Here is a 57,671-nt window from a genome sequence, read left to right on the forward strand (position 1 = left end):
ATCATCCGTACTCACCTTCAGGAGGAATTCCTGCAAATTCAGAAGGAACTTAAAAAGACCATTCTCTTCGTCAGCCATGACATTGACGAAGCGGTGAAAATGGCGGATAAAATCGCCCTGCTTAAAGGCGGGAAAATGATGCAATACGCAGAGCCAGCCAGAATGCTGAACAAACCGGCCAACAGCTTTGTTGCTGAATTCGTCGGTCAGGACCGCGTGCTGAAGAGCATGAGTCTGTATACAGTAAAAGACCTTGCAAACGCGCTGACACTGAAGCCTGTTCTTGAATCTCCTGATTCTCAAAATATAAACGAAAACCTCTCCTTGCGAGTGGCAATCTCGAAGATTTTAAACCAGGAAGCAGATCAGCTGATCGTAGAGAATGACAATGGCACGCGCACAGGAAGTATCACATTGGACTTGATCGAGCAGTTCCTGCACCGTGAGATCAAGGAGAGCGTCTGAGGGGGCTGTAATCATGGATAGAACAAACAAAACCATCGCCTTGATTATCAAGCTTATCTTCTGGGCATTGCTCGCTGCATTCTTTATTTGGGCATTCGTCAATAATATGTTCAGTACGATTCGGGAACAGCCGGATACTTTCCTGCGCTTGCTCGGTGAGCATATCACGATCGTGCTGCTTTCAGGAGCGGCTGCTGTGCTGCTTGCTGTACCACTCGGCATTTTCGTTACTAGGCCTAAATTCCGTAAATCGGAATGGCTGATTGTCGGAATAGCGAATCTTGGACAGACGATCCCGAGCTTAGCTGTGCTTGCACTGGCTATGGGCTTCCTAGGTATCGGAATTAGCGCAGCAGTAGTTGCCTTATTCGTCTATTCCCTGCTTCCAATCCTGCAGAATACAATTGCAGGCATCGATTCCGTTGATGACAACATGATCGATGCAGCCAAAGGAATGGGACTCACAAATGCTCAAATCCTCTGGAAAATCGAGCTGCCGAATGCACTCACCTCGATTATTGCAGGTATCCGAACAGCATTGGTCATCAATATCGGGACCGCTGCCCTCGCCTACCTTGTCGGTGCTGGCGGTCTAGGTGTATGGATATTCACCGGTATCCGTCTGTTTGATAACGCCTTTCTGATGTCTGGAGCCGTCCCTGTCACCTTGTTGGCCATCCTGATTGATTACTTGTTCAAATGGCTGCAGTTTGCTTTGGTGCCAAAAGGGCTTCGTCTAGCCAGGAAAGCACAAAACGCATAAAGAAAGGATACCAGAGGTTATGAAAAAACGATTATCCCTATTTGTTTTATTAACAGCTATATTACTAGTGTTAAGCTCGTGCAGTCCTGGCGGGAAAAATATCACAGTCGGAGCCAAGACCTTTACAGAGCAGCTGCTTCTAGCCAAAATGACAACCTTCATATTGGAGGATAACGGTTATAACGTAGAAGAAATCCAGAATCTCGGTTCATCCGCGATGCGTCAAGCAATTGAAACGCAGCAAGTCGATATGACATGGGAATATGTAGGTACAGCACTGGTATCCTATTTAGGTGTGGATCCAGTAGTCGATAAGATAGAAGCTATGGAAACCATCCAGGAGCTTGATAAAGAAAACGGTGTAGCATGGACAAACTTGACTGATGCCAATAATGTCTATGTGCTCGCTATGAAACAAGAAAGAGCAGATGAGCTGGGTATTGATACAATTAGTGATCTGGCTACTTACGTGGAGGATAACCCAGATGAACTCAGCTTTGGGATGGAAACCGAATTCGCTAATCGTCAGGATGGGATGCCAGGTTTAGAGGAGCATTACGGCTTCCATGTTCCTGATTCAAACATCCGGGAAATGGAGATTGGTCTTTACTATTCCGCGCTGAATAATGACGAAATCGATGTGTCCGAAGGGTTTTCCACCGACCCGCAAATCAAATCACTCGGATTAAAAATTCTTGAAGATGATCAGGAATTTTTCCCGTCCTACAACCTGGCTGCCTCTATCAATCAAGACACGTTAGATGAGCATCCAGAATTAACTGAAATACTTGAGCCGCTACAGAAAGCATTGACCGACGATTCCTTACGGGAATTGAACTATCAAGTGGATATTGAACAAAAAAGTGTAGAACGTGTAGCCAAGGATTTCCTAGAAGCAAATGATCTGCTGAAAAACTGAGAAAACGGCCCTGACGAGGGTCGTTTTTGTTTGTTTTTTACACGACTTTAGATACTAACGGATTATTAGGTGCTCCCTCCTACTACAGGTCGTATGGGAGGAAACTTGTCCATCTTTTTCTGTAGATACACGTATATAGACTATATATAGCTAGTATAAAGTACAACCAAACTATTAGAATTCTTACCTCAGTTAATCAGTTTTAACCCGAGTTTGCTTTTAGTTTAATAGACCCTTATTAACGCATAAAAATTGATGGTAAGGGTAATATACCTCTATAAACTATTACTTAGGTGGTGGAAATGTTGAAACAAGAAGAAATGGAAACGGTAAGAGAGTTAATCAAAGACATAGACACTGCGATGCTGACTACCGTTACGGAAGAAGGACTTGTATCTCGCCCTATGAAAACACAAGAAGTAGAGTTTGATGGTGACTTGTGGTTTTTCACTAAAAAAGAGACTGATAAATATGAAGAGATTCTACATGAGCAAGATGTTAATGTGGCTTATGCAGGTAAATCCTATGTTTCCATTCGTGGAAGCGCGGAAATCGTTTCGGATTTAGAGAAGAAAAAGGAATTGTGGAGCAAAGCATATAAGAAAATCATGCAAACTTCGTATGATAGTCCTGATGTTGTCTTGATAAAGATACAAGCGGAAGCAGCTGAATATTGGGATACCGGTAATTTCACGAAGAAAATTGCCTTTATGTATAAACGTATGACTGGGCAAAGTGCAAAATCGACAGATATTAATGAAACGGTTGAATTGAAAAAATAACAGCCCAAAACAGAGAAGAGGCAAGGTTTCTACAAAGACCTTGCCTCTTCTCTATTTTTGTTCAGCAGGTGCGAAAAACCTCATTGGGTTATCATAGCGGCCCCTAATGATAATGATCTAATTAAAAGACCTTAGCATTGCTCTCTATAAATGCGGAATTGAGGTAACTAAAGTTACATATTTCGTGAAATTGCAGATGACCTTCTCACCAATGTGATGTAGAAGATAACCGCAAGTATACTAGTCATAAAAATTGTTATTCCGAAGGGTACAGCAGAATCTTCTCCAGCAATACCTACTAAAGGAGAAGTGATGGCTCCTAATGCAAATTGGAGACTACCTAATACTGCGGCCGCACTTCCTGCAATGTGCCCTTGTGACTCCATGGCCAAAGTAAAGGAAACCGGTGCAATTATTCCAATGGCTACTGCAAATAAGAAGATTGCCAGGAACAAAGTAATGAATGATCCGTGAATTAGCACGATAATCAAGATGAGCGCAGTAGTGATGAAAGCTATCAGCAGTCCGATTCGAAATATACGATGTTCATCCATCTTTTCTGAAAGCCATTTCACTAGCTGTGATCCCAAAATAATTCCAAGTCCATTTAAGGCAAAAAGTACTGAAAACAGTTGAGGCGAAATATCATACATATTCTGATATATAAATGGAGTCCCGGAAACATAGGCGAACACACCGGAGAACAATATGCCATTGACAAGCGCATAGCCCATAAAGCTCCGATCTCGAATCAAAGAACTGTAGTTTCTTAATAGTTCCTTGAAATTGCTTGGAACACGCTGCTCAGCATGCAGGCTTTCTTTTATTCCCCATGTGGCTATGCCTGTTAGAATGAGCCCTAAAATCCCTAGAAAAATAAACACTCCAATCCATGAAGTGAACGTAGTCACCGCACTTCCTGCAGTAGGAGAAATTAATGGAGCTACATTGCTAATCATCGTCAGAAGTGCCATGAATTTGACCATTTCTACTCCACTGTAACGATCACGAACAATCGCACGAGATATAACGAGTCCTGCGGAAGCAACAAATCCTTGAAAGAAGCGCAAAACAATAAACATTCCGATGTTTGGCGCGAATGCACATACTATAGAAACTAAAAAGTAGAGAAGCATTGATATTAGCAAAGGCTTACGCCTGCCATGAACATCACTTAAAGGGCCTGCAACAAGCTGCCCCAAACCTAAACCTAACAAACTGGCCGTTAGGCTCGCTTGAATTAACGAAGCCGTTGTATTAAAGTCATTCATCATTTCCGGCAGCGAGGAAAGATACATATCTACAGTGAATGGTCCTAGTGCTGAAAATACAGCTAACAGCAGAGCGGTTCTAAAATAATTATTTTGCTTTTTATATTCCATTTATTCATAGCTCCTTTGACACGCAATCTTGTGCTAAATAAAAAAATGCTACTAAGGTTAGGGCAATTTCTTAAATTCAAAACCCAGTTTATGCTTTTTAGCCGACTTGCTTAGTTGGGCGAATGATTACCTCATTTACTGCTGCCGATTCAGGTGTGCCTATTGCATAAGCAACTGCATCAGCTACATCACTTGCTTTTAATCCGTCAGTGCGCTGAAGATTCTCTACCCATGCCCTTCTCTCCGGGTCATTTATCGTTGTGTGAAGCTCTGCGTCTACTGTTCCTGGAGAAATAAGCGTGCTGCGAATATTACTTTCACGTTCCTCTTGCCGCAACCATTCCATTATGGCGCGAACAACAAACTTCGTTCCGCAATAAACAGCACCTTGCTGGAATACCACGTGACCAGCTACAGAGTCAGTCGTAACAATCTGTCCGGATTGTTTTTTCTGCATGATCGGTAACACGGCAGCGATACCATTTAAAACACCCATGATATTGATGTCTATCATCTGTCTCCATTCATTAAAGCGTTTTTCGGAGAGTAATGCTGTTGGCATGATTCCAGCGTTATTAGATAGGCACATCAACACGACCGTGTTTCTCAACTGCCAGGTCGATAACCGCTTGTACTTCTTCTTCTTTCGTGACATCTGCTACTGCAATAGAAATATCTGCGCTTGGCAATGCATTCGCAATAGCTTCCAAGCGTTCTTCACGCCGAGCAGCAATCACTAATTTTGCCCCTTCTTCTGCCAGCTTCCTGGTTGTTGCTTCTCCTATTCCACTTGATGCGCCCATGATTACAACGACTTTGTCTTGAATGTTTATCAAATAAATCATCCCTCCTAATGCCGTTTAACCTCTCATACATATTTTAGAAAGGACTCATATTTATAACAAATACTTATATCTCATTTCTTGATATGCTTGCTAAGCATTTCTATTTATATATACTAGACTTCATAAGGAGGCATCAGATATGGAATTAAGAGTACTGCGTTATTTCCTTACAGTGGCACGAGAAGGAAGCATTACTAAGGCTGCTAATTTTCTGCATGTTACACAGCCAACCTTATCCCGGCAACTAAAAGATTTAGAACTGGATTTAGGAAAGAAACTATTTATCCGAAGCAGCCACAGTATCTCCCTCACTAATGAAGGAATTCTCCTGAAAAAGAGAGCTGAAGAAATTGTCTATATGGCTGATAAGTTAAAGACTGAATTTCATTCGATGAAAGAAACAGTAAGTGGAGATGTTTATATCGGCGGCGGAGAAACAGACGCCATGAGGCAAATTGCACGGATACTAAAAAAATTGCAGGTAAGTTACCCTAATGTCCGGTATCACATACACAGTGGAAATGAAGAAGATGTGACGGATCGGCTAAACAAAGGAATGCTTGATTTCGGTATTCTGATTGAGCCCGCTAATCTGTCAAAATATAACTATCTGAACATTCCTGCCAAAGATCTTTGGGGAGTTGTGATGAGAAAAGACAGTCCACTGGCAGAGCAAGCTACCATTCATGCAGCAGATTTAATACATCTACCGCTAATCTGTTCAAAACAGGCCATGAATCAGACTTATTCAAAGAATGAATTTGCAGATTGGTTCGGTGAAAATCTGGATAAGTTAAATGTCGTTACTACATATAATCTGGCGTACAATGCCAGCATTATGGTGGAAGAAGGCATCGGTTACGCAATCACTCTGGATAAGATAGTGAACACGTCAGAAGATAGCAATCTCTGTTTTAAGCCTCTTGAGCCTAGACTTGAGTCCGGTTTAAAAATTGTTTGGAAAAAGCATCAGGTTTTCTCTGCAGCTTCCGATTTGTTTCTTAAGGCAATTCAAGCAGAATTATCAAGCTGATAGACGTTCAATAGAACAGGAAATAGTCATATGCTGCCGTGGTTGTGATTGGAGAAGATTACGTAAACGAGGAAATCAAATTAAAGAAGACTGTACACCCACTTAGTGTACAGTCTTCTTTATCTCTTTAAGAGACTTTGTGAAAAACAAAGGCGCCGTTAGAGGAATAGCCCCACAATCGTACCAGTCAAGATAGATCCCATTGTAGCAACCAGCAGAACCTTGAAGCCGACTTTAGCCAGCAGGCTTGCCTGTTTTTGATCTATTGCTTGTACAGTTCCTAAGATCATTCCAATGGATGAGAAGTTTGCGAATGAAATCAAGTAAGCTGACACAATACCTACAGTTTTCGTGGACATGTCAGGTAGTATTTTGACAAAATCAGTAATTGCTACAAATTCATTGGCAGCTACCTTCGTTCCCATAATAGATCCCGCGTTAAGGATTTCGGAAGTTGGGATACCCATTATAAATGCTATTGGAGCAAACACATAACCGATAAGTTCCTGGAATGTCATCCCCACAATGCCATCCAAAATGAAGTTAACCATTGCAAGTAAAGCCATATACGTAAGTAGCATTGCTCCTACGATAAGAGCAGTTTTACCACCCAATATAGTGCCATTACCGATAGCTTCAAAGAAGGATTTTTCATTATTCATTTCTTTCACATCAATTTCGAGATCTTCTTCACTTGTTACCGGAGCTACAATGGAAGATAAAATCAGACCTGAGAAAACGTTCAATGGCAGTGCCACTAGGACATATTCAGCAGGAATCAGCTGCAAATACGCTCCAAGAGTCGAACAAGATACAGCTACTAGTGATGAACTTGCGACAATAAATAAACGGTTCGGGCTAAGCTTGTGAATTTGCGACTTTACAGATAGAATTGCCGTTGTGTTACCAAAAATCATGGAATTTACTGCAACGAATGATTCAATCTTCGGAAGCCCTGTTATTTTGGAAACGAAACCACCTATATACTTGATTGCGAATGAAAGTATCTTGGTATAAGTTAAAATGGATAATAATGCAGATACAAAAATAATCATCAGAAGAACGTCAATGAAGAAATAACCCTTTTCGGATAAGTCACCCAATATGAATGCAATTCCTTCATGACCAAATGACAGTACTTTGGTAAATACATCTACAATTTTCTTGATGATCGTTCTGCCAATGGAAGTATTCAACAAGAACCAGCCTAAAATAAGCTGGACAACTAGCATGACACCGACAGCTCTATAATTGATATTCTTTTTGTCGTTGGACATAGCCCAAGCAACAGCAATTAAAACAAGTATTCCTAAAATCCCAATAACAATAGACAATTCCTTAACCTCCAACTCTGCAGAACCACAATGGCAACAGTGTAATTTACTTAGCTTTGTTCAATTTTAATCTTCTTATAATAAAAGCAGAGAAAAACCCCCGCCCATTACAAATTGTTAAAATTTTTATTATAAATACCTGATTAACATTTAATCTGTTTTATAAGCTAACTTAACGCTAAATATTAGCATCTATTATTACATATATAACAATGCATGATAACTCTTTTATAAGTAGTTTTATTATTTACATTTTTCCTAAAATACTCTTAACTAATTTATTAAAATTATTTATTCAAATCAGAAAAATGGCTAAAAAAACCCTAAAACTCTTTGTTTTAGGGTTTTTCCAAGTAAGGTATTTGCCTCTACAAATCAGTGGGTATATTTAATTGACCATAATATTCCATTTAACTTCCTTATTTCCTCTGATTGACGTTACAATATAAATGACAAAGAAAGGAATGATTATATGATGAAGCCTAGCAAGCTTCCGTATTTGTACACTGTACTGCTTTTGTTAGTTCTAGTGCTTGTTGGCTGCACCAACAGTACCAACGAAAAATCAAAAGAAGATTCTTCAGATACTTCTACTGCATCAACATCTGATCAGCAAGATGAAGAAGCTAATGAAAATGATCAAGTAGATAAAACTGACGATGAATCGGAGTCCAAGAGAGAAGTATCTGCGTCTGCATCTAATAATTCAGAAGAAATAACTCCAGATGCGCCCGAAACTGAAGAACCTAATACTTCTGAGGAAACAACAACTGATAAAGATACAACTGATACATACGAAAATGAAGAAAATGATCTATTGGCTAGTTATTCTGTTGAGGAAATTGAATACGCACGAGTGTGGCTCCAGCTCGGTCCAAACCACCAGATTGACGGATTGTATGTAAGGAAAATTCCAGCTGGCACAACACTAGAGCCAGATTATTTCCCTATTGTCAGCTACCCTGAAGATGTTGTTCAGCTAAGCGGTTCTCGCATAGTCGATGGATCTGTAACATATAGCAGTAATGGAGATGGTTCGATTAATGTGTACAACGTTCCTTTGCCAGGACGTTGGTATGGTGGTGCACCTTCCCCTCCAGAAGGCTTAGATGAAGGGGAAATGAGAGAAGAACTTGAAAACATTATCAATAATACAGAGCTTGTTTATGTTAATCCTGGAGAAGATGATGCTGTCAAAAAGTTAATTGACTTAATCAATGAATAATTTTTTTACAATCAGTGGGTTGATTATTGAACAGCCCGCTTTCGTTTATTCAAGTTTCGCTAAGGAGTGATTAAGATAGTAGCAAACAATATAATCTACAAAGAAGTCCAAAAACCTAGGCAGCCTTTGCTCTGGCTGATAGTAATATCTATTGCTGCATTGATGTGGTACGGCTTCATTCAGCAAGTCGTCTTAGGAGTTCCTTTTGGTAATAAACCTGCTTCAAATGCTGTTTTAATTATATTTTGGATTATCTTCGGAATTGCTTTTCCTTTTATCATGCTTAAATGGACAAAGCTGATTGTCGAAGTGCATGAGGATGGTCTTTACATTCGCTTTATACCGTTCCATTTACATTATAAGAAGTTTTTGTATAAGGACATCAAACATTATAGATCTATCAACTACAGTCCATTAACGCGTTTTGGCGGCTGGGGTTATCGTGTGAATTTCAAAGGAGAAACGGGTTATATAATGGGTGGAAAACAAGGGATAGAGTTGACTTTAAAGTATCAAACAGTAGTGATTAGCACTATTAAACCGAAGGAAATCATTAAGGGAATGGACGCTTTTCAAAAGGATAATTTATAAAAATTGCTTGCCTTGATTGTTAAAATTTTAATGTAAGAACTAGCGTTATTCTCGAATTTTCATATTCGGGCATCGCTTTTTTAACTCATTAATAAATTCTCTTTTACACATTGGTGAAATCATTACACTGCCCCAAAATGCCTGTTTAGAGTAAATCTCAATCGCGTCCCTCGATGACAATATTCTATAGCCTGAGAAAATATTATTTGAAGAAGTAATCTTTATAATATCTTCGTACAAAATACGACTTTTGTATGGTCCTCCTTGTACTAATAAGAAGTCTTGATAGTAAACATACTTGATTGAAAATGCTGACCACAAAATTACTCCTGCAGGAATTAAAAATGTACATGTTAATAAAAGAAACGGAAACAAGTCTATTTTGTTAAAAAAGAAGAGTGGCCAAAATGACGCTAAACCCAGTAAAAGAATTGCAATCATCATGAAATTAACGAAAAGGGCATCTATTTTCGAACAAAATACCATCTAACCCACCTCACTTCTATAACACTATATACGAGTCCTGTTTCACAAGGTTTCACATCAGAAAGAAGCTGCCGGGAGTACCCAGCAGCTCATCAGTTTCACTTAATACTCTATCCAGTGACTATATCTCTGAGGCTTTTGCTACCTTCATCTCCACGGCCCGTCTTATATAAGTACACAGATTGTTTAATCTTATGGAAGATTCAACTGCCATGAAACTCCGAACTTATCATCCGTCCAGCCAAATTTCTTACTGAATCCATAATTGTCCAGCGGCATACGTTCAAGTCCATCCTCGTTCAGTTTCTGATAAAGTTCATCGAGTTCCTTTTCCGTGTCACAAGTAACGTAGATGGAGAAAGAAGGTGTAAAGGAAAACTGATGTGTCACATTACTGTCAATGCACATAAATTCTTGACCCTTTAAGGAGAATACAGCCAGCATTACAGTTCCTTCATCTCCAGGTTCGTTCGCTCCATATCGAGTAATACTTTTAATTTCTGAATCCTCTATGAGTGATATGTAGTAATTCATTGCTTCTTCAGCTTTGCCATCTTGGAACATTAAGAAAGGTGTAACCTTCTCCATTATTTATTACCTCACTTTAATTATTCTTTCATTTCAAAAGCTAGCTCTGTTCGACCGTAAACATGGCATTCCCCATGACGGAACCTTCAGGAAATCCAGTAACAGTATTATTGTATCTTCTGCATTGTACCACTTGTTTCCTTTAAGATCGGACTTTTCAGCACAAACATTAAGTAGAAAAAGCCGCCGGGGGAACCCCTAGCAGCTTATCTCCACCTATTCTCTATCCAATGCCCGTAACGCAGGACCCTCTACAACTTCACCAACAGCTGTAAATCGAGATCCATGACAGGAACAATCCCATGTGTGATCCGCGTTATTCCAAGAAACAGGACAGCCGTTATGTGTGCAGGAAGCACTCATTTCGTGCAGCTCCCCTTTTTCATCCCGATAGTAAGCCATTGTCTGACCGTCTTTCTCGAGGATGGCACCTTTTCCATTTGGCAGATTATCTGGTTTTACAACTGTTTCATTGCTGATACGATTCACATCGTCCTCCCCGATACTGACGGCTTCTGCTTCTTCCATCTCCCGGCCAATCTTATATAGTTCGGCAAATTCATTGTCTTTACCATCTATAAGATCGGCGAGTAAGGTAGCTGCGGCTACACCATTGGACAAGCCCCATTTACCGAAGCCGGTTGCTGTATAGATACCGGGAGCATCGTCACTTACTTTTCCAATGAAAGGGAGCTGATCGGTTGTCAGCAGATCGTGGCTGGACCAGTGTTCGTAAAGTTCCTCGACTCCGAATTGTTCTTCAGCAAATTGATAGATTTTTTCATACCGATCGAGGACAGAGGAGCCGTCACCAGTCACATGCGCCTCACCACCAACGAGGAGGTAATGATTTTCTCCCTTTTTCAAACTGCGAATTGACCGTTTCGGATTTTCAAGACTGATATACATACCATCTGGATAAGGCTTTTTCGATTTGATTGCAATACCGTATGAATTTTTCGGGTTCATATTAGAAGAGAAATATTGATTCTCCACCTGAACAGGGAAATGGGTTGCACTTACAACATGATTCGCTGTAATGGTATGACCATTCTCTGTATGGACGACAGGACGAGATTCTGTATCGAATGAGACAGCTAACGTCTGTTCATAAATGCTTCCGCCTCGAAGCTCGATTTCCTTCAATAAGCCTACCAAGTATTTCACCGGATGGAACTGGGCTTGCTGACGCATTACAGCAGCTGCTTTGATAGGGATATCCAACGGCATTGTATCTGCCAGATAACCATCAATTTGTAGCTTGCGGTAGGCCTCCACCTCTTTTTCAATTGTTTCCACACCTTCGTCTAACTGCGTGTAAACATACGCCTCCTGCTCCTCAAATTCACAATCGATTCCATGCTCGGCTGCTGTATCTTTCACATAATTGATCGCCTGCAGATTTGCGCGGAAGTATTGTTTCGCTGTTTCCTCTCCATAGCGTTCAATCAAGCCATGATAAACGATATCGTGCTGTGCGGTCAGCTTGCTTGTCGTATATCCGGTTGTACCAGAGATCAACTCACGACCTTCGATAAGAACAACGCTTCTGCCGCGCTTAGTCAGTTCGTATGCTGTCGTTATACCAGCGATTCCTGCACCGATGACTAATACATCCGTATCCAAGTCTTTTTCTAAAGCTGAATAGGTCGGCATTTCCGTTGAATTACGCCAGTATGATGATGGTTTCTGTGAAAATAGCTTTTTTGTTTGCTCCATAACTGCTAACCTCCTGGACTATTGCCTTTTGGTTATACAGTATCCTGGATTAGCATCAGTCAAACTTTTTCCGGTAAAAGGGCAGCGAAAGTTTTTACCGCTTGATGAAGTTTCTGACGGGATGACGTATCTGTCAAAGCTCGTAGCATACCGGTGTAATAACTTTCTAGCTGTCCAGCAGCATTTTTCTGAAGGTCTGCCTTCTCCGATTGCCAAATTTCTTCGTAATGGCTCTCCATAGCTAATGTATACACTTGCAGTATTTCAGCAAGAATCGGTTCCATCAGCTTTAAAAGTTCCTCTTTCAACTTTTCTTTTCCGTTTTCTTGGAAAAAGGCTTTTGGACCGCGATACATTTTTAGCAGTCGAGTAATTTCGCCTTGTTCAAAACGGAACGATGTTTCTGGCGGCGCAGTCTCTGGCAGTTTCTGATCTGCAGGTGCTGCCAAGGATAACGCCTCGTTTACCGTTTGGACGGCTTGTTCTAACCCGCTCCTCCATCGCTCCATCTGCTCTCGTACTGTTCTGTCGACACGAATAGTGACTGCTCGGTATTCCTGTTCTAGCTGAATTTGGATTTGACTAGCGAATTCAAGTATTTGCCGTGCTACTTCCTCTTTACCTGCTGCTCCGCTGCTTTTGATTAGTGCTGGATTAAAGCATTGTTTAAACAGATCATTTGCTTCAAGCATCTGTCTTTCTTTAACATAATGCAGCTGTTTTTCAATACGCTGAACAATAGCTTGTTGAAAAACAGGCTGTGTATATGTCCGTGCTTTGGCCAAGATTTCATCCTGTTCCTGCTTATACTGACGGACTTTCCGCAATTTCGCATTTTCATCTAAATCCATTGCATTGCTATACGTTTGCAGCTGTCCATATTGCCTTTTCAATTCCTGCCTGGCGCCTTGAATAATGACTTCTGTCAGCTCGTTGCGGATGAAGCCATACAATTCTTCCTCCAGCTTGTTGAGCCCTGAATTCAGGTTCAGGGAAGTCTGTTTCTCCTGCAAGCCAAGTAAACTGCTCAAAGCAAAAAGGCGCGGCTGTCTGATTTGGAAGTTAGCCAGATTGTCTGCTACATAGGAGGTAACATAATTGACTTCTTCTTCATCCTTTGCTAAATCACTCGCATTTACGACGAAGAACATATTGTCTTTCTCTAAAGCTCCTTTTACCTTGCCCAGCTGCTGGAGTACTTGTTCATCCGCCTTCGAAAAAGCGTGGTTATAATAAGTCACGAAAAGGATCGCATCAGCATGCTTCATAAATTGGAATGTCACATCCGTATGACGGGCATTGACTGAATCGGCTCCTGGAGTGTCTATTAGTGTAACGCCTTGCTTAAGGAACTCATTATCCAAATAAACGGTTATCTGTTCGATAAAGCAGCTTATCGATTCCTTCGTTACATAATCGCTAAAATCCCCGAACGGAATAGTCCCTTCTGTACCAAGATTAGCGTGTACGACATTGTACCCAGTTTGGACCGCCTGCAGAAACGCTTGATGTCTTTTATCCTTTACAAGATCCGCCGGGTTTTCAGATAAGAAATCCTGCAGGGTAAGCTGCTTTCCGCTCAAGCTTTCAATGTCAGCCTCGATATGCTGCCGAGATTTCCATTTGACTAGCACAGTCTGATGAGGATGCTGACTCGTTGCCTGCTTCAGCATATTGATCGATGCGGTCGTTGGATTCGGCGACACCGGGAGCAGGCTTTCACCAAGCAATGCATTGGCGAATGAAGATTTACCAGCACTGAAAGCCCCAAAAAGCACTAATGTGTAATCTTGATGTATTAGTTTTTCTTTTCTATTCTTGATGTCTTCTATTGCTGATTGAAACCCTTCCACGCCGCCCAGGGCAGATGCCGCCGATTCCAGCTGATGAGCCATATCTTCTGCAGTTAGCTTTGTAGGTGAATCAAGTTGTACAATCGGCTCTGCTTCCAGCACGGCCGTTTTACTATTTGGTACAGGTTCTAATAGATCTATGCTATCTTTCAGCTTATATCTATTCGTCAATGCTTGCCTCGCCCGTTCGATAGTTTCTGTATCCATATTCAGATCTGTCTGGTGAATTTGATTTGCGATTCTTTCATAAGACTGCTGCAACTGGTTGATTTCATTATCGACTTGTTCATTTTCAGCTGCTTTTCTTTTTTCCAGTTTTTCTAGCTGTTCCGCTTGCTGGAAGGCAGTTTGAGTCGTAAGGATTGCTGCTTCTACAACTTGGAGGGCAGCTTTTTTGTAAGCCAGCTTGATATGATCCTCGACAGCAGCTGTGTAGACCAATGTATAGGTGCCATTCTTACTCGCCCCTGGTTGAACATGCTGCTCAAGTAAATCAGCTGGCAGCACTACCGCAAAATCCTGCAGCAGCACTTGTACGGATTCCGTATACATCTCATGCTTCCTAGCCCAGTCGCTCAGCTTATCGCGAATCCGCCAGACCAACTGCTTCTCGATTTGCTGATAAATCAGCTCCTCTGTCTTAGCTCGGCGCTGTTCCCGCTCTTCTGCTGTCTTTCGTTTATTTCCAAACAAACCTACTTTAAAGTCTGGAAAAGTGGATTCTAAATAAACTTCTGCTACTTCACGCACTTCAAAAGGCATCAGATTTGCGTTTTTTAAAGTCTGCTGAATAGTCTCGCGTCCGTCTTCTTCTGCAGTTTTTTGTTTCTCTCGCCAATTGCTGGCTGCATCCTCAGCAGTATGATCCAATTGATGACGCTGCTCCAACAATGCTGCTTCTTTTTCCGCTAAATCTTGTCTCACATCCTGCAGATAATTAGCAATCAGGCGCTGTTTCCCTCGCTCCAATCCTGCTTTATGTAACTGTTCTTTATCTGCAAGCAGCTTTTGCATCTTTTCTTTTACAGCGTATAGCTGATTATGCTCGTGGTCTTGTTCTTTCAATGTCGTATAGTATACAGCTTCAGGTGTGATATTCCACTGTTCAAATACGTTCGTGACCCCAGTTTGAAAATCGGTCCATGAGAGTTCTTCTTCGCGATGCTTGTCAATTTGATTGACAAGCAGATAAAATGGCTGTTTCTGTTCCGATAGCTGCTGTAAAAACAACAAGTTCACTTCCGACTGTACATGATTATAATCCGTTACATAAAACATACTGTCTACGAGATGCAGTGCCGACTCTGTCATCAGACGGTCTGCATCATCACTTGCATCGATACCTGGTGTATCCATCAAAGCGATGTTGTCTGGGAGTACTGTCTGTTCATCTTGTATTTCGATTCTGCGAATATCTTTATTCCGACAATATATATCCAATGTTTCCTTTCGGTACGGTATTGGAAGTTCATATTTCGTTTCATCCGCTCCATAAGCGACCACTTTCGGCTGACCGTACTGAATGGTAACGATATTAGCACTCGTCGGAATAGGGCTAGCTGGAAGCACTTGGTCACCAAGCAGCGCATTAATAAGCGAGCTTTTCCCGGCAGAGAAATGCCCTGTGAAGCAGATAAAGGCAGTTCCGTTCTCGGCTTTATCCACTAAATCAAGCGCTTTTTTACTATATTGTGATGCGTTTTCTGTTTCGAAATATTGATATAATGCTGACAAACTGAACAATTCCGTTGTTTCCGCTGTTCTTCGCATAGATGATCCCTCCTCTTATGTATGCGCATTCATATTTTTTATTATAAAACAGGAAAACCGCACTTACCATTGTAAATGCGGTTTTCTTCTTATTCTCCCATATAAGGAATACGGACATCAGTGTCCAAAGCACCTGTGAACTGGCTGAATGACAGTTCTCCACCCTTGATCCAGCTGCCGAAATCGACTTCGGTCGGCTGCTGATTACCGATAGCAAATGTCATTTTCAATTCCTTTGGTTTGTAAACAGAGGTATGGATTGTTCCTCCCCAATTGCGATACTGATCTGAGAAAACATCATAACTTGGATCGTTCAAGAGACGAAAACCCTCAGCCGCATCAATATTCTCTTTGTAATGCTTCTGAATGTTATCAAATCGCCGTTTACTGTCGACAAGATGATGGCGATTCTCTTTTGTCAGTACGTCAAAGTGGTTCGTACTAAAGCTAGCTTCTCTTACTGCGGTACCGCGCGGACTGCCTTCTACCACTCGACGGACGCCAGCTGCATCATTTATCACATAGTTGAAGGAGTGGCGATGCGGCATTTCTGCCAGTTTATCGACTGCTTCTTCTGTCGTCGAACACGTTTCCAGAATGATACGTGAAAGCATATTACAAATGAAGCCTTCTTCTGGGAATCTTTGGTGCACAAAGTTATAGCCAATGGTCAGACCTTTTTCATTCATGCCATCTATACGTCCGAGAATTCGCTGAGTAGGACCGATTGTAGCAAAATACTCTTGTTCAGATGGCTGATATAAAAGAAAACGTCCTTCATATGTTTTCGGATGGTAATCATAATTCCGCGCAAGAAAGTCATTCCCGGCGACAATTGAACAGCCGGAATTGATCCATTCTTGCTGAAAGCCGCTGTAATCCATTAATGTCTCCTCAATGGAAAGGCCCAATGCATCACTGAGTCCTGTCAGCTCTTCATAAATGCCCGGATGATAGCTCCGGAACATGCGGAAAGCGTCTGCTGAATCAACTGTAAAACGGCGACGGTTCCGCTCTTTTTGTTTTTGCTGATATGCATATAACGGTGTATCTTTTAAGCGTTCTCCTTGCATGACGCCGAAATCATAATGTGATCCACGGTAAGTGAGAACATTGGAATGTATCTGTTTCATAGCGGACCCTTCTTTTCTGCATAGTATCCTTCTATTATCCAATACGATGCAGCGGTGAGGGAAATGATATGCTTATAGCGGCTCAATCTCACACACTGTAAGTTGAGGAGGATATGATTCAAGAATACTCGTATATGTAACTGTAATTTCCTCTCCATTTTTTATGGCGTCAGGTACTGCAGCTTCTTTTAGTATGTAAGGTGTTTGTTCAGTCTTGGGAATGATATATTGGTTATCTTCCGTAATATCCAAATACCCAGTCATTTTTTGCTGGCATTCATCTGACATAGGCTCCTGAATACTGCATCCAGTTAGTAGTATGACAAGTAAAAGTAAACCCTCGAACCATCGCATTTAGACTTCACCATATCGATTTGGTGCGTAATCTGAACCGCTGAAGACATCATCAAACTCTAATAAATCGAGTAAAAGCCATTCCAAATGACATTCCTCCCAACCCTATAAGTTATACTTCATTTTACATACATGGATAGGGTAATGGCTAATTTTAGGTTCAATTACTAACTCAGGGATTACTTTAATAACATACATAAAAATGAGACTGCATAGATTTGCAGTCTCATTTACTTATTTCATTAGCACCATGCTGCTCCAACGATAATAAGCAAAATAAACAAAACAACGATAAGCGCAAAACCTGCGCCGTAACTGGATCCTCCGTCGCTCATGAAAACACCTCCATATATTATATGTGTAGTATATGAATAGCTCTTAACCCTTGTATGGTTATTAACCCATCTGAGCTAAAGGATTCGGAGGAACTATTCAAATAAAAAAGCAGCTGATTAAGCGAACCTTTTTATTTGAATTAGCCCTGGATAGCTGAAGCTTAGCGTTAACACACAAGGTAAATGGTGTCCCTAAATGATATGTACATAGCACGAATAATGTTATAGGTATTCACCAATTAATACATAGAATAGCGAAACAGTAACGGGTGTCTCTTTTGAAAATGGGTTGTTCCAATTCTATAAAACTCAGATTAATACCCAAGCAGTAACAGTAGACAAACATAAAATATATCATCCTTGAACAAAGAGAGGTGTTTTTATGGGACATGGATCAGGCTTTGCGTTAATCGTTGTATTGTTCATCCTTTTGATCATTGTCGGTGCATCTGGCAAGGGTTACGGAGGCGGCAGCAGCTACTAATTTTATTTTTTTCTCTAATAAGGCAGACAGGTCAAATGGCCTGTCTCAAACTTTTTTTCAAAAACCTCCCTTCGTTTGTACAAGAACCCCTTTTAACTAATACATAAAAAAGACAACAAAAAGAAGCAGCTGTCCGCTGCTTCAATCGTCTTCACTATCATATGTGATGGTTACAATTTCTCCTGATTGTGCATTGATGACAACTTCAGCTTCATCGTCAGCTGTTTTAAGCTCAAGCTCATAAACTGGGAGTCCATCTTCTTCATCAAACTCCGCATCTGTTACGCTGCCGCCTACTTCGTCTGTCGCAATTTTGATTGCTTCGTCCATCGTGATTTTCACTTCAGCCTGTGAAGCCTGTTTCTGTGAAGGAGCTGTCTGCTCTTTATCTGATTGCTGTTGATCATCGGCAGATTGTTCGTTTTCACCCTGCTGCTGGTCATCACCAGATGCTTGACTCTGATCCGTACTGTCTGTATTCGGTGAAGTTATTTGTCTGCTGCTTTCTTTCAAACTGATTACTTCCCCGGTATTTCCGTTCAGCGTCAAATCATAAAGCTTCTCTCCATTTTCCAAATCGATATCATATCTCGGTTCGCTTCCACTGCGATCCAATTCTATTTCTGTTACGGTTGCATTATATTGTTTTTCCGCCTGCTGACGCGCCTGATCGATTGTCATCTCCGGTTCCCCGGCTGATGCCTGCATCTGATAAATACCAAAAACAGCAACAACAAGCACAACAACTGCAGCAGGTATAATCCACCTTTTTTTCACATCTATCGCCTCCAGCTATTATCTATAGCCAGTATATATCTTCTCCATTAAAAGAATGGTAAGTACTTCATTAGAATTTCATGAGAACTTAAATTGGCAGCCGTACAGTAAACGTAGATCCATCACCTAACGAGCTAGCCACTTCGATCTCCCCATTATGCAGTTCTACCAGCTGCTTGGCAATGGCCAGACCAAGGCCGCTGCCACCCTTCTCCCGGGTGCGCGCTTTATCTACACGGTAGAATCGATCAAAAATACGCCGCTGATCTGTATCATCAAGGCCTTCCCCATAATCGGTGACACTCAGGATAGCTTCATTCCGTTCTGCTTTTACAGTAATCTCAATTATCTCGTCACTGTATTTGATACTATTGCTTAGCAAAATATAGACAACCTGCTTCAGCATATTGCTATCTGCCATAACCATTAATCCACGCTCAGTGCGGACAGTGATTTCCCTTTGGTAAGCTGTTTCCATTGCTGCTGCACACGTTTCTGCTATACTGCCAAGATCAACTGATTCTTTTTGCAGCAATTCTGGATCATCTTTTGCCAAAATCAGCAACTGATCGACTAAAGCCTGCATCCGTTCCGTCTCACTATGGATTGCTTGTACCGATTCCTGCTGTACGGCAGGGTCATCAGCACCCCAACGATCCAACAGTTTACTGTAGCTCTTGATGATGCTGATTGGTGTCTTCAATTCATGTGAAGCATCAGATACGAATTGCTGCTGCTTCGTAAAGTTTTCTTCCAGCTGGTCAACCATTTCATTAAACGTTTCGCTTAGCGCGTGCAATTCATCATGACTTCTGTTTTCAGTTTCCATACGTTTCCACTTTCCGCTCTTGCGTATGGCCTGCATGGTCGAAGTCAAAGCCAGAATCGGCCGGAGCAGGAAGCTGCCCAGCAATCTGCCACCTAATATGGACGGAATCAAAATGATCAGTCCCGCTATTGTTAGACAATATTTAAGCACTTGTAGTGTTTGCTGTAGACTGACAAGTTCCTCTGCAACTTGCATCGAATAAATGCCATTATCCCGGATAACAGGAATCGATACCTCTGCATACCAGCTGCCATTGTGATAATATGTTTGATCCTGTTCCTGTGATGCGAACGTGAATGGAAGCTCCCGATACTTCTCCGCTCTCGTGATCACACCCTCACTTTGTCCGTCGGAGCCAATAAAACGTACCAGCCCTTCAGTTGGCAAATCAGCTTGAAACAAGCTAGTGCGTGACGTATCTTTCCAGTCGACGGTGGCAGCAGTTTCTGCCAAGGCACGCCCTTGTTCATGCAATCGGTCAACACTATTATGCAAACTCACTTGCCTGAACAGGAAGTAAATGGACATATTTACGATCAGCAACAGGATCACCAGTGTAACAATTATGTAGAGTTGGATTCTTGTCCGCAGCTTCACTTTTCTTCATCCTTGATCGTATATCCGACACCTCTGACTGTCTTAATTAGCTTGCGCCTTTCGCCTGTATCGATCTTTTTCCGCAAATAGCGGATATACACATCGACTACATTCGTGTCTCCAGCATATTGGAAACCCCAGACTCTCTCCAGCAGCTGATCACGTGTCAAAACCTGCTTTTCATGCTTCATGAGGAACAATAGCAAATCATATTCTCGCGGTGTCAGCTCTATTTCCTTTTTACCGCGGATGACAGTCCTTGTCTTTTCGTCGAGCGTTAAATCACCAACCTGCAGTACAGGATCTTGTACTGCAGCAGCTGTAACAGTATGGCGAAGGTGTGCACGTATGCGCGCCAATAACTCTTCAATTTCGAATGGCTTCGTCATATAGTCTGTCGCACCTAGATCAAAACCACTGACCTTATCAGGCACGGCATCTCTTGCAGTCAGCAGCATGACCGGTACATGCGCATCTTGCTTACGAATTCGCCGAAGCAGTTCCATGCCGCTCAATGACGGCAGCATCACGTCAAGTAAGATGAGTTGGTAGGAATTCGCATAAAATGCTTCCAATGCATCCAAACCGTCGTACTTTACATCAACAGTAAAGCCTTCATGCTCCAGCTCAAGCTGAAGCAACCTTGCCATCTTCTTTTCATCTTCCACTACAAGGATCGTCGTCTGCTCCATAGGCCCTGCTCCCTTTCCTTATGTCGCTTTGATTTCTCGGTAACTGCCTCCAAAATACAACACAGGATTACCATCATGCAACACCAAGTCTTCCACTTCTCCAATCAGGATAACATGGTCACCAGCTATCACCTTATCCACTACTTTACAAGCTAGATTAACAAGAGCACCCTCAACAACTGGAACTTCTTGCAGCTTTGTGATCGGAACAGGATTCTCCTGCTCTTTCTGCTTGGCGAATACCATGCTGACATCTTTTTGTTCAGCTTTTAAAACACTTACACCGAATGAAGGATTAGTTTGCAAAATATCATATAAGGACGCCTTTTTATCGATTGATACGGCAATAAGTTTCGGTTCCAGTGATACTGACATAAAAGCGTTCACTGTCATCCCTTTTACCTCTCCTGCAACCTCGGTTGTAACAATTGTAATGCCTGTTGCAAATTTCCCCATTGCATCTCTAAACGTTCGATTATCCATTCTGCTCCCCCGTTCATTTTGCTATACGTAAAACTATACCATGTAAAATGCGTCGCCTGTCAATTATTCTATCCTAGCCAAGTCCGTCTTGTGCAGCAAAAAAGAAAAAGAGAGGCTATCAGCCTCTCTAGTTTACATAATAATGTTATCGTCTACTTATGCTTTATCTTGTGGAAATGCAATGTCGTATATGGCTTCCGGATATGTGGAGATAACTTCTCCGTGCTTATCTGTATCCAAAACATAAGAGCCATTGCTATAGCGGTCATTTGCATTCAAATTCATCGGCTCGAGAATGTGATCCTGCTTATCCTTCGTTTCCATATGAATTGTCGCAGCCTGCTCCAATACGTAGAAACCGACAATTCGATGCGGGTTCTTCTTCAGCTCACGGAGCATGACAACACCGCGTTTCGCTCTGCCAGATGGTTCAAATTCCTTCAGTTTCATCCGTTTTGCAGAACCTCTATGTGTGATAACAACAACACTTGGCGAATGTTTCAGTTCGAATGCTTGGGCACCTACAATATACTCGCCTTCTTTCAGCTGCATACCTTTGACGCCTGCTGCACGTATTCCGATCGGGCTGACTTCTTCTTCAGTAAACCATAAACCATATCCTGAATTAGTAGCCATGAACAGCTGCTTGTTTCCATCTGTAAGGGACACATGACAAACTTCGTCGCCCGCTTTCAGATTGATAGCAGTTAATGATTTGTTCGCTCGTGTTGCTTCATAAAGCTGGAGCTCACTTCGTTTCACAGAACCATTTTTTGTGAAGAAAACAAGGTAACCGCCCTGCTTGAAGTCACGAACCGGAATGCTGGCAATTACTTTCTCATCCTTATCCATGCTCACGATATTGGCTAAATGCTGCCCTTGATCCTTCCAGCGGATATCCGGCAGCTCATGCACAGGCATGAAACTGAACTTCCCTTTATTCGTGAAGACGAGAAGCTTATCAGTCGTATTGATTTCCTGCAAACCGATCAGATGATCCTCTTCCTTGATTGCCAGATCCTCACCATTAGAAGCCTGATAGGAACGAAGACTAGTACGCTTGATATATCCGTCATGCGTAACAGTGACGAGAACTTCCTCTGATGCAACCATTACTTCTAGATTGATTTTCAGTTCTTCGATTTCATCCTCGATTTCTGAGCGTCGATCTGTATGATAAGTCTTCTTGATTGTCCGAAGATCTTGCTTGATCACTTTCAGCAATGTTTTTTCGTTCTTCAAAATATCCTCAAGCTTCTGAATCTGTTCATCCAGCTCCTGCGCTTCACGCTGCAATGCTGTAATGTCCGTATTTGTCAGACGATATAGCTGCAAGTTTACAATTGCCTCTGCCTGTGCTTCCGTGAAGCCGTAAGCTGCCTCGATCCGCTGCTTTGCATCGGCTTTGTCCTTGGAAGCACGGATAGTAGCAATTAATTCGTCGAGAATGGAAATCGCTTTGATTAATCCCTCAACGATATGCTTACGGTCCTTCGCTTTCTGTAAAGCATATGCAGATTGTCGCGTGACGACTTCTTTTTGGTGGCCGATATAAGCATCAAGCAGGCTCGCCAACCCTAGCAATTGCGGTGTTCTATCCTTGATTGCCACCATATTAAAGTTATAAGAGATTTGTAAATCAGTATTTTTGTATAAATAATGCAGGATACCTTGAGCATCTGCTTCCTTTTTCAGTTCAACTACAATTCGCATTCCGGTACGGTCCGTTTCGTCCCGAACCTCAGCGACACCCTCGACTTTGCGGTCTAGCCGCAGCTCGTCCATCCGCTTGACGAGATTCGCTTTATTCACTTCAAAAGGAATTTCATCGATAACAATTTGTTGTTTACCGCCTTTAAGGTCCTCAATGCTCGTTTTTCCGCGGACGATGATTTTACCTTTGCCGGTTTCATACGCTTTCTTGATTCCGTCTACTCCCTGAATAATACCGCCTGTAGGGAAATCCGGACCTTTCATAACGGTCATCAATTCTTCTACTGTTGCATTCGGCTTATCCATGCGCATGATAACAGCATCGATTACCTCACCAAGATGATGCGGCGGGATTTCTGTCGCATAACCAGCGGAAATTCCAGTTGATCCATTAACGAGTAAGTTTGGGAACTTAGCAGGAAGAACAGTAGGTTCCGCGTTCGTATCATCAAAGTTCGGAACAAAGTCGACTGTTTCCTTATCGATGTCCCGCAGCAGTTCAGAAGCAATGCTGGACAGCCTTGTTTCTGTATAACGCATCGCAGCCGGCGGATCACCATCAACACTTCCGTTATTCCCATGCATTTCAATAAGCACGTTACGAACTTTCCATGTTTGGCTGAGTCGAACCATTGCTTCATAAACCGAACTGTCTCCGTGTGGGTGGAAGTTACCGATTACAGCACCAACCGTCTTGGCAGCCTTCCGAAACGGTTTATCATGTGTGTTTCGCTCATCAAACATTGCGTATAAAATCCGGCGCTGCACCGGTTTCAAACCATCTCTGGCATCCGGCAGCGCCCGGTCTTGAATAATATATTTACTGTATCTGCCGAATCGGTCTCCGATGACTTCCTCCAATGGCAGATCCAAATAGTTTTCCAAAAGAAATCCCCCTTAGTTGTGCAGCTTGTCGTTTTCGAGGATATTCCCGTCTTCTTCCATACCGAAAGCGACATTACTCTCGATCCATTTACGCCGTGGTTCTACTTTGTCGCCCATTAGCGTCGTGATACGACGTTCAGCACGAGCAAAGTCCTCGATTGTTACACGGATGAGTGTACGAGTGGCAGGATCCATCGTCGTTTCCCAAAGCTGATCGGCATTCATTTCACCAAGTCCTTTGTAACGCTGGATCGTATAGCCATTTTTTAAATCCTGGACGATTTCACGCATCTCTTCATCGCTCCAGGCATAGCGGATTACTTCTTTTTTGCCTTTACCTTTTGAAACCTTGTATAAAGGCGGCAGGGCAAGGAATACTTTGCCTGCTTCAATCAATTCCTTCATGTAACGGTAGAAGAAAGTAAGGAGCAGGATTTGTATATGTGCGCCGTCTGTATCAGCATCTGTCATGATGACAACCTTGTCATACTGCACATCCTCCAATGCGAATTCTGCCCCTACGCCAGCACCTATTGTATGGATGATCGTTGAGATCTCCTCATTTTTCATAACATCGTGCAGCTTGGCTTTTTCCGTATTGATTACTTTACCGCGAAGTGGCAGGACAGCCTGAAACTTACGATCACGCCCCTGCTTGGCAGAACCCCCGGCAGAATCACCCTCTACCAAATACAATTCATTTTTCTGTGGGTTGCGGGATTGAGCTGGCGTAAGCTTTCCGCTCAATAGCGTATCCTTGCGTTTCTTCTTCTTTCCACTGCGGGCATCTTCCCGAGCCTTTCGTGCAGCTTCGCGAGCTTCTTTAGCCCGGATTGCTTTTTTCACAAGCATGATGGAGATGTCGGGATTTTCGGATAGGAAATAAGAAAGCTTCTCCGACACGAGTGCATCGACTGCAGAGCGCGCATCAGAAGTACCAAGCTTGCTCTTAGTTTGTCCTTCGAATTGAAGCAGTGCTTCTGGTATTCGGACACTGACAATCGCTGTCAATCCTTCTCGGATATCGGTTCCTTCCAGATTCTTATCTTTTTCTTTTAATAAGTTATTACGGCGAGCATACTCGTTGAATACTCTGGTCATACCAGATTTGGCGCCTGCTTCGTGGGTTCCGCCGTCCTTTGTCCGGACGTTGTTGACGAAGCTGAGCATTGTTTCGGTATAGCCGTCATTAAATTGGAATGCGAAGAAGACTTCAATATCTTGCTGTTCACCTTCGAAGGCAACGACAGGATGGAGAGTATCTTTCTCCTCATTCAAATAGTCGACGAAGGACTGTAGTCCATCCGGATAAAGATAGGTCTCTTCCTTATCGCTGCGCTTATCTACAATATGGAACGCCACTCCCTTAAGCAAGAAAGCAGCTTCGCGCAAGCGCTCAGCAAGCGTGTCAAAATTGTAGCTAGTTACAGAGAACATGGATGGATCCGGCTTGAAATGGATGCCGGTTCCTGTTTTCTTTGTTTTCCCTTGTTTCACAAGTGAAGTGGCAGGTTTCCCGCCATTCTCAAACCGCTGGGTGTAAATATTGCCATCGCGGTGGATCGTTACTTCGAGCCATTCGGAAAGAGCATTAACAACAGATGCCCCAACACCGTGCAATCCTCCGCTTGTTGAATAGCCGCCCTGGCCGAATTTTCCGCCAGCATGCAGTACAGTGAAAATGACCTCTGGAGTAGGTCTACCGGTAGCATGCATGCCCGTCGGCATCCCGCGGCCAAAGTCTTCAACAGAAATACTGTTATCTTCATGAATAGTCACATTGATTTTGTCACCATGGCCTGCCAGTGCCTCATCCACACTATTATCGACAATTTCATAAACTAAATGATGCAATCCCCGGCTGTCAGTACTACCGATATACATGCCGGGACGCTTTCTGACCGCTTCAAGTCCTTCAAGCACTTGAATAGAGTCATCTGAGTAATGCGATGCTTGTTTTGCCAAAGCCACATCGGCTCCCTTCTTCGAACAAAAAACTGTTTCCAAGTCATTCTTCCGTCAGTATCGCTGGAAAACGACAGTACGCTATGTTCATCATAACGCAAACATATGTTTGTGTAAACTAGCCCCCATGCTTAGCAGAGTCCAGTGTATGCCTAATTAAAAGTAGCAGAATAATGCCAGTCAATCAATCCACATTTTGGGATTTCACATATTTCCTCGTCTGCTAGAGGCGATTTTCGCTACATTTTCAGCCTTTTTGCATGCTTTCTTATAAAACTTACGAAAATAGCTTCTAGTTTCAGATTGATGCAGTGACGAGTGATTTTGATAAAAAATGACGATAAGCTGATGTATCATTATGGCTTTGCAGTAAAAGCATTATTCACTATATTGTCTCTTGTTCTCAACTTCCTATATATGTATACCTGCCAAGAGGCAGGCAGAATATCATGTTCCACAAAATGTCTGAAACGGTTCTTCTGGTTCTGGCGGGTCTTCTGTATATTTTGGATCAATAGACGTATCACCGTAAGGATCGGAAACAATCTCACAAAGTCGATTAAACAACGTGTAATCGCCGTTTCCTGCAGCCTCTAATGCTTCTTCCACCAAGTGATTTCGGGGGATCACATTCGGATTAGAACTTCGCATCATCTCATGAGCAGCTTTGATTCCTTCTGAAGCCATTCGATCTTCCCAGCGCTCTTTCCATGAACGGAAGCCTTCTGCTTGTTCCATTGAAGCTGTGTCCCCTGTGGTCAATGCGCGAAATGTATTCGTGTAATCCACTTCTGCTTGCTCCATCCACTCCAGCAAATCCTCAACGAGGGCTTCATCGCCATCTCTTACATTTACTATACCGATTTTCCGGTACATAATGTCAAGCCATGATTTTCTGTATAAACGCGGAAATTCACGCAAAATATCCTCAGCTTTCTTCACAGCTTTTTCTGGTACTTCATCGAAAAGCGGAAGCACTGCTTCCGCAAAACGAGCTAAGTTCCAGGCTGCAATCGGGGGCTGATTGGCGTATGCATAACGCCCTTGGACATCAATTGAGCTGTATACTGTCATCGGTTCATACCTATCAAGGAAGGCACACGGTCCGTAATCTATCGTTTCTCCGCTAATCGTCATATTGTCCGTATTCATCACACCGTGGATAAACCCTACACTAACCCACTTAGCAAGCAGTGCAGCCTGTCGTTCCACAACTGCTTGGAAAAATTGCACATAGGTATCTGGCTGATCTGCAATCTCTGGATAGTGACGCTTTATACTGTAATCTGCCAAAGCCTTCAGCTCAAGCTCCGAACAAAATCTTCTTGCATATTCGAACGTCCCAACGCGAATATGGCTTGCAGCTATCCTAGTAAGTACTGCACCGGGCAATTCGGTTTCCCGGTAGATAGGTTCACCTGTTGCAACAACAGCCAAGCTGCGTGTTGTCGGGATACCAAGCCCATGCATTGCTTCACTGATCACATATTCCCTAAGCATCGGCCCGAGTGCTGCACGACCGTCACCTCCTCTGGAATAAGGCGTGCGTCCTGCGCCTTTCAGCTGGATATCCACTTTCTCCCCTGACTGGTTTTGCCATTCACCCAGAAGGATAGCCCGTCCGTCACCAAGCATTGTGAAATTGCCGAATTGATGACCTGCGTATGCTTGCGCGATCGGACTTGCTCCCTGAGGAAAAGTGCTGCCCGCCAACGTATCGAGTACACCTTCCTGTTGGATTCCTAGATGCGCTGCTAGCTTTTCGTTCCATTTCACCATCTTCGGTTCACTGACCGGATTAGGTTCCATCTTGGTGTAAAAAGCTTCAGGCAATGCCGTGTAGGAGTTATGCAATTTACCATCTAAGTCCATGTTTATTCCTCCTTTTATCATCTGCATTAGTTCTAGTATACGCTAATGATACAAGAACCCCATCTGCAAGGAGCAGATGGGGTAAAGTCAATTGCGTGTAGGTCCAACAAGCACACTATGAGCGACCTTGATGCATAGATCCATCAAGACCGTAAAACCTTCCTGTTCTAAATAAGAGGCCGCTCCTTCATCGTAGACACCTTGCTGGGTCCAAAAGATACGGGCATTCGTCTTGCTCGCTTCTCTTGCTAATTCTGGCAGAAATTCTGACCTACGAAATACATTGATAATATCAATCTCATCAGGTACATCAGCCAAACTCGGATAAGCTTTCTCGCCAAGAACTTCGGTCACGTTCGGATTGACGGGGATAATCTTATAGCCAGCCTGCTGCATCGCCCGAGATACACCATAAGACGTGCGGGCCGGGGAATCGGACAAACCCACTACCGCAATCGTCTTCGCGTTGACTAGTATGTCACGAATCTGTTCATTTTCTGGATTCTGAAATGTCATTTTCATGCCCCTTTCCTTAGAGTAAACCTTCCTGCTCGAGGAATTCTCTTGCTACATCCTCTGCCTGTTTCTTTTCGAAATCGACTTGGTAATTCATCTCTGTCATTTGCTCATCTGTTATCTTACCCGCTAGCTGCCCCAATATGTCAGCAAGCTCTGGGTATTCATCAAGCGTCTCCTGACGCATCAGCGGAGCGCCTTGGTATGGCGGGAACAGGTTTTCCGGATCGTCCAATGTGACAAGATCCAAGTCTCTAATATAACTGTCTGTCGAATAGGCATCAATAATATCTACATCATCAGCTTCAATCGCTTGCTGACGTATACCAGGATCCAACGTACTCAGCTCACCAAATTCGACTCCATAGAGGTCCTGAATACCTAAATAGCCGTCTTCCCGATCACTGAATTCCAATGTGAATCCAGCTGTCATCTCATCATCCATTTTGCGAAGGTCCGCAATCGTCTGTAAGTCGTTTTCTTCTGCAAATGATCGCTTCACTGCAAGTGTATACGTATTATTGTACGCCATCGGCTCCAGATATGCCATGTCGAACGATCCACTCATAGCTTCCTTCGCCTGCTCGTATACTTCCTGACCGTCATTACTTTCTGCTTGTTCACCAGCTAATGTTACTAATGCAGTACCGCTGAATTCCGGATAAATATCAATACTGCCGCTTTTTAACGCTTCAAACAGGAAGTCTGTTTTTCCTAGATTCGGTTCCAATTCAACCTGCAAGTCCGACTGATCCTCAATAAGCAGTTTATACATATTGATCAGAATGGTAGGCTCTGCATTCAGTTTCCCACCGATTACAAGATCAGGCTGGTTATCTTTTGCAACCACAAACGGTGTAACGACACCGATTATAGCTACGAGAAGCAATACAGCCAATGATTTGAAGCCAAACTTTCGGCTCGTCCGCTCGAAAATTCGTATGACCAAATCCAACAGAATAGCAAGCAAAGCTGCCGGAATCGCACCAAGAAGAATGAGATTTACATCACCGCCACGATCAATTCCTAATAAGATTAGTTCTCCGAGACCGCCGGCACCAATCAAGGCAGCGATAGTAGTAGTCCCAACTATCATGACCATCGCAGTCCGTATACCTGCCATAATGATCGGCATCGCGAGCGGAAGCTCTACTTTGCGAAGACGGCGGAAACTGTTCATCCCCATTCCTGTTGCTGCTTCCTTTAAAGCCGGATCCACTTCAGCGATACCGGTATATGTATTGCGAAGTATCGGAAGAAGTGCATAAATGATAAGTGCTACTACTGCAGGCTTTGTCCCAATGCCTATCAATGGAATCAAAAAAGCCAAAATAGCGAGACTAGGGATTGTCTGCAGAACTGCTGCTACTGCTATAATCGGTTCAGCCAGCTTTTTGGAGCGGCTGAGCAGGAGACCAAGCGGTACTGCAATTGCTATACTGATAAGCAAAGCAATGATAGATATTTGCAAGTGTTCACCTAAAGCTGTCCAAAAGGAATCACTTCGCTGCTCGAATACGTCTAAGAATGCGTTCATTGTGTAACCACCCCGTTCTTGACTTCCGTTTTACTCGCTAGATACGTGAGTAGCTCCTGCTGCGTAAGTGTACCAATCAGTTCATTGTTCTTCGTGACAGGAAGGATGCTAGTTCCGGTATTTTCAAATACACTGACTGCTTCCAATACATTCATGTCATTTGGAATTTCCATGACATTTTGCTGTTTGCCATGCTCCACCGCACACAATACTTGTCCGTCATCACTTGATAGAATATAAGCTTGCTCCGAGTCAAAATTGCCTTCTTCGTATGCCGTTTGTGTCAGAATACGCGAAACTGTTTGGGAAGCTACAATATCTACCGCAGTCTGCCACGGTGATTTTTTATCTCCTATAAAGTTGCGGACGAAGGAATCACGAGGCTCGAGTATCAGTTTCTGCGGTGTATCCACTTGGATGATTTCACCAGCATTCATGAGACAGATCCGATCACCCAACGCTGTTGCTTCATCAATATCATGCGTTACGAAAACAATCGTCTTCTTAATCTGCTTCTGTAATTTACGGATATCCTTTTGCAGCCCTTCTCTGCTGATTGGATCCAATGCACTGAAAGGCTCATCCATCAGCAAAATTTGCGGATCGGCAGCGAGGGCTCGAATCACTCCGACTCGCTGCTGCTGGCCACCGGATAGTTCAGAAGGCTTCTTTTTCATATAGATGGAAGGCTCCATCCCCACCATCTGCATTAATTCTTTTGCACGATCGTGAATTTCTTTCTTCTTCCATTTTTTCATTTCTGGAACAACAGCAATGTTTTCTTCTACAGTCATATGCGGAAATAAAGCAATCTGCTGCAGAACATAGCCGATATTCCAACGCAGATCGTGTATGTTGTATTCTTTCAATTGTTTTCCGTTTATGTATATATCACCTGCTGTTGGTTCAACAAGCCGGTTAATCATTTTCATCGTCGTAGTCTTGCCGCAGCCGCTTGGCCCTATGAGTGTGAGAAGTTCCCCCTCCTTTATCTCCAGATTGAAATTTTTGATGGCCTCAGTTCCATCGGGGTAAGTCTTTTGTACGCCTTTGAATTCAATCATATCTTCACCTCGTATTATGTACTACGTGTTCTCATACCCTTGCACGTAGGGATTTAATCCTATACTATATAAAAAGTTATGCCCTTCCATGATACTTCGTGCTAAAATGGATAAGCAAGTAACAGGAACGTTTTGTTGTTAAAGGAGAATGTATATGGAATACGTGTTATTCATCCTGCTCGCCTATTTGATCGGTTCAATTCCATCTGCCCTGATTGTCGGAAAAGTAGGCTACAATATAGATGTAAGAGAGCATGGAAGCGGTAATCTTGGTGCGACAAACACATTCCGGATACTCGGGAAGAAAGCCGGAATAATTGTTTTGATTGCAGACATCTTGAAAGGGACAATCGCCACTATTTTGCCCGTTTTGTTCGGGTTCGACTTATATCTGCTCGTCATCGGTCTTGGAGCGGTCATCGGACACGTTTATCCGGTATTCGCCCGATTCAAAGGCGGAAAGGCTGTTGCGACTTCAGCTGGAATTATACTAGGCGTAAATGCCTTGCTGTTCGCCATTATTATTGCAAGTTTCGTCATCGTGCTGCTCATCAGCAAATATGTGTCTCTTGCTTCCATGACAGCAGGCATTGTCGGCGTTGTTGTCTCGCTCTTTATTACACAGGATATCGTGCTTTCTATCGTTCTCGGATTGCTGGCTATATTCATCCTCTATAAACATAGACAGAATATTGTCCGTATCATCAGACGTGAAGAACCGAAAGCGTCATTCCTCGTGAAAAACAATTCCAAGTAAGCAGCGGGATTGTTTTTTTCATTTTCCCGGATTACTCGGTTCAGACAATTGAATTGCGAGCTTAGCATCGGGTATACTTTAAGCTAGTCCATGCGACTTTGAAAGGAGTACAATTATGCAACACCTACACACACTAACTAAAAAACAGCTGCCATCAAAGGCAGAACGTCATAAATTGTTCGGCTCCGTTGTGCCAGGCAAGAAGACGAAACCAGAAAACAAAGCCGATATGGCTGACTTACAAAATACGAAAAAGAACTTTCTTTTCCATATAGATGCAGTCGGCATTGCGAAAGTAAAACATCCGATCCAAGTGATCAGCAATACGCGTCCTGCTATGCAGACCACAATCGGAACGTTCGAATTCACCTCCAGCATACAGCAGGATAGCAAAGGTACGAATATGAGCCGGTTCACAGAACAGCTAGATTTGTATCATAAGAACGGATTTACTGTATCAGTTAAAAGCTTACAGACATTCGTTGCAGAGCTTGCAGACCGCCTGAAACAAGAGGATGCGCGTGTTAAAGTGACATTTCCATGGTTCTTTGAGCGAAGCGGCCCTGCTTCCGGTATGACTGGATTAAATCATGCGGATGCTACGCTTGAAGTAGCTTATGACAAACATACCGGCTTCCGCACGACAGCTAAGCTTTCCGGCACAGTGACAACACTATGTCCATGCTCGAAAGAAATCAGCGAATACAGCGCACATAACCAGCGCGGCATCGTCTCCATGGAAGTGCAGTTGACAGATGCGTTCGATGAAGACGTTCGTGACTGGAAAGAAGACTTGCTCGAAGCTGCCGAAAGCAATGCGAGCGCACGTATTCACCCTGTCCTGAAGCGTCCGGATGAGAAAATGGTTACCGAAACTGCCTACGAAAACCCGCGCTTTGTCGAGGATATGGTCCGTCTTGTTGCAGCTGATTTGTATGAGCTCGATTATGTGGAGAAATTCACTGTATCATGCAGTAACGAAGAATCCATCCACCTGCATGACGCTGTAGCCACATTAAGCTACGACAAACGCGACGAAGAGGAGTAAGCAAATGGACAAGGTATTTTTAGCCTTGATCCGTTTCTATCGCCGATTTATCAGCCCTGTAACACCGCCCTCCTGCCGTTTTTATCCGACATGCTCTCAATATGGGCTGGAGGCAATCAAGCAGTATGGTGCATGGAAGGGCGGCTGGCTCACTATTAAACGTATTTCTAAATGCCACCCTTTTCACCGTGGCGGATTTGATCCTGTGCCTGGTACAACGTGTGAGCACCATCATGAAAAAAAGCAGTAATCCCAAAAGGATTACTGCTTTTTATTTTGTAAGAGCTGAAATCTCTCCAGCTGCTCCCATTGCTGTTCTGCCTGGAGTATACGAAGCTGATAGTCACCGATTAGATCGAAATGCAGCAGTTCCTCATGCTCATCGATCCAAGCTTCCTGCAAACCATACTGCGCTCCCCAATCTATCAGCTTCTGCCGGTCGGCACAGCCTGCTTTTGTCACTGTCTTTGCTTCAGGAAATCGCGCGTCCAGCCAATAGTGAGTCAAAAAAGCTATCTCCCCTTTGCGTACACGCTCCTTCCATATTTTCAGTTCATTACGCCTGATCCCAAATGCCATCTGTTATGCTTCCACAGCTTTTGAATATGCAGCATGCCATTCCGGCAGGGAACGACGAATGGACACCGGACGGAAGGTTTCCTTTTTCACGACCGTATGAGTCGACGTTCCGGAAACACAAAGCTTACCCTCTTCATTTTTGATTTCGTAGCCATACATCGTCCGAATGCCATCATAAGAACGAAGCCACGTTTCCACGACCGGCTTTTCTCCGTACCGAACAGGATAATGGAAATTCAATTTTGCATCCACAACTGGGGAAAGAAAGCCGTCATCCTCCATTGCTGCATAGCGCAGGCCTAATGTCTCAATAAAGTCGGTTCGACCAATCTCAAACCAAACGAGGTAATTCACGTGATACACAACGCCCATTTGATCGGTCTCTCCGTATCTTACATTTATTTCTGATGTTGATTTTTTCATAAAGCACTTCTCCTAACCATTTCCCAAGCATTTTCTATATCTTTCTTCTCGAGCATATCCATTTCCGTCTGCTCTTGGGCTTCTACAAGTCGAAGTGACTGGAACTGGATTGCTTCGTCCAAGAGATTCGTAACGAATCTGGCATTACCTGCTACTGTTACTGCATCAAGCTGATTTTTCAGGAAAGCTTCCGCTTCTTCTGAAAGTGTATACGCATAATTTTCCATTGCATGCTTAAAGATCGCGACGAGCTCTTCACTATTATAATCTGGGAAGATAAAATACTTCTTAAAACGAGAAGCAAGCCCTGGATTACTGTCGATAAATTGCTTCATCTCCTGCCGATACCCAGCAAGAACCACTACCAAGTTTTCATTATGCTTCGTCATCTCATCTACAAGCGTGTCGATTGCTTCTTTTCCAAAGTCTTGTGAACCACGAAACAAGCTGTACGCTTCATCAATGAATAATACTCCACCAAGCGCATCACGGATGACTGTTTTTGTTTTCGCAGCTGTTTGGCCAACATAACCCGCCACCAAATCGCTTCGCGAAGCAACGACCAAATGTCCTCGCTTCAGCAATCCGCGCTCTTTTAGGATAGCAGCGTAGATTTTAGCAATCGTCGTTTTACCCGTTCCAGGATTACCAGTAAAAACAGCATGCAGCTGAATTGGTACTGCAGGAGATCCTTTACTTTTTCGCGCCTGCTGAATTTGAACAAAGGAAGATAATTTTTTCACTTCTTCCTTTATAGATTGCAGACCGATCAGCTGTTCCAGCTGCTGCAAGGGCTCTGAATCATTTTCGTTCTGTTTTGGATCTTTTACATCTTGCGGTGACAGTGTCATATGATCAATCCAGGAATCTGTCGTCAGCTTTCGATCAGCTCCTTTTTGGAAGATGATCCGAAGCACGATATCCCTTACAGTCCGGGCATTCCCGAATGTGTCATCTACGCGTGCTTGTTCGATATTATCCTTCACAAGACGCAGCGCTTCTTCTGTAAAAAAGAAATCATTCGCTAGTGCCGTATTCTCTGCAATCTGCAGAAGTTCCTCTGTCTCGAAGTCCGGAAGCTCGATGTAATTCTGATCCGGAATTCTGCTGCGAAGACCCGGATTAGCAAATAGAAACTGACGGGTCTCTTCAGGATAACCAGCAAGAATGACTGCGAATTTTCCGCCATATTCACCGCTCGTCATACTGGAAACAAGGGTATCGATCACGGCCTGTCCATAATCATTTCCGCTCTGTCCTTCTCGTTTCAAGCTATAAGCCTCATCTATGAACAACACGCCGCCAATTGCCTGACGCACATAGTTTGTCGTGTTTTCCTCACTCTGACCAAGATACGAACCAACCAAATGGGAGCGGTTTACTTCGACAACATGATCAGATTCTAACAAACCAAGCTGATGATACAGCTTAGCCAGCAATCGAGCTATCGTCGTCTTACCCGTTCCGGGATTGCCGGTGATGACCATATGAAGACCCGGTTCATCTACCATCTGGAATCCAAACTGTTTTCTCTCCTGCTGATACCGAAGATAATGGTAATAGTCGTGAATGTATTTCTTTACATCATGCAGTCCGATCAGCTGATCCAGCACTTCTAGCGGACGGCTCTCGCTCGCTTGACTCAAAACATCAGGCAGCGCTTCCTTTACAGCTGTCAGGGATTTCAATATTTGCAGAACTGTTGCGTTCATGGCTGTAACTGGCGAACCTGTCTTTCTATTTTCAATCGTGTCAATTGTCTGTTCCAGCAGGACAAGCAAATCCTCCAATTCCTCATAAGAACGGTTATATGCCGATGCAATTTTGCTGGCCCCACCTACTCTGCGCGGATATGCCTGTAATGCATCCGTCAGCTGAATGTGCAAGGATTGAGACTTCTTTAGTTTTGCAGGATCGAAATCCGTTTCCCTTATCGACCATACTGGTAAATCTGTGTCCATCAATGCTTGGTAGTATTGATTCACTTGTGCGAATTGGTCGATCTCCATCACGATTGGGTGAGTCCGCTCAGATGCAGCGAGCAGCTGTCTGCTGATTGGATCCTGCTTATGCACGCGCATAATCCGGTAAAAAGCGATGATACGATACAAGCCTTGTCTTAAGTCTTCTTCCTCTGTATCAAGCTCTGATGCCATACGTAACGCCTCTATCTCTGATAGAGGCGGTGAGATGTCCATTGAACTCCATGCAATCACTTGTTCGGTCAGGGTTTTCTCTGTCTGTGCCACAAGTATGCCCCCTTTTCTACCATCATTTTAGCATACTACAGTCAGACAGGTGAACTGGTGGAACTTTATTTGACCCATTCCTCCAGCTGTTTCTTTGTCACAGGTCCAGGGATAACCCGCTGTTTACCGGATTTGTCCACGATGATTGTGAAAGGTACTGCAACCTGGCGGAATTGATGCGCTACAGTACCTTCCGTATCCAGATAAACCGGTACTTGAAGTGCACTTTTTTGTACAAAGGCTTTCACTTGCTTCTCGCTCCGCTCACTCTTAGTAGCATTGATGCTATACACACTCACCTTTTTACCCGCTGCAGCATGAAACTCCTCCAGTTCCGATAAATCCGACAGACATGTATCACACCATGTTGCCCAATACATAATTATTACAGGCTTTCCCTCTGCATGTTCAATCAGAGCTTCGACCGATTCTAATTCAACTGCATCAGCTTGTACAATGGACGGAAAGATGAACAGCATAAGACATAAGAGAAGTAATCCTCGTTTCATAATAAATTCCCCCTTCGCCGTTTATTTTGGGCTAAAGAGAAACAAACTAACCAAAAAAGAAGCAGCCATCTCGGCTGCTTCTCACAAGTTCTTATGCATGCTGTAATTTGTTACGCAATACCATGTTCAAAATACCGCCATGACGGTAATAATCGATCTCCACTTCACTGTCAAAACGCGCTACTGCTTCAAACTCGGTTACTTTGCCATCTTCGGCAGTTGCCTTTACTTTGACAATATCTCGAGGAGAAACATTTTCATCAACTGAAACGTCGATGCTCTCACGGCCTGTTAAGCCAAGAGATTCCGCACTCTCACCTGGCTGGAACTGCAATGGCAGTACACCCATCATGACAAGGTTGGAACGGTGAATCCGCTCGAAGCTCTGAGCAATGACAGTTTTAATGCCAAGCAAGTTCGTACCTTTGGCCGCCCAGTCACGAGAGCTTCCCATGCCGTAGTCTTCCCCAGCAAAGATAGCCAAACCAGTCTGATCAGTTTGATATTTCATTGCTGCATCATAGATCGGCATTACTTCATCTGTCGGCCAGTAAGTTGTGTAACCACCCTCTGTACCTGGTGCCAGCTGGTTGCGGATACGGATGTTTGCAAATGTACCGCGCATCATTACCTCGTGGTTACCTCGGCGGGAACCATAGGAGTTAAACTCGCGAGGTGTAACGCCTTTATCCTGCAAGTATTTACCTGCCGGCATATCTTTCGCAATTGCACCAGCTGGAGAAATGTGGTCCGTTGTCACGGAGTCGCCAAACTTCCCTATTACACGCAATCCTTGTAAAGGCTGCACTGTGCCGCTTCCTCCAGAGATGTTCTCAAAGAAGGTAGGATTTTGGATATAAGTAGATTCCGAATCCCACTTGTAAAGCGGTTGGTCTGTTGTGTCGATTTCATTCCATTTTGCATTGGAATTGAAGACATCTTCATACTCCTTGCGGAAGATTTCCGGCGTAACAACCTCAGCAACTGCATCCCGAATTTCTTTGTGAGTTGGCCATAGGTCTTTGAAATAGACTGCTTTTCCGTCTTTATCCGTTCCAATTGGATCATTATCCAAGTCGATATCTACTGTACCTGCAAGTGCATAAGCCACAACTAGAGGCGGTGAAGCCAAGTAGTTAGCTCGCACAAGCGGGTGGATACGACCTTCAAAGTTACGGTTACCAGAAAGCACAGATGCAACCGTCAAATCGTTAGAAGAAATCGCTTCTTCAATTTCAGGAGACAACGGTCCAGAGTTACCGATACATGTCGTACAGCCGTACCCTACAAGCGTGAAGCCTAATTGGTCAAGATAAGGCGTCAGACCTGCATCATCCAAGTAACGTGTTACTACTTTAGAACCTGGTGCAAGGGATGTTTTCACATACGCAGGCACATTCAGACCTTTTTCAACCGCATTCTTTGCAAGAATCCCAGCTCCAAGCATAACGTATGGATTAGATGTATTCGTACAGGAAGTGATCGCAGCAATTGCGACAGCACCTGTTTTCATCGTGGTTGTCTTGCCATCAGGATGGTGTACATCAACCGATTTATCGAATTCACTCTTATCAAGTCCGAATCCTTGGTTGCCAGATGGTGCAGTAATGGAATCAACGAATGATTTCTGCATTCCAGAAAGCGGAATTAGATCCTGTGGACGCTTCGGACCAGAAAGGTTCGGCTCCAATGCAGAAAGGTCGATTTCCACCAATTCTGTATACTCAGGATCACGCGTATCTGGTGTGTACCAGAAGTCGTTTTCCTTCGCATACTTTTCAACCAAGTCGATTTGTTCTTGGCTTCTGCCTGTCAAATGCATGTAGTTCAGTGTTTCTTCATCAATCGGGAAGAAACCGCATGTCGCTCCATATTCCGGCGCCATATTCGAGATTGTTGCACGATCAGCAAGTGGCATATCCGCAAGTCCCGGACCGAAGAATTCCACGAATTTTCCGACCACGCTCTTTTGACGGAGCACTTGTGTCACCTTCAACGCCAAGTCGGTCGCAGTGGAACCAGCTGGCATCGTACCTACGAACTTGACTCCAATTACATCTGGAGCCGGGAAGTAAGATGGTTGTCCAAGCATACTTGCCTCTGCTTCGATACCGCCAACGCCCCAGCCAAGGACACCAAGTCCATTGATCATCGTCGTATGGGAATCGGTACCAACCAATGTATCAGGATATGCAGTGTACGAACCGTCTGCATCCTCGTTACCATGGACGACATTCGCTAAATATTCCAGGTTAACCTGGTGGACGATACCAGTTGCAGGCGGAACAGCACGGTAGTTATCGAATGCTTTCTGCGCCCAATTTAAAAATTCATAACGTTCTTTGTTTCGCTCAAATTCCAATTCCATGTTCACTTTCAGCGCATCTTGCGTGCCATACTTGTCAACCTGTACAGAGTGGTCAATGACAAGATCCACCGGAATCTCTGGATTGATCCGATCTGCATCTCCTCCAAGATCAACCATCGCTTTCCGAAGGGAAGCGAGATCCACGACCGCCGGTACACCGGTGAAGTCCTGCAGGATAACACGGGAAGGCTTGAATGGTACATCGGTGATGTTCCCATTCCCCCAGTTTGCTAAGCCTTCTACATGCTCGTCCTTAATTGCAAAGCCATCATGCTGACGGATCAGCGATTCAAGCAGTACACGGATGGAGAATGGCAAACGGGATACTGTTCCGAGGCCTTTCTCTTCAAGCGCTTTCAATTGATAGTAATTGTACGTCTTTCCGTTTAATTCAAACTGTTTCTTTACGTTGTATGAATTATTTCCCACCATCGTATGAACAAACCCCCTTGTGAATTAGCCTGCCCTATCACAATCTTATGATAGAGCAGCACGAGCTAACATCGATTTGCACTTTTTATTCTAAATGAAAACGATTCATAAGTAAATTAATTAAGAGCAAAAAACACGCGTAAAATAGGGAATAGTAGCGTATTTTGCGCTGTACCTATAGATTTTGATAACGCTCGCATAAGGCTTTCTGCGGAAGGAATAATAGGTACTACGGAGGTGAGAAAATGGGCGATCAGAAAGGGAAACAGCGTAAACACCCAGAAAAGGTGAATGAGCCGTTGAGCGGGTCTAAAAAAGTAAAAAACAAAAATCATAGCAGACAGAAACATAATAATCATCACGACATGTAAAAGAAACATGGCCTCTTTTTCAAGAGGCCATGTATAAATATTATAAGCTAATTGGCAGGGAAGCTCTGAACGTGCTCCCCTTCGTGTCATTGCGAAGGATATCCAGTGCACCATTATGCTTGTCCAGTATTTGTGTACAGATCATCAAACCAAGACCCGTCCCTTCTTTCTTCGTCGTAAAGAAAGGCTCCTTGAGCTTAGCAAGTACTTCGTCCGGGATTCCTGGTCCCTCATCCACTACGTCTACTATACAATCTTTACCCTCTTGTCGCTGCCGAATATCAATCTTACCGCCATGCGGCATTTCTTCAAGTGCATTCTTTATAAGATTGATAAATAGCTGCTTGATTTGAGATCGATCACAGAGAAGTTTGCTATTTTCCCCTTTTTCGAAACTAATCTGGACATTCTGCAGACGCGCCTGAGAATAAAGCAGTGTGATGACATCCTGCAGCATTTCATGAATCGTTTCCGGTTCTTTGTTTTCTGCTACCGGCTTTGAAATGAATAGAAGCTCAGATGTGATTGTTTCGATTTTCTCTATTTCTTCAACCATGATCTGGTAATATTCTTCTTTGCGGCTGATTCCGGCCTGAATGAGTTGGAGGAAACCTTTAAGACTAGTAAGCGGATTACGTATCTCGTGCGCAATACCTGCTGCAAGCTGTCCGGCCACGCTCATCTTTTCCGAACGGAACATCATCTCTTCTATTTCTTTCTTATCGGACACATCCTTAGCCACGCCGATGTAATAAGGCACGCCCTGATCCTCTGTCAAAGAGATGCTCGCTTCCATCCAAATATGCTTGCCTCGGTTATCCAGTACTGTCAGATGAAATCGTTGCGGCCATTCTGTTGTAGTCTCGAACCTATTCCGTAAGACAGGCACGTCACATGAATCTAAATACGTCAAAGAAGATGTACCGACCACTTCTTCAGGCAAATAGCCAAGCAGCCTTGTAATCGACGAAGATGTATAGTGAATCATCCCTTCGTAGTCACAGACGAAAACTATATCAAATCCGTTTTGATCGATCCATTGCAGCATCGGTACAGGAAGTTCAGCCAAAGAATGTGGATCAAAGCCCGTCGGATTAAATGAAGCCGCTTCTTTCTTTTTCTCTGTCTTATAGTCGTCTTCGTTCAAGCTCCTTCGCCCCCTTTTACGTGACATTGTTCGTGCAACTATGTATGTATAAGTCCTTTTGTTAAGTATGTTACTACAATTATAGAAAAAACAAAACGTCCATACCACGATTTTCCTAAAACTTGTATAGACAAAATCATTATATGAAAAAAGACCTTCTTACTTGGAAGAAAGTCTTTTGACAACCATCAGGTGATTTGTAAGCGTCTCTCAAGCCGTTTGTACTTCCAAAACATCGCAATCCGCCAGGAAACAATCATACCGAATGCAAGCAGGAAGAACACACCGCCCATCTCCCCGATTTCAATCGTCTGACCGATAGCAACCTTCAACAAGACCCGAACAAACACGAGTCCAACAATGATTACTGCGAATGCTTTTGATGGCTTGAGAAAAATCTGTTCGTCCCGTACCTCAAAATTAGAGGTTAAAATCAAAAGACTAGAGAAAATAATCCCAGCTCCGATTGAGAACCATACTTCCCACCATGGCACACGGAACACTGGAAAAAGAAACATTAACGCACCAGTACTCATGAACAACGGCGGCAAAATGATCTTCTTCGCCGTCACCGGTCTGGCAGCTGCTCGCATTCGAACCATTGCAACAGCCAGACCCATACATGCAACCAGGATAGTACTAATGATAACAGGTAATGTCATACCCTTACCTTCTTTCAATTTACATTTCTTTAATTGAGAATGCGTTCTACTGTCTCTATAACCCTTGCATCTTCGAATGGCTTCGTAATGAAGTCCTTCGCGCCAAGCTCGATCGCTTGCATGACAATACGCTGCTGCCCCATGGCAGAGCACATGATCACTTTTGCATTTGGATCCTGCGTGATAATCTCTTTTAATGCTGCAAGCCCATCCATGTGCGGCATTGTAATATCCATAAAGACGATGTCAGGCTCAGTTTTCCGAAATTGCGAAACAGCTTCGTGTCCGTCAGCTGCTTCTCCGACAATTTCATAATTATTTTCGGTAAGCAGGCCACTCAATGTTTTCCGCATGAATTTTGCATCATCTACTATTAGTATCTTTGCCACTTACATTCTCCTCACTGCTTGAACGATCTTGTGCGATTGACAGAATGATCGTCAGAGCTATACCAACAACGGTAAGATAGACCCCTAGATCAAAAAACGTCGCTGTAGCCAATTCCAGCTCGCCTAATACAGGCAAGTGGATATACGTAAACGTATGGCTCAGAAATGGCTGTCCAAATAGGAATGAACCTACACTAGTCAGGATAGCGATAAGCACACCTGTTATTGTCAAAATACGATAGTTGATTGGCAAGATCTTGCTGACCGTCTTCATGCCATAAGCCATATACATAAGCACAAGAGCAGCAGCAGTCCCAAGTCCTCCTATGAAGCCTCCACCCGGAGAATTATGGCCTGAAAAGAACAGATAGACCGAAAATCCGAGCAACAGAAAAGAGATGAGCACGGTTGTTGTTTTGAAAATAAGATTATTCGGTGAAAATTCCACATTCGACACCCTTTCCTTACATATTCTAAACTACTTCTCTCCTTTTTTCACGATTTAAAAACCGTAAAAGGAGAAAAAACTGGCTAGATAAGAAGTAATCTTTGTCGTTAGATCAAATAAAAGCAGAACACCTATCAGAATCAGGAAATATCCACTTATTTCATGGAGGATTTTTCCGGTTCTTTTTAATTTTTGCAAACGTGATCCAAAGAATCCCCAAATAAAGAAAGGAATACTGAAGCCTAATACATAAGCTGTCATAAGCGGAACAGCCCCGAGCGGCTGCAGTGCAGCGCTAGTCATGATGCCCGCTAAGATAGGACCCGTACAAGGCGTCCATCCCATTGCAAAGGAGAGACCAATCAGAAGCGACCCAGTATATCCAGGTGGCCTGCTTTTAAAACGAAGCAAGGTTTTAGATGTCTGCCACCTTCTTCCTAGCAACCCTATCTGCAAAGCACCCAGCATTATCAGAATGATTCCCCCGAAAACTCGTATGTACGACTGATATGTAAAAAGCCATTCAGATAATGCGAGTGCACTGTAGCCAAGCAGCAAAAAGATCGATGAAAAGCCAATCAGGAAGAAAATCGTATGCAGAAACCATCCGGAAGCATGCTTTTCTTTTTCAGGTGAGCTTGGATTGACACCTGCTAAATAAGACAGGAATGCTGGATAAAGAGGAAGTACACATGGTGAAAGAAAGGAAAGGAATCCAGCAGTTACAGCCAGCAATATGGTCACTTCCATGAGAATCCCTCCTGTTAAAACACTTGTAAGCAAAAGGAATCCCTTAAGAGGGATTCCTAGCTTAGTCTACAATATAGCATAGTTTAGAACATACCAACAGTTTGTGCATTACGGTCCTTAATTACACGATTATTAACATACCGATGGAAAACCCACTCACCGATCCCGATAACGACAGTAGCTATCAGAGATGCTAGGATTACATTATTATCAGGTTCCAGCAAAGCACTTCCAAGTGCCCATAACACAATAAAAGTCAGAACCGCATCACTCACCGTCGCAATAGCATTCCGCTTTGGATAATCTCCGTTCGGCTTACTTCGATCTCCAGACCTGCTTAAAACAAGCAAATCACCAATTACGTAGGCTGCCAGTGTTAAGACAGCGCTCATAATCAGCACAGCCCCTACTCCTGCATCGAAAATAAGGGTGAAAACAACCAATAAAACAGCCAGAATCATGATGAACTTAATCAATAGTGCTTTCACATGTTTCATTTTGTTCACTCCTTTTTTCTTTCAAATACCATTATCACTGCAGTTTTAAACCTATTTGTTTGTATTTAAAGTGTTGCCAGCTTCATATGTTTCATACCTTGGCTTTCATTAAGAGGCTTATCCATTAAGGATCATCAACGCTGTTTTGGTATCATAATTTTTATAATTCTTCATCTAATTTCTATCGCTGAAGAATTAATCCTAACTAAAAGCTGATTTATTGCATTATAATCCGGCTTGTCAGGAAGTGGTGAATGCTCTGCTGCTTGTTTAAGATCACTATCTAACGACTCTATAAGCTCTTCAGCTTCACCAAAGGAATATTTACCATTTCTACAGTCGAGCAAAAAGCTGCGATTTGGTCTGTGTGTGCTAAAGTCACCTGTCTTCAATATCTCAATAGCGCTTGTCAGCAGCCTCACACTATGCATAAAGAACTTCGTGTCATATCCATAAAGATCAATCAAGTCTTGTCTGCCGGATCTGCTATCATTCCTCTGCTTAAGCTTTTGAATCTGAGAGTTAGCATATCCTCCGAACTTCTTTTGTATTTCTCTCGAAAGGAATAGATGCCGATTATCTATTAATTGCTGTCCCAAGTCTGTTTTTTTTATGTACTGCTCGTTGTTCAAGAATAATATCTCAATATTATTTGGCACACCGACCATAGCATCCTTCACAAACTTTGTAATATGTATAATATTAATATCAACGTCATCTTTCGTATTTTTAAAGTTCTTGCCGCCACTGCTGTTATATTCATTGAATGATTCCAATCCTAAGAAGTAACTCACTGGCGGGATGCATATTCCTTTATAGTCTTTATCCGAGTCCTCCGTATTCGTACCGTAGGCATAGCTTCCTGTTGGAGCTAGAATGATGGTTCTTTCTTCAAGCCATTCATAAACACTGGATTGCATCTCTTTACCCCTCTCCCTCCTCTATCAATAATTAGTGTTATCAAAATATGCACATTAAAAACTTATGATCAATCTATACTTAATCTCATTCCACATAAAAAATGGAAATTAAACACCAAAGAAACCATTTTTCCCGCTAAATCTCTCAGCAGAAAAAGTGGTTCCTGGATTTTATTTCTCTATCTTTGGAATCTGGCGTAATACAAATTCAATGCGATGAATCTTCTTGTCGTTATCTCTCACAAACCGAATCGTAGAATCCATTTCTCTTATGGTAAGTAAAAACTGATCATCTCCAATAGGGTCAAGTACTACAACAGGCATTCCAGCGGTTGCTAGATGCAGCCTTCCATCCTCTACATAAAATTCATTCATCATACCGTCACCTGATATGAAAGTACCCTCGTATTCCTTTAAACTTTCAAGAGATAAGTCTACAGTCCCCACGTTTAAGTGTGATGCATCGATGTTTTTGTCCAAATGCTGTGTGGAAAATGCGCTGAAAAGCAGTTTCGAAGATGGTGCCCCAGCTAAGTTTGCAAGAGATATTCCCGTTAGATCAAGTTCAGGCAGGATATTCATTTGAGCCGTTACCCCTTTAATATCTCCGCCATGATGAATAAGTTTATATCCAAAGAAATCTGGAATGACTGTTAAACCGTAACCATAAAAACTCCCATGCGCACATTTTATGTGTGGTGTTGTCATTAACTCCACACTTTCAGGGGACAGAATACGTGTACGACCAACCTCTCCGCTGTTCCGAATAATTTCTGTAAACTTGAGCATGTCAGTTACTGTCGATTTTAAAAATCCTGCTGCACGCATTGCTGGAGCGTCCCAAGGATTATTGGATCGGAATACAATTTCTTCGCCATCTTGCACTCGCATGTCATATAAAACAGCTGTATCTTTATAGTCATTCTTATATTGAAAACCACTGTTATGCATACCAGCAGGCTCTAAAATATTTTCTTGCACATATTGTTCGTATGGCATACCACTTACCCGTTCGATTATTGCACCTAAAAGGGCATAGGCATCATTGGAATAACTGAATTCAGTTCCTGGCTCTCCAAGAAGTGTAAATTCTGTATTTGCGATAGAATCCATTAAATTTGCGTATGTATCAATTTCAGGAATCGCATCCAAAGGACTACCTTGTTGCTGCTCTCCCCCGAATTTCGGGTCCTTTTCCATACTTTTCTTAACAGCGGCTATTAAAGTAGGTAGTGGCGGCAGACCTGATGTATGTGTCAAAAAATGGTGAATCGTCATTTGTTTTGTTTGCACTTCATTTGATGTCTTGAATTCTGGCAAATACTTGGTGACAGGATGTTTGACCGACAGATTTCTTTTCTCTTGTAATTGAAGTATGGCAGTAGCTGTAAACGCCTTTGTTATGGAACCAACTCCAAAAACCGTATCTGCTGATAATGGTAGTTCGGCTTCCATGTCACGATGTCCAAACTCTTTCTTATAACTCAATTCACCATCCTTGGCTAATCCAATCGCAAAACCAGGTACTTTGTATTTTTTTAAAATTTCATTGCTGTATCGTTCGAAATCTCTGACTCCTGTTTCTTGTTTCATGAGTTGAACCCTTCTCTCTTTTCTGTATCTAGGTTCATTTTAAGCAATTCAGGTTGATTTTCCATCGTTCCATAGAATGGAACTCTCTAAGACTTCAGACTGATATTTTGACAAAGACTTTAGTGATTTAATACCTCTCTTTTCTGACTGACAGGAAAATATAAAGGTGTTTATATTTCTCTTCTTGTTCATCATAGTTTTCTTAGTTTAATCTCGTGTGTGACATGATGAAGCTTTATTAAACAACAAAAAACCACTCATTCTACTTAGTATTAAGCAGAAAAAGTGGTTCCTGGATTTTAATTACTACTATCAGCAATCATATCCCTTGTTTGCAATGCCAAATCGCCAACTTGAAACGTCAAAGCTATATAGAAATAATTGCTTATTTACCTTGTTGGTTATTCATTGCGCGCATCATTTGGTTAATTTTCTTTTGTGATGGTTTTTGACCCATTTGCATCATCATTGTACGAAGCATCTGTTCATTAATTGGCGGGTTCTTCTTAAGATAGTTCATCATGTACTTTCTGGCAATGAAAAATCCTAGCGCAACGCCGATAATCAATGCAGCCAGTGCTATAAGTACGACCCAGATCGGACTCATATTGGCTTCCTCCTTCAAAATATCTCTAATCTAGTATAGACAATCAAAAGGAAGAATACAATAGATGAACCCGTGATTGTAAGTCATTTTTTATGATAGGCGCAATCCAGCCACAGTTGTTCGCTGCTGGCTCAATAATAAAAAAGGAAGAATCGAAGTGGCGGAGCTCTGAGAAGACCGTTTCTTCGGCAGTCGTCAAGGAATCACAGACCACCCGAAGATAGTGCTGATCCGTCTCTAAATGGACGCTATCGTCTTGATAAAGCGCTTGCTGAAGTGACGCTCCAGGAGAAAAATCATAAGTGATATAATCTAGCTGCTCCTTCACATATACGGTATCCTCCACTTGACTGGAGAGGAAAAAACGATAGAGGATATCGGACTTATAAAAATATCGGAAATAAATCTCGTGTTTCACCCAATAGACGAAGTATTCTTTCATAAGCTTGTCCCTCCTTCTCCTTTGAAAGAATAGTATACGTGAGGAACGATGCTTAATCCCTCGGAACATGTAGCAAAGAGACACGAAGTTGCAAAAGTTTAGTCGAATTTTGTCATATTAGAAAAAGACCGGCCATATTCTACGGCCGGCCTTTCACATTAATCCAATATGGATTTTACTTTTTCAATTACATTCTCAACAGTAAAGCCGAAAGCTTCGATCAATTTATCTCCGTTGCCAGAGGCACCGAATGTGTTAATGCCGATTACTTTGCCTTCATCGCCAACATATCTTTCCCAGCCTAGCGGAGAAGCCATTTCAATACCAACACGTTTCTTCACTGCTGGAGGCAGGACGCTATCCTTATAGGATTGCTCTTGAAGCTCGAAACGGTCCCAAGAAGGCATGCTGACAACAGAAGCCTCAATGTTCTGTTCACGAAGTGCTTCTTGTGCACGTACAGCCAATTGCACTTCTGAGCCAGTTGCAAGAAGCAAGACGTCGGCTGTTTCCTTCTGAGCAGGGCTTACAACGTATGCCCCCTTCTTAACGCCTTCATACGCAGCTTGCTGCGTGGATGGCAGTGTAGGAAGATCCTGACGCGTCAATACAAGCGCAGTTGGAACCTTTTCAGACTCAAGTGATAGTCTCCAAGCAGCTTGCGTTTCATTACCGTCTGCTGGACGGACAACACTCAAACCTGGCATTGCACGAAGAGATGGAAGCTGTTCGATCGGTTCATGCGTTGGGCCATCTTCTCCAACTGCAATAGAATCATGTGTCAGTACGTATGTCACAGGTGTTCCCATCAATGCAGACAAACGGATAGCCGGTCGCAAGTAGTCACTGAAGACGAAGAATGTACCGCCGTACACTTTCAATCCGCCATGAAGTGCCATACCGTTTAATGCAGCTCCCATTGCGAATTCGCGCACACCGAACCAGATATTGCGTCCGCTATAGTTCGCTTTAGAGAAGTTCTCTTCTTTAGCAAGCAAGGTTTTATTCGAACCTGCAAGGTCAGCACTTCCGCCGAACAAGCTAGGCACAGCATCTGCGATTGCATTCAATACTTTACCAGAAGCAGAGCGAGTAGCAGTCTTGTCTTTACCCTCTTCATACGTTGGAAGCGTATCTGCCCATCCTTCTGGCAACTCTCCCTTGATTGCAGTAGCCAGTTCTTTTGCAAGCTCAGGGTGAGCTTCTTCGTACTTCGCAAATAGCTCGTTCCAAGCATTTTCTGCTTCAGCGCCGTTTTTAACGACTTTCTCTTCAAAGTCAGCATAAACTTCATCTGGAACGTAGAAGTCTTCATGCTTCCACTTGTAATATTCCTTCGTGAGCTTCACTTCATCCACACCTAGTGGTGAGCCATGAGAAGCACTTTTAGCTGATTTGTTCGGAGAACCATATCCGATAACTGTTTTTACTTCTATCAAAGTTGGCTGTGTTGTATTTGCTTTTGCTTCTTTGATTGCTTCGCGAATTGCGTCTACATTTTTACCTTCTTCGACACGGATAACTTGCCAGCCATAAGCTTTGAAGCGATCCTCTACATTTTCAGAGAAGCTGTGGTGAAGATCACCATCAAGAGAAATATCATTGGAATCATACAGGACGATCAGCTTGTCCAAGCCAAGATGACCTGCAAGGGAAGCTGTTTCGTGTGAAATACCTTCCATTAAGTCACCATCACCACAAATTGCATATGTGTAGTGATCTACGACAGGAAAGTCTTCTTTATTATACTTCGCAGCAAGATGTGCCTCTGCCATCGCCATGCCGGTAGCCATCGCGATACCTTGTCCAAGCGGACCTGTAGTTGCTTCTACACCATCGGTATGGTGGACTTCCGGATGTCCAGGTGTACGGGATCCGTACTGACGGAAGGATTTCAAATCATCGATGGATACTTTGTATCCAGACAAATGCAAGAGGGAATACAATAGCATGGAACCATGTCCAGCAGACAATACGAAACGGTCCCTGTTGAACCAATGGGAATTCTTCGGATTGTGAGCCATGAAATCGGTGAAAAGCGTATAAGCCATCGGCGCTGCACCCATCGGCATACCTGGGTGGCCGGAATTCGCTGCTTCTATTGCATCGATTGATAACGTACGAATTGTATTAATGGAAAGCAATTCTGTAGTCTGAACCATGTAAACATCCCTTTCATCTAGCAAATTATGTACTCTTGTTCATCCTATACAAAAATCCTCAGATTAACAAGGATTTATATATAGAAAAAGAAGGGAAAGGCTGTGCATATAGCCAGCCGTCCCTTCTTATTTCTCATCACGTAATTGTTTTACTTTTTCTGGTGTAACGTCATTGCCTTCACGATCCATAACCGTCATCGACTTGAACTGGTTTTTGAATGAAGAACGTACATTTCCCAGATATTCCTGTCTTAGTTCTTTTTGCTCTTTCTGTTCGCTAAGGCTGAGTCCTTCTGCCTTCGCTTTATTTGCTAACGCATTTAGGCGTGCTAATTTATCTTTAGTTAACATGTGTATATGCTCCTTTAAGCATTAGAGTTAATATACCTATGTTACCCGCTAGCGTCTTCCGATTCAAGCGAAAGATACTCCTGGTACCTTCTATGTACGGTCGCCTTTGATACATTAAAGCCCATACCGCGCAGAACAGAGCTGATTTCCTGGAAAGTAAGCTTATTGTTTCGCAGCCTGATCACTTCTTGTATCGGAAAGTCAATCCGCTCCCTGCCAGGTGCCGCCTGCTGGTTGCTCAAATTCTTACTTGGATCATATCCGGCCTCGATTGCCCTTCTCATACCTCGTTTGATTTTCATATTATGAATCTTTCGCTGATACTCCTCGACAATACCAACGATCTGGAGCACCATACCATCTGATTCCGAAAGCTGGAATTCACCGTGCTGGCTTAACGTATACACCTTGACCTCTAGCTTCTGAAGATGATGGAACAAGGCGATCTTCGTATTGCCTCTTCCTAGCCTCGTTTCATCCTGAATGAGGAGACAATCCGCTTCACGTGCTGTAAACACATCCAGCATGCGAAAAATTCCCGGACGTTCGATCTCATAACCGCTCTGTTTCTCTTCGATGATATCGATAACCTCTATGTCGGAAGACGCAGCAAGCCTGATGAGCTCTTCACGCTGACGCTCAATCGAGCTAGCTTGCTCGTCCTTTTCTGTACTTACTCTGCAATAGATGACTGCTTTCATTGATGTACCCTCTCACTTCGACTAATTAGACGCTCATTATAAGTGTAAAGTATAAGAAGAAAAGCGTGAAGCCGAAAAGCACATAATAGAATAGATCTGATTTCGCTAGTTTTTTGAACATGGTAGACCCCTCCGTTTTCAAGAACATGCGTTCTCTTTGTTAATTCCATTATATACGAACATAGGTTCTAGTCAAGACCTTTTTTCGAACGGATGTTTGTATATTGCAATCTATCATGGTATACTGTATGTAATAAAAATATATGCACGGGGTGTTCGATACATGATAAAACTATCGAAAAGACAGGAAGCGATTCTAGCATACATAAAGGAGCAGGTACTCGATAAAGGCTACCCGCCTTCCGTTAGAGAAATCGGCGAAGCAGTTGGATTGGCCTCAAGCTCTACCGTTCACGGCCATCTTTCTCGTTTAGAGAAAAAAGGTCTTATCCGTCGCGACCCAACAAAGCCGCGCGCTATCGAGGTATTATCATTTGATAGTGAAGAACAAACAGATATTCCTCGAGGTGAGGCAAACTACGCTCCGGTAATCGGAAAAGTAACAGCTGGTATTCCAATTACAGCAGTGGAGAATATAGAAGAATATGTCCCTGTACCTAGCCATCTAGTAGGACCGGACGATAATATTTTTGTTTTGGTTATTGTAGGAGAGAGTATGATAGAAGCCGGTATTCTAGATGGAGACATGGTCATCGTCAAACAGCAGCAGACCGCTCAAAATGGAGAGATTGTTGTAGCGATGACAGAGGACAATGAAGCAACAGTGAAACGTTTCTTCAAGGAAGAAAACCAGATCCGACTGCAGCCAGAAAACAGTACGATGGATCCTATCATTTTGGATAATGTTAGTATTCTTGGTAAAGTAATCGGTTTATATCGTTCCATTCAGTAAAAAATCGGCTCCGGCCGGTTTTTTTTCATAGAATTTACATACTTTTTGCCTTCTTTCGACATAATTTTTGGGTATATTAGATTATGCTATTACCAAAAGCTAGAAAGCAGGTGGTTTTGTGAAGCTGTTTTACAAGCTCTTCTGCAAGTTGCGAGGCCGACATAAGATTGATAGTGTTACTGATTCGTGTAAATGTGGATATACAAGAAGCCACCGTAGAGAACAACACAGTATGGATGATTATTATCTTAAAGAACGTTAAAAACGGTATAAATAAGGAGCTTGCCTAGACGGCAAGCTCCTCTTGTATGCTTTTATATTGTTTCATCGCTAAATTAAGAGCCTCGAGCAGAATACCTGGCGTGGCTTTCTCGTATGTCTCCCCTAACAGGCGCTTGGCACCATCCAGAATTCGCTGGTTCCCCATTAAAGCTAACAATTCATGTCCTTTTACTAAAATATCGTCAATGAAGACATCTCTGTAATCCTTGGAGTTTGTTACGACGCCTGAAATGAATCCTTCCTGCAGCAGCACTTCCGCATGATGTACGACATCGTATGGTGTGCACGTTCCTAATTCGCAGCGGTATTCTCTTGCTTTCGTTCCTTGGAGTTGGTCTGCTTCTAACTGTCCCAGTATTTCATGAAATAATGTAACGCGTAGTTTTGGCATGTGATCTCCTCCTTGTTATAGTTCAATTATTTCACATATTAGTTATGAATCCATCGAAAGGTTTGTACATTATTTCACAAATAAGTGACAAGTTAAGAAACAGATATGTTTAATTTCTCATCGTTTGCATTAAACAGGGCTACTATGTGGTATAGACACTATAAGTACTTTTATTGGAGGTGAAACAATGTCAAACTATCACACTGTACCAGACAGAAATAACAGCTGGCAGGTTAAAAAAGAAGGAGCAAAACGTGCTTCAGGAAGCTTTGACACGCAAAAAGAAGCGATGGATTATGGGAAGAAATTAGCTAAGCAGAATAAAGGTGAACATGTCATTCACGGCAGGGACAGGAGAATTCGTGAGCGGGATTCTTATGGCAATGATCCATTTCCTCCAAGGGGCTGAACTTGCAGTAAGCTGTTGGATTTAGATACTTATAGAAAAATAACAAAACCTGAAATCAGTTTCAGGTTTTGTTATACAAGCTCGATTAATATGCAATCCATCCCGCATCAGCCGCAATTACTTGCCCATTTACGAAGCTTGATTCATCAGAACCTAAAAATAGAGCCAGTTGAGCAATTTCAGCTGGTTTTCCAACACGCGGCATTGTTCCATTACCAGTCATTTGGCGCCCAGCTCCAAATTCGGAAATATTAGTCATAGATGCACTTATGTTAGTCTCGACACCACCTGGAGCAATACCGTTACACCGGATACCAGATTGAGCATACATATAAGCTGTATTTTTCGTCAATCCAGTTACCGCGTGTTTTGAAGCTGTGTATGCTGCCCCTGCTCGCGCCCCGCGCAACCCGCCTGCTGATATATTGTTTACGATTACGCCATGGCCTTGTTCCAAGAAGATGTTCGTAGCAATCCGCATCGCTCGCATAACACCAGTAGTGTTAACAGCAAAGACGCGTTCCCATTTCTCATCCGTAATCTCCCCCACCGGCTCCATTCCATCCATGATACCCGCATTGTTAACCAAAATGTCTAATTTACCAAACGCTTCCTTTGTTTCTGCGAATAATTGTTCTAAGTCCGCTGACTCAGCAACGTTTGTACGATTCGCGATTGCTGCTCCACCCTTCTTCTTGATAGCCTCAGCAACTGCTTGGGCGCCTTCAAAATTAAAGTCTGAAACAACTACTTTTGCTCCTTCTTTTGCATAAAGCTCTGCTATTGCCTTCCCCATCCCAGAGGCCGCTCCTGTAACGATTGCTACTTTATCTCTTAATCTCATATCATCCATCCCCTATAGTTAATGTACATTTGTTCGATAAAATAATAATATAGAATTGTAACCGCATTCAATCAGCAAAAAAAATCAAATTGTACGATATAGTACAAATACTTAAAAAGTGTTTAATAAAGGGGGGTTTTTATTTGAATAAAAATGATTTGCGAGTCTTAAAAACAAAACAGAATATACATCTTACATTAACAAATCTGCTAAAAAAGAAGCCCTTACCTCAAATAAAAGTAACGGAACTCTGCAAACTAGCAAATATAAATCGAGGAACTTTTTATTTTCATTATCAAGAAGTTGGAGATGTCTTTAAGGAATTTTTCGAGGAGATTATGATGGATTTAAGAGAATCCTACAATGAACCTTATCGTCATACAAAGTATATTGAAAGAGAAAAACTGGACCCAGAAACGGTACGTATCTTCCATCATGTTCAAAAATACGAAGAATTTTATAGGATTATCTTATCTAAGGAAGTATCTGCAGAGTATTATTACATGCTGTTCGATGAAATACGCTCGATCCTTGTTGATGATAAACATACAAATCACCTAGAAGAAGATTATTTATTTTCCTATTCCTCCAATGCAATTATCGGATTGATTATCGAATGGTACCGCCGTGATTTTCAAGAATCCGCTGATGAAATGAATATACATTTGGTTAATATACTTAAGTTATATTGATATTGTTGCAAAAGTCTTGTTAATACTACATACAAACCCCCTGACACCAATGTATCAGGGGGTTTTTATAATACTAATAGATGTCCTCCATGTACTGCTCGCGTTCCCATGAGTGAACTTGTGTGCGGTACAAAATTTCTATAATAATATCTCCTAATAATCCTGTTAAAAATAAACTTGCCTCTTATATACTTGGCAAGTTCTATTAATCCTTCTCTCTAAATTAATGACATGCTCTTAAGGGCATTGTAAATTCCGTGTTCATTGCAACTATCTGTGATTATATCGGCTTTCTCTTTAACTTCAGTTTCCGCATTACCCATCGCAATCCCAACTCCTGAAAGTTCCATCAGTTCAATATCATTGTTTCCATCTCCGAAAAAGACGATATCTTCACGCTTGAAACCATTTTGTTCTGCAATCTTCAAAATGGTTCTCGCTTTCGAACCTTCTCTAGGTATAACATCTAACCCATATTCGTGCCAACTCACATATCTGAATTCTTTGATAGCATATCTTGGAAGGTCTTCTTTCTTGCAGAAAAGCATAGCTTGAATAATTGAATTTTCTCGCCAAAAATTTTGATCAAACTCAGGGATGGTCCACCCTAGACTTTCGTAAGCTTTAGTTAACGCCTCACCTGGTTCTTCGAAATGTCTGGCTAATCCGTTAGCTGTTTGAAACACAACCTGATCATTGTTTTCCATCGCAATTTCAATAAGTGTATGAATAGATTCCTTTGATAAGATTAGTTCATGTGCTAATTCATGACGGACATATCCAATTGATCCATTACATAAGACATATGTATCGATTTCAAGTTCATCAACAATGGATTTTGCTGAAGGATAGTCCCTCCCTGTCGCAATGACGATTACATGTCCTTGGTCTTTAAGAGAAACCAAAGCTTGTTTTGTACTGACAAGAAACTCCATTTCTGTTGTTAATAATGTTCCATCAATGTCAAAGACAATAAATTTTTTACGCATTTTCTATCACCACTTTCCGTTAGCCTTTTTCAAGTCTTCGTTCATAATACGCACTAAGCATACACATAAATTCCATTTATTTCAAAAATATTCATCTTAACAATAACACAACGAGACTTATTAGAGAAAAATTGAGAAAGCCCCTCCAATTATGGAAGGCGTATTTAATTACACAATTATTCACTCTGCTTCTTACCCCAGTTGAATGTATCGTTTTATCATATAAATCCATAAAAAAGGCCTTCCTTAGGCCGCCTTATCGTTATTATTATCTGAAATTGTCTTTTTCCCCAATGAGTACAATCCTGATGCTGCAAGCCCAGCAAATCCCCCAGACCATAGCCTCAAGACTACATCCATATCAGTGAATGGCCAAGTCAAAAAGCCGACAAGAATACCTATAAGCAAGCTAATCAATGGCAAATACCTCTTATTTACTGTGATTGTCTTTTTTATCAGTTGCACTAAAGCAATTACAATCGGGCTGATAATCGAAGCAAAGGTCATTACTTCTTCCATTTATATCATCACCTCTCCTGTATTCGTTCTTACTTATTCCTTTCTGCAATACTTAATTCCTTCAATTTAAAAAATGTCCCAAGAGCCACTGGATAATCAAAAAGACAATCTCGCCAGACGCAAAAATACTGGATATTCCCAACTAAGTTGCTTTATTTTGATGTAGTATCGCGTTTATGCTGCCGATCATCAAATAAAATACTGGATAACATGATGTGTTGTTCTCGCCCTTCTGCCAACGCGGTGTTTTCAATCTGAGCAGTACCGACAACGCGGTTTACTCACATCTCCAAGAAATTGGAACAGAACACTTTGTATAAATAAGAAGAATACAAGAAAAGAATGCGCGAATAATTATGGGAGTGGATTAAATTTACGAACTGTATAAAGAAAAGAAAAACCCCTGATACCAATAGTATCAGGGGTTTCTTTACTGTTCGCGTTCCCATGGGTGAACTTGTGTGCAGAACAGAATTTCTATTTAAAAACCTCGAAATATCTTCTAGTAATAGTTGATATTTCGAGGTTTCTTTTATAAGACTGATAATAATGTAGTATATAAGATATTTGGGGGTGTTTGGGAGTGGATTTACACCCCTCTTTATTGTTTTTCCACAACCGTAACAGTTATTATCGGTAACTCTGTTTCTTCCTGCTTACCCAAACAGTGTTCTTCATTACTTCAATAGCTTGGGTAGCTAAGCAATGGATAGACACTAGTAAGAAGGACAATGAATAAGGTACAGGGGCTTTGCCCTTCCCTTATCATAAATATAATTATATATATCAACACATCTGCTATGCAAAAAAACACTAAATTCTTTTTAATATTGCTCGCTGCTGCAGCGTTCATTGCCTACAACATTTATGGTGGAGTATGGTTGAATATCTTAAGTGCTGGATTAGCCATTGCAACTCTAATTGTTGCATTTTCAGACCTGTTCAAAAGGAAGGGTAGGTAGGTAACTATGTACACATTCGATAACAAGGAACAACTAATTGAGTTCATCCAGAAAGACATGTTGACATCCTCGGAAGCCCTAGAGTTTCTGCGGATTACACGTAGCAGACTTAGCCAGTTGTTAAAGAATGAAAAGATTGTACCAAACGTTCCGGGAAAGATAGTTTGTTCCTTCGCGAAGATCTGGAGGAACGAGAAGCTATACAAGAGGAATAAACAAAGAAGTATCGCCCGTATGACGAAAAAGATGGGGGAAGTAATTTGAGCTTCAAATCGTTTCTTTATACCGTCCTGAAAATATCCAACGATGTAAACGCCGTAAATAAAGGGCCAAAAGCTACATCTAAGCGGATTGGTGGCGGGATATACGGTAAAACTACAGGCAGACTCAAAAATAGATATTTAAATGAATACCCCCTCTTCCCTCAGTAATTGGAGGTTTTTTTTACAAAGATTGTATTCGTAAGGATTGTTGCTAATCCCATAACGAAAGAATTTTTTTACTATTTTATGGTATAATTTAAAGAAAATAACAGAATGAGGGGTTTCCTTGATTAAAAAAATTGACATTCGTAATATTAAATGTGCTGCCGATGTTTTAAACATACAAATACCATCATATAAGGTAGAGGCAGAAATTATTGGAACATATGATATACCGCCATTAAAGGACACGGTTTACACTTTGCAACATTGTGGAGAAAATTTCTTTGGTTATTATGAAAATGGAAATCTATACGGAGTAGTATCTATAAAAGTAGACGATGTTGTAGTTGATATACATAGGTTAATCGTACACCCAAACCAATTTAGAAAAGGCATTGCACAGTTGCTTTTAAATTTCATTGAAACTAAGTTCCAGGTTGAAACAATAAAAGTCGCAACAGGATCTAAAAATACTCCAGCTGTTAGTTTTTATAAAAAGAATGGATTTCAAAATATTAACGAAGTCTTGGTAAATGAGCAACTATCCTTAACTTTTTTTGAAAAGAAATTATAATTTCCTTATTGAAGTAATAGGTGCTTAAGTTGAACAATAGTAAAACCACTTCCTTTTGGAAGTGGTTTTTTTACACCTAACTCATATAAAAATCAATCACACCTTTCTTCAATGTGATTATATGGGTAAAAGGAGGAGATACAATGATTAGACCACATATATACAGATTATTTGTTGGTAAAACAGAAGGTAGTTCATGACTTCATTGCACACGAGGAAGGATACGACCTGGAAAGAGCTTTAGAATGGGATCCCAGGTTTTTGAGGTTTACCGA

General features: G+C 42.3%; 58 protein-coding genes and 1 pseudogene. 16 read left to right on the plus strand and 43 right to left on the minus strand.

Annotated features, from left to right (window positions below; all coding sequences use genetic code 11):
- The 4 genes and pseudogenes from AE2B122_RS19110 to AE2B122_RS03605 all read left to right on the plus strand — a co-directional run.
- Window positions 1-465, plus strand: a pseudogene (locus AE2B122_RS19110) (ABC transporter ATP-binding protein); the annotation flags it as partial.
- Between the two features lie 13 nt (window positions 466-478).
- A complete protein-coding gene (locus AE2B122_RS03595; protein ID WP_175073114.1) occupies window positions 479-1,228 on the plus strand; it encodes an ABC transporter permease in 750 nt (249 codons plus the stop codon).
- Between the two features lie 19 nt (window positions 1,229-1,247).
- Complete coding sequence (locus AE2B122_RS03600) at window positions 1,248-2,147, plus strand: glycine betaine ABC transporter substrate-binding protein (protein WP_175073115.1); 900 nt, start codon at window positions 1,248-1,250, stop codon at window positions 2,145-2,147.
- Window positions 2,148-2,449: 302 nt separating this feature from the next.
- Entirely contained in the window at window positions 2,450-2,929 is a 480-nt protein-coding gene (locus tag AE2B122_RS03605; RefSeq protein WP_371809491.1) for a pyridoxamine 5'-phosphate oxidase family protein, read from the plus strand.
- A gap of 173 nt (window positions 2,930-3,102) precedes the next feature.
- Here the strand turns inward: AE2B122_RS03605 and AE2B122_RS03610 are convergent, their stop codons facing one another.
- The 3 genes from AE2B122_RS03610 to AE2B122_RS19465 all read right to left on the minus strand — a co-directional run bounded on the left by AE2B122_RS03610 (window position 3,103) and on the right by AE2B122_RS19465 (window position 5,147).
- Window positions 3,103-4,311, minus strand: a complete 1,209-nt coding sequence (locus AE2B122_RS03610) for a multidrug effflux MFS transporter (protein ID WP_175073117.1) — start codon at window positions 4,309-4,311, stop codon at window positions 3,103-3,105.
- A 97-nt stretch (window positions 4,312-4,408) separates the two neighbouring features.
- Complete coding sequence (locus AE2B122_RS03615) at window positions 4,409-4,966, minus strand: SDR family oxidoreductase (RefSeq protein WP_371809492.1); 558 nt, start codon at window positions 4,964-4,966, stop codon at window positions 4,409-4,411.
- Window positions 4,887-5,147 carry an SDR family oxidoreductase gene (locus tag AE2B122_RS19465; RefSeq protein ID WP_371809493.1) on the minus strand — a complete coding sequence of 87 codons (261 nt, stop codon included), beginning with the start codon at window positions 5,145-5,147 and terminating at the stop codon, window positions 4,887-4,889. The genes AE2B122_RS03615 and AE2B122_RS19465 overlap by 80 nt, the downstream gene beginning before the upstream one ends.
- A gap of 148 nt (window positions 5,148-5,295) precedes the next feature.
- On the opposite strand from AE2B122_RS19465, the gene AE2B122_RS03620 reads away from it, so the two are divergent.
- On the plus strand, window positions 5,296-6,189 hold the full coding sequence (locus tag AE2B122_RS03620; protein ID WP_095217786.1) for a LysR family transcriptional regulator: 894 nt from the start codon (window positions 5,296-5,298) through the stop codon (window positions 6,187-6,189).
- Window positions 6,190-6,347: 158 nt separating this feature from the next.
- On the opposite strand, the gene AE2B122_RS03625 is transcribed toward AE2B122_RS03620, so the two are convergent.
- Window positions 6,348-7,523, minus strand: a complete 1,176-nt coding sequence (locus AE2B122_RS03625) for a NupC/NupG family nucleoside CNT transporter (RefSeq protein ID WP_175073118.1) — start codon at window positions 7,521-7,523, stop codon at window positions 6,348-6,350.
- A gap of 475 nt (window positions 7,524-7,998) precedes the next feature.
- On the opposite strand from AE2B122_RS03625, the gene AE2B122_RS03630 reads away from it, so the two are divergent.
- Together AE2B122_RS03630 and AE2B122_RS03635 are read left to right on the plus strand one after the other, a co-directional pair.
- Window positions 7,999-8,748 (plus strand): hypothetical protein, encoded by a 750-nt coding sequence (locus tag AE2B122_RS03630; RefSeq protein ID WP_254593404.1) that lies wholly within the window; start codon window positions 7,999-8,001, stop codon window positions 8,746-8,748.
- A 75-nt stretch (window positions 8,749-8,823) separates the two neighbouring features.
- Window positions 8,824-9,339 carry a DUF6141 family protein gene (locus AE2B122_RS03635; protein WP_175073294.1) on the plus strand — a complete coding sequence of 172 codons (516 nt, stop codon included), beginning with the start codon at window positions 8,824-8,826 and terminating at the stop codon, window positions 9,337-9,339.
- Between the two features lie 45 nt (window positions 9,340-9,384).
- Here AE2B122_RS03635 and AE2B122_RS03640 read toward each other — a convergent pair whose 3' ends face one another.
- The 7 genes from AE2B122_RS03640 to AE2B122_RS03670 form a co-directional block, all read right to left on the minus strand.
- Complete coding sequence (locus tag AE2B122_RS03640) at window positions 9,385-9,825, minus strand: PH domain-containing protein (protein WP_175073120.1); 441 nt, start codon at window positions 9,823-9,825, stop codon at window positions 9,385-9,387.
- A 192-nt stretch (window positions 9,826-10,017) separates the two neighbouring features.
- Window positions 10,018-10,413, minus strand: coding sequence for a VOC family protein (locus AE2B122_RS03645; RefSeq protein ID WP_095270071.1), 396 nt, complete (start codon window positions 10,411-10,413; stop codon window positions 10,018-10,020).
- Window positions 10,414-10,629: 216 nt separating this feature from the next.
- On the minus strand, window positions 10,630-12,132 hold the full coding sequence (locus tag AE2B122_RS03650) for an FAD-dependent oxidoreductase (protein ID WP_175073121.1): 1,503 nt from the start codon (window positions 12,130-12,132) through the stop codon (window positions 10,630-10,632).
- Between the two features lie 59 nt (window positions 12,133-12,191).
- Window positions 12,192-15,755: a dynamin family protein gene (locus AE2B122_RS03655; protein ID WP_175073122.1), complete on the minus strand. Its 3,564-nt coding sequence runs from the start codon at window positions 15,753-15,755 to the stop codon at window positions 12,192-12,194.
- 89 nt (window positions 15,756-15,844) lie between these two features.
- On the minus strand, window positions 15,845-16,888 hold the full coding sequence (locus AE2B122_RS03660; RefSeq protein WP_175073123.1) for a C45 family peptidase: 1,044 nt from the start codon (window positions 16,886-16,888) through the stop codon (window positions 15,845-15,847).
- A gap of 72 nt (window positions 16,889-16,960) precedes the next feature.
- The gene (locus AE2B122_RS03665; RefSeq protein WP_095217778.1) at window positions 16,961-17,242 is read right to left on the minus strand and encodes a DUF3221 domain-containing protein; all 282 of its coding nucleotides are present in this window, start codon (window positions 17,240-17,242) and stop codon (window positions 16,961-16,963) included.
- Window positions 17,243-17,484: 242 nt separating this feature from the next.
- Window positions 17,485-17,577 carry a YjcZ family sporulation protein gene (locus tag AE2B122_RS03670; RefSeq protein ID WP_095270082.1) on the minus strand — a complete coding sequence of 31 codons (93 nt, stop codon included), beginning with the start codon at window positions 17,575-17,577 and terminating at the stop codon, window positions 17,485-17,487.
- Window positions 17,578-17,959: 382 nt separating this feature from the next.
- Here AE2B122_RS03670 and AE2B122_RS03675 point away from each other — a divergent pair, with 382 nt between their 5' ends.
- The gene (locus AE2B122_RS03675) at window positions 17,960-18,061 is read left to right on the plus strand and encodes a YjcZ family sporulation protein (protein ID WP_095217776.1); all 102 of its coding nucleotides are present in this window, start codon (window positions 17,960-17,962) and stop codon (window positions 18,059-18,061) included.
- 141 nt (window positions 18,062-18,202) lie between these two features.
- Here AE2B122_RS03675 and AE2B122_RS03680 read toward each other — a convergent pair whose 3' ends face one another.
- The 10 genes from AE2B122_RS03680 to AE2B122_RS03725 all read right to left on the minus strand — a co-directional run bounded on the left by AE2B122_RS03680 (window position 18,203) and on the right by AE2B122_RS03725 (window position 30,991).
- Window positions 18,203-18,838, minus strand: a complete 636-nt coding sequence (locus AE2B122_RS03680) for a PepSY domain-containing protein (RefSeq protein WP_175073124.1) — start codon at window positions 18,836-18,838, stop codon at window positions 18,203-18,205.
- Between the two features lie 88 nt (window positions 18,839-18,926).
- Window positions 18,927-20,264, minus strand: coding sequence for a cell wall metabolism sensor histidine kinase WalK (locus AE2B122_RS03685; protein ID WP_175073125.1), 1,338 nt, complete (start codon window positions 20,262-20,264; stop codon window positions 18,927-18,929).
- Window positions 20,261-20,956: a response regulator transcription factor gene (locus tag AE2B122_RS03690; RefSeq protein ID WP_175073126.1), complete on the minus strand. Its 696-nt coding sequence runs from the start codon at window positions 20,954-20,956 to the stop codon at window positions 20,261-20,263. Before AE2B122_RS03690 ends, AE2B122_RS03685 begins: the two co-directional genes overlap by 4 nt.
- Window positions 20,957-20,974: 18 nt before the next feature.
- Window positions 20,975-21,439, minus strand: coding sequence for a flavin reductase family protein (locus tag AE2B122_RS03695; RefSeq protein ID WP_175073127.1), 465 nt, complete (start codon window positions 21,437-21,439; stop codon window positions 20,975-20,977).
- Between the two features lie 156 nt (window positions 21,440-21,595).
- Entirely contained in the window at window positions 21,596-24,037 is a 2,442-nt protein-coding gene (gene parC / locus AE2B122_RS03700; protein ID WP_095270091.1) for a DNA topoisomerase IV subunit A, read from the minus strand.
- A 12-nt stretch (window positions 24,038-24,049) separates the two neighbouring features.
- Complete coding sequence (gene parE / locus AE2B122_RS03705; RefSeq protein WP_095218077.1) at window positions 24,050-26,002, minus strand: DNA topoisomerase IV subunit B; 1,953 nt, start codon at window positions 26,000-26,002, stop codon at window positions 24,050-24,052.
- A gap of 447 nt (window positions 26,003-26,449) precedes the next feature.
- The gene (locus AE2B122_RS03710; RefSeq protein ID WP_175073128.1) at window positions 26,450-27,874 is read right to left on the minus strand and encodes a YdiU family protein; all 1,425 of its coding nucleotides are present in this window, start codon (window positions 27,872-27,874) and stop codon (window positions 26,450-26,452) included.
- An 87-nt stretch (window positions 27,875-27,961) separates the two neighbouring features.
- Window positions 27,962-28,390: a CoA-binding protein gene (locus AE2B122_RS03715; RefSeq protein WP_095217769.1), complete on the minus strand. Its 429-nt coding sequence runs from the start codon at window positions 28,388-28,390 to the stop codon at window positions 27,962-27,964.
- 16 nt (window positions 28,391-28,406) lie between these two features.
- Window positions 28,407-29,927 (minus strand): ABC transporter permease/substrate-binding protein, encoded by a 1,521-nt coding sequence (locus AE2B122_RS03720; protein WP_175073129.1) that lies wholly within the window; start codon window positions 29,925-29,927, stop codon window positions 28,407-28,409.
- On the minus strand, window positions 29,924-30,991 hold the full coding sequence (locus AE2B122_RS03725; protein ID WP_175073130.1) for an ABC transporter ATP-binding protein: 1,068 nt from the start codon (window positions 30,989-30,991) through the stop codon (window positions 29,924-29,926). The genes AE2B122_RS03720 and AE2B122_RS03725 overlap by 4 nt, the downstream gene beginning before the upstream one ends.
- A 154-nt stretch (window positions 30,992-31,145) precedes the next feature.
- Between AE2B122_RS03725 and plsY the strand changes: the two genes are divergently transcribed.
- From plsY to yidD, 3 genes are all read left to right on the plus strand, one after another.
- Window positions 31,146-31,748 carry a glycerol-3-phosphate 1-O-acyltransferase PlsY gene (gene plsY, locus AE2B122_RS03730; protein WP_095217766.1) on the plus strand — a complete coding sequence of 201 codons (603 nt, stop codon included), beginning with the start codon at window positions 31,146-31,148 and terminating at the stop codon, window positions 31,746-31,748.
- A 115-nt stretch (window positions 31,749-31,863) separates the two neighbouring features.
- Window positions 31,864-32,796, plus strand: coding sequence for a GTP cyclohydrolase FolE2 (gene folE2 / locus AE2B122_RS03735; RefSeq protein ID WP_095217765.1), 933 nt, complete (start codon window positions 31,864-31,866; stop codon window positions 32,794-32,796).
- A 4-nt stretch (window positions 32,797-32,800) separates the two neighbouring features.
- A complete protein-coding gene (gene yidD / locus AE2B122_RS03740; protein ID WP_095217764.1) occupies window positions 32,801-33,046 on the plus strand; it encodes a membrane protein insertion efficiency factor YidD in 246 nt (81 codons plus the stop codon).
- Between the two features lie 11 nt (window positions 33,047-33,057).
- Here yidD and AE2B122_RS03745 read toward each other — a convergent pair whose 3' ends face one another.
- The 5 genes from AE2B122_RS03745 to acnA form a co-directional block, all read right to left on the minus strand.
- Entirely contained in the window at window positions 33,058-33,375 is a 318-nt protein-coding gene (locus AE2B122_RS03745; RefSeq protein ID WP_095217763.1) for a hypothetical protein, read from the minus strand.
- 3 nt (window positions 33,376-33,378) lie between these two features.
- Window positions 33,379-33,798, minus strand: a complete 420-nt coding sequence (locus tag AE2B122_RS03750; protein WP_095217762.1) for a thioesterase family protein — start codon at window positions 33,796-33,798, stop codon at window positions 33,379-33,381.
- On the minus strand, window positions 33,795-36,047 hold the full coding sequence (locus AE2B122_RS03755) for an AAA family ATPase (protein WP_371809494.1): 2,253 nt from the start codon (window positions 36,045-36,047) through the stop codon (window positions 33,795-33,797). The genes AE2B122_RS03750 and AE2B122_RS03755 overlap by 4 nt, the downstream gene beginning before the upstream one ends.
- 65 nt (window positions 36,048-36,112) lie before the next feature.
- Entirely contained in the window at window positions 36,113-36,556 is a 444-nt protein-coding gene (locus AE2B122_RS03760) for a TlpA disulfide reductase family protein (RefSeq protein ID WP_175073131.1), read from the minus strand.
- A 91-nt stretch (window positions 36,557-36,647) separates the two neighbouring features.
- Entirely contained in the window at window positions 36,648-39,356 is a 2,709-nt protein-coding gene (gene acnA, locus AE2B122_RS03765) for an aconitate hydratase AcnA (RefSeq protein WP_175073132.1), read from the minus strand.
- A 245-nt stretch (window positions 39,357-39,601) separates the two neighbouring features.
- Here acnA and AE2B122_RS03770 point away from each other — a divergent pair, with 245 nt between their 5' ends.
- Window positions 39,602-39,727 (plus strand): small acid-soluble spore protein P, encoded by a 126-nt coding sequence (locus tag AE2B122_RS03770; RefSeq protein WP_175073133.1) that lies wholly within the window; start codon window positions 39,602-39,604, stop codon window positions 39,725-39,727.
- A 40-nt stretch (window positions 39,728-39,767) separates the two neighbouring features.
- Here the strand turns inward: AE2B122_RS03770 and AE2B122_RS03775 are convergent, their stop codons facing one another.
- From AE2B122_RS03775 to AE2B122_RS03835, 13 genes are all read right to left on the minus strand, one after another.
- Complete coding sequence (locus AE2B122_RS03775; protein WP_245840288.1) at window positions 39,768-40,874, minus strand: ATP-binding protein; 1,107 nt, start codon at window positions 40,872-40,874, stop codon at window positions 39,768-39,770.
- 188 nt (window positions 40,875-41,062) lie between these two features.
- Window positions 41,063-41,536: a CcdC family protein gene (locus tag AE2B122_RS03780; RefSeq protein WP_095217758.1), complete on the minus strand. Its 474-nt coding sequence runs from the start codon at window positions 41,534-41,536 to the stop codon at window positions 41,063-41,065.
- A gap of 29 nt (window positions 41,537-41,565) precedes the next feature.
- Complete coding sequence (locus AE2B122_RS03785; RefSeq protein WP_254593424.1) at window positions 41,566-41,889, minus strand: response regulator; 324 nt, start codon at window positions 41,887-41,889, stop codon at window positions 41,566-41,568.
- A gap of 10 nt (window positions 41,890-41,899) precedes the next feature.
- Window positions 41,900-42,373, minus strand: a complete 474-nt coding sequence (locus AE2B122_RS03790; protein ID WP_095218074.1) for a Na(+)/H(+) antiporter subunit B — start codon at window positions 42,371-42,373, stop codon at window positions 41,900-41,902.
- Window positions 42,374-42,427: 54 nt separating this feature from the next.
- Complete coding sequence (locus tag AE2B122_RS03795; protein ID WP_175073135.1) at window positions 42,428-43,123, minus strand: cytochrome c biogenesis CcdA family protein; 696 nt, start codon at window positions 43,121-43,123, stop codon at window positions 42,428-42,430.
- Between the two features lie 83 nt (window positions 43,124-43,206).
- A complete protein-coding gene (locus AE2B122_RS03800; RefSeq protein WP_095217755.1) occupies window positions 43,207-43,620 on the minus strand; it encodes a YndM family protein in 414 nt (137 codons plus the stop codon).
- A 170-nt stretch (window positions 43,621-43,790) separates the two neighbouring features.
- Window positions 43,791-44,540: a DNA polymerase beta superfamily protein gene (locus AE2B122_RS03805; protein ID WP_175073136.1), complete on the minus strand. Its 750-nt coding sequence runs from the start codon at window positions 44,538-44,540 to the stop codon at window positions 43,791-43,793.
- A gap of 171 nt (window positions 44,541-44,711) precedes the next feature.
- Complete coding sequence (locus AE2B122_RS03810; protein ID WP_175073137.1) at window positions 44,712-46,133, minus strand: serine hydrolase; 1,422 nt, start codon at window positions 46,131-46,133, stop codon at window positions 44,712-44,714.
- Window positions 46,134-46,518: 385 nt separating this feature from the next.
- Complete coding sequence (locus AE2B122_RS03815) at window positions 46,519-46,740, minus strand: YneF family protein (RefSeq protein WP_038560474.1); 222 nt, start codon at window positions 46,738-46,740, stop codon at window positions 46,519-46,521.
- A gap of 43 nt (window positions 46,741-46,783) precedes the next feature.
- Window positions 46,784-47,182, minus strand: a complete 399-nt coding sequence (sirA, locus tag AE2B122_RS03820; protein WP_175073138.1) for a sporulation inhibitor of replication protein SirA — start codon at window positions 47,180-47,182, stop codon at window positions 46,784-46,786.
- A 158-nt stretch (window positions 47,183-47,340) separates the two neighbouring features.
- Window positions 47,341-49,344 (minus strand): transketolase, encoded by a 2,004-nt coding sequence (tkt, locus tag AE2B122_RS03825; protein WP_095217751.1) that lies wholly within the window; start codon window positions 49,342-49,344, stop codon window positions 47,341-47,343.
- A gap of 126 nt (window positions 49,345-49,470) precedes the next feature.
- Window positions 49,471-49,695 (minus strand): DUF896 domain-containing protein, encoded by a 225-nt coding sequence (locus tag AE2B122_RS03830; RefSeq protein WP_038560464.1) that lies wholly within the window; start codon window positions 49,693-49,695, stop codon window positions 49,471-49,473.
- A gap of 41 nt (window positions 49,696-49,736) precedes the next feature.
- Entirely contained in the window at window positions 49,737-50,396 is a 660-nt protein-coding gene (locus AE2B122_RS03835; RefSeq protein ID WP_095217749.1) for a recombinase family protein, read from the minus strand.
- 283 nt (window positions 50,397-50,679) lie between these two features.
- On the opposite strand from AE2B122_RS03835, the gene lexA reads away from it, so the two are divergent.
- Window positions 50,680-51,309, plus strand: coding sequence for a transcriptional repressor LexA (lexA, locus tag AE2B122_RS03840; RefSeq protein WP_095230270.1), 630 nt, complete (start codon window positions 50,680-50,682; stop codon window positions 51,307-51,309).
- Window positions 51,310-51,595: 286 nt separating this feature from the next.
- On the opposite strand, the gene AE2B122_RS03845 is transcribed toward lexA, so the two are convergent.
- On the minus strand, window positions 51,596-51,982 hold the full coding sequence (locus tag AE2B122_RS03845) for a hypothetical protein (RefSeq protein ID WP_095261168.1): 387 nt from the start codon (window positions 51,980-51,982) through the stop codon (window positions 51,596-51,598).
- 187 nt (window positions 51,983-52,169) lie between these two features.
- Here AE2B122_RS03845 and AE2B122_RS03850 point away from each other — a divergent pair, with 187 nt between their 5' ends.
- The gene (locus tag AE2B122_RS03850) at window positions 52,170-52,391 is read left to right on the plus strand and encodes a DUF2188 domain-containing protein (RefSeq protein WP_175073139.1); all 222 of its coding nucleotides are present in this window, start codon (window positions 52,170-52,172) and stop codon (window positions 52,389-52,391) included.
- An 85-nt stretch (window positions 52,392-52,476) separates the two neighbouring features.
- On the opposite strand, the gene AE2B122_RS03855 is transcribed toward AE2B122_RS03850, so the two are convergent.
- Window positions 52,477-53,235, minus strand: a complete 759-nt coding sequence (locus AE2B122_RS03855; RefSeq protein WP_095217745.1) for an SDR family oxidoreductase — start codon at window positions 53,233-53,235, stop codon at window positions 52,477-52,479.
- Window positions 53,236-53,378: 143 nt separating this feature from the next.
- Between AE2B122_RS03855 and AE2B122_RS03860 the strand changes: the two genes are divergently transcribed.
- Window positions 53,379-53,927 carry a TetR/AcrR family transcriptional regulator gene (locus AE2B122_RS03860; RefSeq protein ID WP_095217744.1) on the plus strand — a complete coding sequence of 183 codons (549 nt, stop codon included), beginning with the start codon at window positions 53,379-53,381 and terminating at the stop codon, window positions 53,925-53,927.
- A 218-nt stretch (window positions 53,928-54,145) separates the two neighbouring features.
- Here AE2B122_RS03860 and AE2B122_RS03865 read toward each other — a convergent pair whose 3' ends face one another.
- Window positions 54,146-54,916 carry a Cof-type HAD-IIB family hydrolase gene (locus AE2B122_RS03865; protein WP_095270172.1) on the minus strand — a complete coding sequence of 257 codons (771 nt, stop codon included), beginning with the start codon at window positions 54,914-54,916 and terminating at the stop codon, window positions 54,146-54,148.
- A 246-nt stretch (window positions 54,917-55,162) separates the two neighbouring features.
- On the minus strand, window positions 55,163-55,435 hold the full coding sequence (locus tag AE2B122_RS03870; protein WP_175073140.1) for a holin: 273 nt from the start codon (window positions 55,433-55,435) through the stop codon (window positions 55,163-55,165).
- Between the two features lie 1,511 nt (window positions 55,436-56,946).
- Here AE2B122_RS03870 and AE2B122_RS03875 point away from each other — a divergent pair.
- Window positions 56,947-57,396, plus strand: coding sequence for an N-acetyltransferase (locus AE2B122_RS03875; protein WP_095230260.1), 450 nt, complete (start codon window positions 56,947-56,949; stop codon window positions 57,394-57,396).
- The last annotated feature ends 275 nt before the right edge of the window (window positions 57,397-57,671 follow it).

It is taken from the genome of Terribacillus sp. AE2B 122 (genome assembly GCF_902497585.1).
GTDB classification, from domain to species: domain Bacteria; phylum Bacillota; class Bacilli; order Bacillales; family Amphibacillaceae; genus Terribacillus; species Terribacillus saccharophilus_A.

Coding starts and splice junctions, on each gene's coding strand:
- AE2B122_RS03595 (WP_175073114.1), top strand. CDS start 479: ATGGATAGAACAAACAAAACCATCGCCTTGATTATCAAGCTTATCTTC.
- AE2B122_RS03600 (WP_175073115.1), top strand. CDS start 1,248: ATGAAAAAACGATTATCCCTATTTGTTTTATTAACAGCTATATTACTA.
- AE2B122_RS03605 (WP_371809491.1), top strand. CDS start 2,450: ATGTTGAAACAAGAAGAAATGGAAACGGTAAGAGAGTTAATCAAAGAC.
- AE2B122_RS03610 (WP_175073117.1), bottom strand. CDS start 4,311: ATGGAATATAAAAAGCAAAATAATTATTTTAGAACCGCTCTGCTGTTA.
- AE2B122_RS03615 (WP_371809492.1), bottom strand. CDS start 4,966: ATGTCACGAAAGAAGAAGAAGTACAAGCGGTTATCGACCTGGCAGTTG.
- AE2B122_RS03620 (WP_095217786.1), top strand. CDS start 5,296: ATGGAATTAAGAGTACTGCGTTATTTCCTTACAGTGGCACGAGAAGGA.
- AE2B122_RS03630 (WP_254593404.1), top strand. CDS start 7,999: ATGAAGCCTAGCAAGCTTCCGTATTTGTACACTGTACTGCTTTTGTTA.
- AE2B122_RS03640 (WP_175073120.1), bottom strand. CDS start 9,825: ATGGTATTTTGTTCGAAAATAGATGCCCTTTTCGTTAATTTCATGATG.
- AE2B122_RS03645 (WP_095270071.1), bottom strand. CDS start 10,413: ATGGAGAAGGTTACACCTTTCTTAATGTTCCAAGATGGCAAAGCTGAA.
- AE2B122_RS03650 (WP_175073121.1), bottom strand. CDS start 12,132: ATGGAGCAAACAAAAAAGCTATTTTCACAGAAACCATCATCATACTGG.
- AE2B122_RS03655 (WP_175073122.1), bottom strand. CDS start 15,755: ATGCGAAGAACAGCGGAAACAACGGAATTGTTCAGTTTGTCAGCATTA.
- AE2B122_RS03660 (WP_175073123.1), bottom strand. CDS start 16,888: ATGAAACAGATACATTCCAATGTTCTCACTTACCGTGGATCACATTAT.
- AE2B122_RS03665 (WP_095217778.1), bottom strand. CDS start 17,242: ATGCGATGGTTCGAGGGTTTACTTTTACTTGTCATACTACTAACTGGA.
- AE2B122_RS03670 (WP_095270082.1), bottom strand. CDS start 17,577: ATGAGCGACGGAGGATCCAGTTACGGCGCAGGTTTTGCGCTTATCGTT.
- AE2B122_RS03675 (WP_095217776.1), top strand. CDS start 17,960: ATGGGACATGGATCAGGCTTTGCGTTAATCGTTGTATTGTTCATCCTT.
- AE2B122_RS03690 (WP_175073126.1), bottom strand. CDS start 20,956: ATGGAGCAGACGACGATCCTTGTAGTGGAAGATGAAAAGAAGATGGCA.
- AE2B122_RS03695 (WP_175073127.1), bottom strand. CDS start 21,439: ATGGATAATCGAACGTTTAGAGATGCAATGGGGAAATTTGCAACAGGC.
- AE2B122_RS03710 (WP_175073128.1), bottom strand. CDS start 27,874: ATGGACTTAGATGGTAAATTGCATAACTCCTACACGGCATTGCCTGAA.
- AE2B122_RS03715 (WP_095217769.1), bottom strand. CDS start 28,390: ATGACATTTCAGAATCCAGAAAATGAACAGATTCGTGACATACTAGTC.
- AE2B122_RS03720 (WP_175073129.1), bottom strand. CDS start 29,927: ATGAACGCATTCTTAGACGTATTCGAGCAGCGAAGTGATTCCTTTTGG.
- AE2B122_RS03725 (WP_175073130.1), bottom strand. CDS start 30,991: ATGATTGAATTCAAAGGCGTACAAAAGACTTACCCCGATGGAACTGAG.
- plsY (WP_095217766.1), top strand. CDS start 31,146: ATGGAATACGTGTTATTCATCCTGCTCGCCTATTTGATCGGTTCAATT.
- folE2 (WP_095217765.1), top strand. CDS start 31,864: ATGCAACACCTACACACACTAACTAAAAAACAGCTGCCATCAAAGGCA.
- yidD (WP_095217764.1), top strand. CDS start 32,801: ATGGACAAGGTATTTTTAGCCTTGATCCGTTTCTATCGCCGATTTATC.
- AE2B122_RS03745 (WP_095217763.1), bottom strand. CDS start 33,375: ATGGCATTTGGGATCAGGCGTAATGAACTGAAAATATGGAAGGAGCGT.
- AE2B122_RS03750 (WP_095217762.1), bottom strand. CDS start 33,798: ATGAAAAAATCAACATCAGAAATAAATGTAAGATACGGAGAGACCGAT.
- AE2B122_RS03760 (WP_175073131.1), bottom strand. CDS start 36,556: ATGAAACGAGGATTACTTCTCTTATGTCTTATGCTGTTCATCTTTCCG.
- acnA (WP_175073132.1), bottom strand. CDS start 39,356: ATGGTGGGAAATAATTCATACAACGTAAAGAAACAGTTTGAATTAAAC.
- AE2B122_RS03770 (WP_175073133.1), top strand. CDS start 39,602: ATGGGCGATCAGAAAGGGAAACAGCGTAAACACCCAGAAAAGGTGAAT.
- AE2B122_RS03780 (WP_095217758.1), bottom strand. CDS start 41,536: ATGACATTACCTGTTATCATTAGTACTATCCTGGTTGCATGTATGGGT.
- AE2B122_RS03785 (WP_254593424.1), bottom strand. CDS start 41,889: ATGCGGAAAACATTGAGTGGCCTGCTTACCGAAAATAATTATGAAATT.
- AE2B122_RS03795 (WP_175073135.1), bottom strand. CDS start 43,123: ATGGAAGTGACCATATTGCTGGCTGTAACTGCTGGATTCCTTTCCTTT.
- AE2B122_RS03800 (WP_095217755.1), bottom strand. CDS start 43,620: ATGAAACATGTGAAAGCACTATTGATTAAGTTCATCATGATTCTGGCT.
- AE2B122_RS03805 (WP_175073136.1), bottom strand. CDS start 44,540: ATGCAATCCAGTGTTTATGAATGGCTTGAAGAAAGAACCATCATTCTA.
- AE2B122_RS03810 (WP_175073137.1), bottom strand. CDS start 46,133: ATGAAACAAGAAACAGGAGTCAGAGATTTCGAACGATACAGCAATGAA.
- AE2B122_RS03815 (WP_038560474.1), bottom strand. CDS start 46,740: ATGAGTCCGATCTGGGTCGTACTTATAGCACTGGCTGCATTGATTATC.
- sirA (WP_175073138.1), bottom strand. CDS start 47,182: ATGAAAGAATACTTCGTCTATTGGGTGAAACACGAGATTTATTTCCGA.
- tkt (WP_095217751.1), bottom strand. CDS start 49,344: ATGGTTCAGACTACAGAATTGCTTTCCATTAATACAATTCGTACGTTA.
- AE2B122_RS03830 (WP_038560464.1), bottom strand. CDS start 49,695: ATGTTAACTAAAGATAAATTAGCACGCCTAAATGCGTTAGCAAATAAA.
- AE2B122_RS03835 (WP_095217749.1), bottom strand. CDS start 50,396: ATGAAAGCAGTCATCTATTGCAGAGTAAGTACAGAAAAGGACGAGCAA.
- lexA (WP_095230270.1), top strand. CDS start 50,680: ATGATAAAACTATCGAAAAGACAGGAAGCGATTCTAGCATACATAAAG.
- AE2B122_RS03845 (WP_095261168.1), bottom strand. CDS start 51,982: ATGCCAAAACTACGCGTTACATTATTTCATGAAATACTGGGACAGTTA.
- AE2B122_RS03850 (WP_175073139.1), top strand. CDS start 52,170: ATGTCAAACTATCACACTGTACCAGACAGAAATAACAGCTGGCAGGTT.
- AE2B122_RS03855 (WP_095217745.1), bottom strand. CDS start 53,235: ATGAGATTAAGAGATAAAGTAGCAATCGTTACAGGAGCGGCCTCTGGG.
- AE2B122_RS03865 (WP_095270172.1), bottom strand. CDS start 54,916: ATGCGTAAAAAATTTATTGTCTTTGACATTGATGGAACATTATTAACA.
- AE2B122_RS03870 (WP_175073140.1), bottom strand. CDS start 55,435: ATGGAAGAAGTAATGACCTTTGCTTCGATTATCAGCCCGATTGTAATT.